Source organism: Nonomuraea sp. KM88 (genome assembly GCF_052245635.1).
Lineage (GTDB): Bacteria > Actinomycetota > Actinomycetes > Streptosporangiales > Streptosporangiaceae > Nonomuraea.
The window spans coordinates 1-55,045 of record NZ_JBQQCC010000010.1 but is presented as its reverse complement, the minus strand read 5'-3'; the positions used below and the strand labels follow the sequence as shown (position 1 = coordinate 55,045).

The window sequence follows — 55,045 nt, the reverse complement described above, 5'->3', positions numbered from 1 at the left end:
CACCGCCGCGCCCCAGGCGTCGCCGGGCGCGAGCGGCCTGGCCGGGAAGCCGCCGCAGGTGGAGGACGGCTGGCCGCGCTGGGGGTTCACGCACACCGGCGTCAGCGCCAACAACATCACCCGGGAGTTCGAGCAGCGGGTGGCCGGCCGGTTCGCCAAGACCCCGATGCTGCAGAACCAGCACATCATGGGCTTCGGGGCCTTCAACCCCGAGCCGCACCCCGGGCGGTACGTCTGGGAAGACCTCGACAGCCGGATGAACCTCATGAGGCAGTCGGGCGCCACGCCGGTCATCACGCTCTGCTGCGCTCCCGACTGGATGAAGGGCGGCCCCGAGGGCCCGACGTCGGAGGAGGGCTGGGCCGAGCACCTCGAGGACGCCCCCTATCCCGAGCACTTCGACGACTTCGCCAAGCTGTCGGCGGCCGTCGCCACGCGGTACAAGGACGTCAAGTACTTCATGGTGTGGAACGAGTTCAAGGGCTTCTGGAAGGACCACTCCAAGCCCGCCGACTACAAGGGGTACACCGAGCTGTACAACAAGGTGTACGACGCGGTGAAGGCGGCGCGGCCCGACGCTCAGATCGGCGGCCCCTACCTCGGCTTCGACAGCAACAAGGGCGGCGACACCGAGCTGCGCGGCGAGTGGGGCGTCGTCAACCAGCACGTCCTCGACGCCTTCACGTACTGGTTCGAGCACAAGAAGGGCGCCGACTTCGTCGTGGTCGACGGCGCGTCGGTGACCGACGCCCACGAGCTGCTGCCTGACGAGTTCGGTGCGCTGAGCAAGTTCAGCGCGGTCACCCAGTGGTTGCGCGACAAGACCGGCGACCTGCCGGTGTGGTGGTCGGAGTGGTACTTCGTGCCGGAGGACGGCACCACGTGGCCCGAGCCCAAGCGGCTCGCCGTACAGGCCGCCTCGATGGTCGAGTTCGCGCGGAGCGGCGCCGCCACGGCGCTCTACTGGAACCCGCAGGCCAAGGAGGGCAGCTGCCCGGCCTGCCTGTGGGAGCCGCGCACGGGCGCCGAGCAGCCCACGGCCAGGCTGGTGGCCGGCTTCACGAAGTGGTTCCCCGCCGGGGTCGAGCTGGAGGCGGTCACCTCCTCCGACGCCAAGGTCAGGGTGCTGGCCCAGCCGGAGCAGCTGCTGCTGGTCAACACCTCCGACGGCCAGGTGACGACGACCGTCGCCGGCACGCGGTTCACGCTCAAGCCGTACGAGATCAAGTGGAGCGGCCGCTGACCGGCCGCCGGTGCGACGGGTGCTAGATTCGTGATCGAACCGATCAGTTCGATCACACCGGAGGCAGCCGTGACCGACGCTCTGACACGCGACCTTCCCGCCGACCTCGCGCCTCCCGCAGGCACACCGGCGGTGACGTTCGCCAGCGGCGGCCACGCGCTGCTGGGCGTCCTCCACCTGCCCGCAGGCCCCGGGCCGCATCCGATCGTGGTGCTCCTGCACGGGTTCCCGGGCAACGAGCGCAACTTCGACCTCGCGCAGTCGCTGCGCCGCGCGGGCTACGCGGCCCTGGTGTTCCACTACCGCGGCTCGTGGGGCGTGGGCGGCTCATATTCGTGGGGCAACGTGCTGGAGGACGCCGCCCGCGTCACCCGGGCCGTGCGCGAGGACGCCGTGGCGTCCGCGCATCGGCTGGACCCCGACCGGCTGGCGTTGGTGGGCCACAGCCTCGGCGGCTTCGCCGCCCTCATGACGGCCGCCGCCGACCCCGCGGTCCGGGCCGTCGTCTCGGTGGCCGCCTTCGACATGGGCAAGGCCGCGGCGGCCTGCCGGGCCGAGCCCGGCGCGCGGGCGCAGCACGCCTCCGCGTGGGACGAGGAGTTGCTGCCGCTCCGTGGCACCAGCGGCGCGGCCCTGGTCGCCGAAATGGAGGCGGCCGGCCAGGCATGGAGCCTGGCCGGCCTGGCGCCCCGCCTGGCCGACCGGCCCGTGCTGCTGGTCGGCACCGGCCGCGACAGCGTCACGCCCGCGCGGACACATCATCATCCGCTGGTCGAGGCCTACCGTGCGCATCCGGTGTCCGGGCTCGAGCACCGGCTCTATCCGACCGACCACGCCCTGTCGGACCACCGGCTGACCCTGGCCCGCGACGTCACCGACTTCCTCGACCGCCACCTTGCGGATTAAAACGTGTGAACGCCGCGAACAGGCCCCTTGACCATCGACTGCCGCCACAATACCGTCCCGATGAGGCCAATCCAGGTAAAACGTTTTGCGCGGTGAAGCCGCGCCGGAGGGCAGCACCATGGCCAGCACCAGGCAGGTACGCGTAGGGCTCGTGGCCGGAGGGCTGGGAGCGTACTGGCCCCAGTTTCCCGACCTCCTTCCCCAGCTCCAGCGCTCGGCGGCGCGGGTCTCGGAGCGCATGAGGGAGCTGGACGCGGAGATCGTCGACGTCGGGTTCATCTCCGACGCGCAGGAGGGGGCGGTCGCGGCCGAGAAGTTGCGGGCCGCCGACTGCGACCTCATCGTCGGCTTCCTGACCACGTACATGACGGCCACGATGCTGGTGCCGATCGCGCAGCGCAGCGGCGCGCCCGTGCTGCTGATCAACCTGCAGCCGACCGAGTCGATGGACCACGCGGCATTCGACACCGGCCAGTGGCTGGCCTACTGCGGCGCCTGCCCGCTGCCCGAGATGGCCAACGCCTTCCAGCGGTGCGGCATCCCGTTCCGCTCGGTGTCCGGCTACCTGGAGGACGAGCGGGCCTGGAAGCGCATCGACGGCTGGGTGCGGGCGGCCGCCGCCAGGGCCGCGCTGCGGCACGGGCGGCACGGCCTGATGGGCCACCTCTATCCCGGCATGCTGGACGTGTCCACCGACCTGACGCTGGTGAGCGCGAACTTCGGCGGGCACGTCGAGGTGCTCGAGTTCGACGACCTGCGGGTGCGCGTGGAGAAGGTCACCGACGCCGAGGCCGCCGCCAAGCGCGCCGAGACCGAGAAGATCTTCGACTTCGCCGACTCCGTCAACGAGACCGACCTCGACTGGGCCTGCCGCGTCTCGGTCGGCCTCGACCGGCTCGTGGCCGACTTCGAACTGGACAGCCTGGCCTACTACCACCGCGGCCTGGACGGCGAGACGCACGAGCGCCTCGGCGCCGGCATGATCCTCGGCGCCTCCCTGCTCACCGCCCGCGGCGTTCCCGCCGCCGGCGAGTACGAGCTGCGCACCAGCCTGGCCATGCTCGTCATGGACCGGCTCGGCGCGGGCGGCTCCTTCACCGAGTTCCAGGCGCTCGACTTCCACCGCGGTCACGTCGAGATGGGTCACGACGGGCCCGCCCACCTCGCCATCAGCGCCAGGAAGCCGCTGCTGCGCGGCCTCGGCGTCTACCACGGCAAGCGCGGCTGGGGCGTCTCGGTCGAGTTCGACGTCAAGCACGGACCGGTCACCGCGTTCGGGATCATCCAGCGCCGCGACGGGCGCTTCGCCTTCCTCGCGTCCGAGGGCGAGACGGTCGACGGGCCCCACCTGCGGATCGGCAACACCACCTCCCGCGTCGACTTCGGCCGCGACCCCGGCGAGTGGACCGACGAGTGGAGCGCCACCGGCATGTCACACCACTGGGCTCTCGGCACCGGCCACCGCGCCGGCGAGCTCAGGTCCCTGGCCCATCTCCTCGACCTCGAGTTCGTCCAGATCTAGCCGGTGAGCAGGCCGGCGGGCACCGCGCCGGCCAGCGCCCGGTGGCCGGCCGGGTTGAGGTGCAGGTGGTCTCCCAGGTCGAGCTCGGCCAGGAGCCGGTGTGGCGCGGCCGGGTCGCGGGCCGCGCGGTCGAAGTCGATCACGGCGTCGAACCTCCCGCCGGTCCGGATCCAGTCGTTGACCGTCCGCCTGGCCGCCTCGCGGTGGCCCGGGGCGTCGTCGTACGGGACGTTGCCGCCGAAGGGCGTGAGCGTGCCGCCGTACACGCGGATGTCGTGCGCGTGCGCCCGGACGATGATCTGCTCGTAGGCCGCGATCAGGTCCTCGGCGACCCGCTTCTGTGCCGGGCGGGTGGCCGGCGCGGTGCCGATGTCGTTGACGCCCGCCAGCACGATCAACCACCGGACGCCGCTCTGGGCGAGCACGTCGCGGTCGAGCCGGGCCAGGCCGCTCGGGCCCAGGCCGTCGTCCAGCAGGCGGTTGCCGCCCGCGGCCTGGTTGGCGACGGCGACGCCCGCGGCGGCGCCCAGCCGGTCGAAGAGCCGGTCGGGCCAGCGGTCGTTGTGGTTGGTGGTGGAGCCCCTGCCGTCGGTCAGCGAGTCTCCCAGCAGGACGAGCGCGGCCGTGCCCGGCTCGGACCACACCTCCAGGGCGCTGAGGAAGTACCAGTGGTCGACGGGGGTCGCGCCCGGCAGGTCGGCGGCGGTGACGTGGTCGCCCGTCGCCAGGTAGGAGGTGGTCCTGGAGCCCGGATGCGAGGTGACGTGCTCGGAGGCCTGCCCGTCGGCCAGGTGGAGGGTCACGGTGAGGACCGAGCCGGGCGCGAGCGCGAGATCCAGCGGGTCGGACACGACCTGCGCCCCGACCGGCACGACCGCGAAGGGCCTGCCGGAGAACGTCACCGGCCGCGCGGTCCCCGGCTGGATCGTGCGCACCCCGGCCCGCCCGCCTTCGGGCAGCGCCACGGAGGCGGCGGTGATGGGCAGCGGCGCGCCACCGAACGCGTTGGACAGGCGCACCCGCAGCCGCGACCCGCCCGCCGACACCCGCACGCTCTGCCGCAGCGTGCTGCCGGCCAGCACCAGGCCGTCCTTCGTGTACGGCGGAGGCGGCATGTTTCCCGGCTCGGTGAGCTGCGGCATGGCCGTCCACGTGCTGACCCAGCGCCCGGGAGAAATGTTTCTCGACGACACCGAACATTTCTATCGGATCCGGGCCTGCCCGGGCGAAAGCATGATCGGGAAGCTACTTTTACCCGGGCTTGCGGATCAAGTGATGTGCCGGTCGGCGGACCGCGCCTAGGGTCGCGTCCATGGGCACTCCAGAGACCGGCGAACGGGAGGCGATCCTGGGGGCGGCGATCCGGCTGTTCGCCGCCCTCAGCTACGACGCGACGTCGATGGGGCAGGTGGCAGAGGCCGCCGGGGTGGACGTGGCCACAGCGACCCGCTATTTCCCCACCAAGAGAGGGCTCTACCTAGAGGTCATGGAGCATGTCCTGCGGACGCTCGCCGCCAGGGTCGAGCCGCCGGCCCGCGAGGCGCAGACCGGCCCGCCCGAACAGAGGCTGAAGGCGCTGCACCGCTTCGTCGACGCGTACATCGACCTCTGCGCCGAACATCCCGAGATCCCCGCCTTGTGGACGCACCGCTGGATGTCCGACGCCAGCGACATCGACCACCTCGAAGCGCACGACCTGCAGCCGCTGACCCAGCAGTTCGTCGACGGCTTCGCCACGCTCGCGGAGCCGGCCGGGGCAGACCCGCCGATGCTCACGTACACGATCGTGTGGTGCATCCACGGTTTCACGCTGAGCGGGATCCTCGACGGGACCGGCCACCGGATCGTCATGAGCGATCCCTCGCTGCTGCGGCGCTTCCGCGCTCACATGCACCAGTTGCTCGACCGCGCCCTGCGCCGGCCGGATTGACGACCGGCCAGGTCCCGGACATGATCACCCGCATGGCTGATTCCGGACATGCCCCGAGCGAGCGGGCCGAGCACGCGATGCGGGTGGCGGTCTCGGCCGGGCGGCGGCTGGGGCTGCGCGCGCTGGAGCCGCGCGTGCTGCACGACGTGTTCAACGTGCTGGTGCACCTCGCGCCCGACCCGGTGGTGGTCCGCGTGCCGACCCTGGCCCTGGCGTCCGCCGCCGAGCAGGCCGGCCGCCAGCGGCGGGAACTGGCCGTGGTGGGCTGGCTGGCGGACCAGGGCGCGCCCGTGGTGCCGCCGAGCCCTCTGGTGCCGCGCGAGCCGGTGGAGTGCGGCGGGATGTCCTTGACCTTCTGGCAGTACGTGGACGAGCGCGACCCCATCGCCGCCGCTCCCCCGGACGAGCTGGAGAACAGGTTCGTGGAGCAGACCGGGTGGGTGGCCGAGCTGCACCGGCTCATGGCCGGCTACCCCGGCGAGCTGCCGGTGCTGGCGCCGCTGGTGCCGGGGACGGCGCTGTCACTGGCCGAGCTGCGCGAGAGGCCCGGCATCCTGACCGCGGCGGACCTGGACCGGGCCGGGCGGGAGAACGCCGTGGTCGAGGCCATGGCCCGTGACCTGCCCGGTGCGTTTCCCGGCGCCCGCCTGCAGGCCGTGCACGGTGACTCGCCGCCGTACAACGTGCTGCTGACGGCCGGGGGACACCTGTTCGGCGATTTCGAGGACGTCACGCTGGGGCCGGTCGAATGGGACCTGGCCGGTGCGGGGCCGCGCGCGGTCGAGGCGTACGAGCGGGCGGGCGGCGGGCCGGTGGACCGGGCGCTGCTGGAGTTCGTGGAGGGCGCCCGGCTGCTCCAGGTGGTGGCGGCCCTGGCTCTGGCCGGACGGATGCCGGAGCTGGCCGCCATGCTGGAGCCCCTGGTCGTGCGGTGGCGGGCCCGGCCGCCGCTGGAGCTGCCGTCCTCCTAGCGGGGCACGCTGGTCATATGCCAGATCGTAACCATCCCCTCACACGCAAAAGTGTATTCTGCCCGTATGTGGCGTTTTGTCCGATTGGCGCCCTTCTCGCTCATGAGCGAGGCGTGGTGAGGCCATGCACGGCGAACACCTCCCGAGTCCGGGCGGGACGAGCGCGTCGTCCCGCTTCGACGAGCTGCTGATCGAGACCGTCAGCGCAGCGGGAGCGCACATCGGCATGGCGTACGTGCTGGACAGAAGCGGCCACGTCCTCGAGATGGAGTCGGCGGTGGGCATACCCGGCTCGATCGCCAGGGCGTGGGCGAGGGTCAGGGTCAAGACCGACCGTTCCCTGCCGATCGCCGTGTCCGTACGCGATCGGCGGCTCATCTGGGTCGGCGGCAGGGAGGAGCTGGCCCGCGCTTTCCCGGCCGCCGCACTGGCCCTGCCGTACCACTTCGCGGCCGTGACCACCCCCGTCTGCTCGGGCGGCGCCGTGTGGGGCGGCCTCGTGCTGCTGTGGCCGTCGGGACTCGCCTCCGAGCTCACCCCGCGCCAGCGCGACGTCATCGACCACGCCTGCGGCGAGATCGGGGCCCTGCTCCGGCGGGCCGCCGAGCAGGGCCACCCCATCACCCCGCGACCACAGCCGCGGCTCCTGGACCCGCGTCGCGAGACCGGCACGGGCCGGCGCGCCCACCGGCTCGCGCTGGACTGCCTCAACCGCCTGCCGGAGGGGTACTGCTGCCTCGACACGGAGGGACGGGTGAGCCTCGTCAGCGCTCCGGCCGCCGAGTTGCTCACCCTGAGCCCGTCGGAGCTGCTCGGGCGGACGCTGTGGGAGTCGCTCCCGTGGCTGAACGACCCCGCGTACGAGGACCGCTACCGAGCCGCGGTCGTCAGCCGGCAGGCCACCCACTTCACCGCCCGCGCCCCCGGCGCGCGGCAGCTGACCTTCCGCCTCTATCCGGGCCTGACGGGCATCACCCTACGCGTCGCGCCCGCCAGGGCCGCCCGCGGCGCCGAGCCGAGCCTCGTCGCCGGACCGATGGCGGGCCCGGTCATGAGCCCGGTCGTGAGCCCGGACGTGAGCCCGGACGTGAGCCCGGACGTGAGCTCGGTCATGAGCCCGGTCGTGAGCCCGATAGCCGGCCCGGGAGCGGGCCCGGTGGTCGGCCCCGCTGTGGACCCGGGGGCGGACCCGGGGGCGGACCCGGGGGCGGACCCGGGGGTGGACGCCGCCCGGGAGCCGCGCGTGATGGCGCTGCACGAGATGTTGCACCTGGCGACCGCGCTGGCCCGTGCGGTGACCGCGCAGGAGGTGGTCGACCTCGTCGCCGACCACGTCATCCCCGTCTACGGCGCCCAGGCTCTGGCCATCCTCACCTGGCAGGACAACCGGATGCGCGTGGCCGCGTCGCGCGGCTACAGTCAGGACGCCGTCAAGCGGTACGACAGCCGCCCCGTCATCCACCAGGCCGGCCCGCCGGACCACTACGAAGCCGGCGAACCCGCGTTCTTCTCCACGTGGGACGAGCTCCGCCGGCAGCGTCCCGACTCCATCCGCGCCGACGACATGAACGCCTGGGCGTTCCTGCCGCTCGCCACCTCGGGCCGGCCCTTCGGCACGTGCGTGCTCGCCTACGCCCGCCCGCACCATTTCAGCGGCGAGGAGCGGGCCACGCTCACGGCGCTCGGCGGGCTGGTCGCGCAGGCGTTCGAGCGTGCCCGGCTCTACGACAACAAGCACCAGCTCGCCCAGTGCCTGCAGGCGAGCCTGCTGCCGCACCAGCTGCCCGAGATCCCGGGCCTGGAGGTGGCCGCCCGGTATGTGCCCGCCCTGCCCGGCATGGACATCGGCGGCGACTTCTACGACCTCATCCGCCTGAGTCCCACCATGGCGGCGGCCGTCATCGGTGACGTCCAGGGGCACGACATGAACGCCGCCGCGCTCATGGGACAGGTGCGCACCGCCATCCATGCCCATGCCTCCGCCGGGGCGCCTCCCGGCGAGGTGCTCGCGCACACCAACCGGCTGCTCGCCGAGCTGTCCCCCGACCGGTTCACCAGCTGCCTCTATCTCAGCATCGACCTGGCGGAGCGCACCGCGTGCCTGAGCAGCGCCGGGCACTTCCCGCCGCTGCTCAGCCGCCCCGGCGCGGCCACGCAGGTCATCGACGTCTCCCCCGGGCCGCTGCTCGGCATCGACCCCGACGCGAAGTACGCCGCCACGGACCTGGTCCTCGATCCCGGCTCGGTCCTGACCCTCTACACCGACGGCCTCATCGAGGAGCCCGGGCTCGACCTGGGCGACGCCATCACCGGGCTGGCCCGCCGTTTCGCCCCCTCGCCGGGCACTCCGCTGTGCGACCTGGCGGCGGCCCTCATCGACGAGGCCGCCGCCGATCATCGTACGGACGACATCGCCGTACTGCTCCTGCGCGATATCGGCCCTCAATGACGGGCCCGATGATGGCCCTCGGAGGCGCGGGCTGCGCGGCACAACGGGCCTGCGCCGCCATTTCCCTGGCTTTCTCGCGGGTGAACGAGGAGCCGCGAATAATACGTGGCACGCGCCGGGCTCCGCCCTTTATCGTGGTTTCACGTGAGAGGCGGAAAACCGCCGATCAGCGGGCCACGACATCGCCGGAGGAGGAGCCATGGGTCGCGCAGCCGCCGCCAAACGGGCGCAACGCCAGGCCGGTCAGGCCGTGGTCCGGCGTGCTTCTGGGTGATTTGTCGAGAGAATCGCTCACCAGCCGCCCGAACATCCAGGTGGCTTTTTTTCTTTCCGTACGACATGGGCTGATGGTGAAAAGGCATCACGTCTGCCTTGCAAGCAGAGGTTCAGGGTTCGAGTCCCTGTCGGTCCACCCTTCTCCTTTTCCATGCCAGATCGTCTAACAGGTAGGACGCCCGGCTCTGAACCGGGTAGGTGCACGTTCGAATCGTGCTCTGGCAGCTCATCGAGGACCCCTTCTGTCCTCGCCGCTCGCGCCCGGCTGGTCGGGCACCGGCCTTTTAAGCCGGATTGGCAGGGTTCGAGCCCCTGGGGCGGTACGTCACACACCTCCACTACCATGGCCATCCTTGATCACGTAAGGAGGGGGACGTGGCGGAGCTCCGCGTGTTGTGCGTGCACGCGCACCCGGACGACGAGGCGATCTGGACGGGCGGCACCCTGGCCAGGTACGCCGACGAAGGCGCCGTCACCGCGGTCGTGACGTGCACCTGGGCCGAGGGCACCCGGCGGGCCGGCGAGCTGGAGCGCTCCCTCGCCATCCTCGGCGCCGGCGAGCCGCTGCTGCTCGGCTACGCCGACGCGCGCAAGCCCGAGTCCGCACCCGGAGCGCCGCGCTTCGTGGACGTGCCGCTCGACGAGACGGTGGGACTGCTGGTCGGGCACATCAGGCGCATGCGCCCCGACGTCGTGCTCACCTACGACGGCTACGGCGTCTACGGCCATCCCGATCACGTGCACGCCCACCGCGTCACCATGGCCGCGGTCGAGGCGGCCGGCTACGACCAGCTCCACCGCGACGCGGGAGCGCCCTGGCGGCCCCGCTCGCTCTACCTGGCGACCATCCCGCGATCCGTCGTGCTGTCGCACTGGCGGGCGGTCTTCGGCGCGGATCCCGGCCCGGATCAGGCGCTGCCCGGCGTGCCCGACGACCAGATCACCACGCGTCTCGACGTCTCGCGATGGAGCGAGCACAAGTGGGCCGCGATGCACGCGCACGAGTCGGAGGTCGGGCGCGGCGCGTCGATGACCATGCTGACCGCGCTGCCCGAGCCGGCCCGCGCCCTGATGCTGGCGAACGAGTGGTACCGCCGCGTCTCTCTCACCGGCGCTTCTCCCGCCGGCGTCCTTCCCGCCGGAGACGTGGAGACCGCCCTCGGGTGACGCGTGGTCCCCGGAGGGCGGACGGCGGCGGGCCGCTCAGGGCGCCTCCAGCCCGGCGGACCTGGACGGCTCCTGCGCGGCGGCCACGACGTCGGCCAGGGTGATCTCACCGAGTAAGGCCTCCTCGTGGCTCTGCAGCCGGGCCCAGATCTCGGCCAGCGGGGCCGCGGCCTTCGGGAAGGGTCTGGCGGCCTGCTCGACGCCCTCGGTCACGCGGATCACGTCGGCCAGGGCGATGTCCCCGGCCGGGCGGGCGAGCCAGTATCCGCCGTCGGGGCCGCGCTGGCTGTGGATGAGGCCGGCCCTGCGCAGCTGGAGCAGGATGTTGTCGCAGAAGCGGCGGGGGATTCCCTGGGAGTCGGCGATCCATTCCGCGTGGGCCGGGCCGTCCGCCGCGGCCAGGGCGAGCATCGCGCCGAGTGCGTACTGGGTGCGCGCGGAGATTCTCATAGGCGTGTCGGCGCCACGGGCCCGGCCCTCGGACGAGGGCCGGGCCCGGATGCGCGGGCCTCAGGCGGAGGCCGTCTCCTCCTCCGTGTCCCCGGTCTTGCGCTGCAGCTCGCTCTCGATCGCCTCGACCGACTCGTTGGCCTTGTCGCGACGGTATTCGCGGACCGAGTAGGCGATCGCCGCCGCCCAGATGACGGCGATGGTCACGTACGCGATCGTCTGCACGGAGCTGGAGGCGTCGATCCAGTCGCTGCGCAGCAGGGTACGGGCGTTCGTCAGGACGATGATCCCGCCGACGGAGGAGCCGAGGATGCGGGGCGGGATGTGGCGGACCAGCCAGGCGGCGATGGGGGCGGCGATGACGCCGCCGATCAGCAGCACCGCCACCCAGGAGAAGGTGATGTTCTCCGAGCCGAGGCCGACGAAGAAGCCGACGCTGGCGGCGATGGCGACCAGGAACTCGCTGGTGTCGATGGAACCGATCACTTTACGAGGGGCCAGGCGGCCGCTGGCCAGGATCGCCGGGGTGCCGACCGGCCCCCAGCCGCCGCCTCCGGTGGAGTCGACGAAGCCGGCCAGCAGCCCGAGCGGCGCCAGGAACCTCTTGCGCAGCGGCTTGCCCAGGTTGCCGCGCGGCAGCCCCAGCGCGGTGAAGCGGACCAGGATGTAGGCGCCCAGCACCAGCAGGATGATCGACATGACGGGCGCGGCGACCTCGGTCGACAGGCTGGACAGGAACGTCGCCCCGGCGAAGGCGCCGATGGCTCCAGGGACACCGATCTTGGCGACGACCTTCCAGTCGACGTTGCCGAAGCGCCAGTGGGACAGACCCGAGACGAGCGTCGTGCCGATCTCGGCCAGGTGCACGGTGGCGGAGGCCGCGGCCGCGTTCGTGCCGATGGCGAGCAGCAGCGTGGTCGAGGTGACACCGTAGGCCATGCCCAGGCTGCCGTCGACGAGCTGGGCCGCGAAACCGACCAGCCCGAGCAGGATTAGCGCTCGCACGATCCCCTCTTTTCCTATCATTCCTACTATCCAAGTAGGATTAGTCTCTACGAGTTCCAGGATCGAGTCAAGATGTGACAGGTCAGCCACCCGACAGCACGATCGGGGCTCACCCGCACGGCGGCGAACGACCGCCGGCTGAGCGGACGCGGCGGCCCGCTACGCGGGGGAAGCGGGCTCGGGGCGGGCTACGCGGGGGAAGGGGTCTTGGGGCGGGCTCCGGAGGCCAGGCGGTGGGCCCGATGGGAGACGGCCGCGCGCCACTCGTCCGGTGTCACGACGAAACGGCCGTCCCGGACCGCCGCGAGCGCCACGCCCGCGATGACCGCCGGGTCCTCGCCTTGGGGCGACATGGCCGTCCGTACGAGCGCGGGGCACAGCAGCGTCACCCCGACCGGAGTGCCCTCCAGCGCCAGCGAGGCCTGCTCGGCCAGGGCCACCACGGCGTGTTTCGAGGCGGCGTAGGCTCCGCCGCCGGGGAACGTCACCAGCCCCGCCAGCGATGCCGTGACCAGGATGTGCGCCGGCCGTCCGGCCGCGAGCAGCCTGGGGACGAAGGCACGCAAGCCGTTGCGCACGCCGCCCACGTTGACGGCGAACACCCTGTCCCAGTCGTCGTCACTCACCTCCCACGGCGCGCCCAGGTCCTGGCCGACGATGCCCGCGTTCAGGCACACCAGGTCGGCGCCGGGCGCGGCGGCGGCGAGTTCCTCCATCGCCGCGGGATCGGCGACGTCGGTGGGGACCGCGTCGGCTCCCAGCTCGGCGGAGGCGGCGGCGAGCCCGGCCGCGTCGACGTCGGCGAGCACGACGTGCGCCCCCGCCGCGCGCAGGGCGGCGGCCAGGGCCCTGCCGATGCCGCCGGCGGCACCCGTGACGACGGCGTGCGTGAAGTTCATGACCTTCTCCCGAGGCGACTCGTGACGTTCATGGCCCTCCCGGGCGAGCCGTCCCGGCGATGACCGGGCACGTGGGACTCACGTGCCGCCGCCACGACCGGGCACGTGACACTCACGGCTCCCGCACCGGCCGGAGCAGGAAGGTGACGAAACCGAGGACGTCGCGGTAGCCGCGCAGCCACGTGGCGCGGTGGTCGCGGGCCGCCGCCAGGGCGGTGTCGCCGTCGGCGCCGGGGTGGTCGAGCGCCCAGTCGGTCAGCGAGCCGGTCCAGGACCATTCGTACTCGTCCCACTCCGCGCGCGTGCTGGTGTGGGCGTGGACGGTGGCGTAGCCGGCGTGCTCGGCCCGCTCCACCGTGCCGGCGAGGTCGGCGTACTCGTCGAGGCCCGCGTCCAGCAGGGTCAGGATTTCCGGCGAGGGCGTCGTCTCCCAGAAGCCCTCGCCGACGAGAGCCCGCCCGGTGGGACGCAGGTGGCGGCGCATCGCCTGCAGCGACTCCGTCAGGCCGCCGAAGGCGTGGGTGGCGCCGACGCACAGGACGAGGTCGTACGGCTCGGGGGCGGTGAAGCCGTCGGCGGTGGTGTGGTGCAGGCTGAGCCGGTCGGACACGCCGCGGGCGGCGGCGTGCTCGGCGGCCGCGGCGAGCGCGGCCTCGGAGACGTCCACTCCGTCGGCCGTCGCCTTCGGGTGCAGCTCCAGAGCCCTGATGATCCATTCGGCCTCGCCGCAGCCGAGGTCGAGGACGCGCGCGTCGGCGGGCAGCCGCGCCCGCCGGAGCAGGCGTTCGAGGGCGTCGTCGTGGATGGGGGCGGCGATGGGATGGTCACGATGGGCGAGGTGGCTGAGCAGGTGTCGATGCATCCGGAGGATTATGCCGGAGCGCCCCTGCGCTTCGCGCGCCCTTTTCACGTGATGTCCCTGCGCAACGGGGCCGCGACGGCGGCGAGCGCGGCCAGCGCGGCGTAGCCCACGAGGACGGCGCCGCCCAGCGAGGCCGGCAGCAGGGCGCCCGCCGCCCCGCCCGTCTGGACGGCCACGGCGTCGGCCAGGTAGGTGAAGCCGGTCAGGGCGGCGGTGGCCCCACCGGGCAGGTAGGGGTAGAGCGTGTTCACCCCGGGGACGAGCATCAGCGCGGTCTCGACGACGTAGAAGTACGAGCCGAGCACCACGAGCGCGGCCACCTGGTTGCGGAGCAGGGTGCCGAAGCCCACGCCGAGCAGCGTGTAGACGCCCATGGTCACCGCGATCCTGGCCAGCAGCCCGAGCACCTCGCCTGCGGGCAGCCCCAGGGTGACGCCCTTGGCGGCGGCCGCCGTGAAGAGCCCCGCGGCGGCCACGGCGGCGGTGGCCGCCCCGTAGGCCAGGCCGGCCGCCGTGTACGTGACGATCTTGGCGACCAGCGCGGTCCATCGCCGGGGCGCGTACAGCACCGTGGTCGTGATGGTGCGGTGGCGGTATTCGGCGGCCACCGCCGACGTGCCCAGCAGCGCGGGCACGAACGCGAGCAGCCCGAGCAGGCCGAGCACCACGCGCGTGCCCTCCGCGGTGTGCAGGCCGGGCATCGGCGGGTCGAAGTTCTCCGGCCCGATGAGGGCGAGCAGCGCGGCGAACGCGCCGCTGCAGATCGCCGCGAGCATCCCCCACCGCCAGAGCCTGGCGCTGGTCAGGCGGCGCCACTCCGCCAGGACGAAACCGGTCATGCGGGCCCTCCGGTGAGGTTGAGGAACGTCTGTTCGAGCGTGGGGCGGACGGGGGTGATCTCGTGCAGGGGGATGCCGTGCGCGCTCGCCTCGGCGGCGATGCGGTCGGCGGGCAGCCCGTGGACGAGCAGGGCGTCCCCGGCCGTGCGCTCGACGGTGACCCCCTCCCCCAAGCCGGGCAGGAGCGCGTGCAGGGTTTCTGCGCCGGGCGAGCGGATGAGCACGCGGGGGTCGCCGTACAGGTCGGCCACCAGGCCCGCGACGGCGAGCCGGCCCTCGCGGATCACCACGACCCGGTCGGCGAGCTGCTCCACCTCGCTCAGCACGTGGCTGGAGACCAGGACGGCGCGACCCTGCGCGGCCAGCTCGCGCAGGAAGCCGCGCAGCCAGGCGTTCCCCTCGGGGTCGAGGCCGTTGGCGGGCTCGTCGAGCAGCAGCACGCGCGGGTCTCCGAGCAGCGCGGTCGCCAGGTGGAGACGCTGGCGCATCCCGGTGGACAGGGCGCGGGTGAGGCGCCCGGCGAACGGGGTCACGCCGGCCAGGTCCATGACCTCCTCCGTGCGGCGGCGGGAGAAGCCGCCCATCCGCGCGTACACCCGCAGGTGGGCGCGGGCGGTGTGGTCGGGGTGGAACCCGGAGGTGTCCAGCACGGCGCCGACGGTCGCGGCCGGGCGGCGCAGGCGGGCGTAGCGCACCCCGCCGATGGTGGCGCTGCCGGTGTCGGGGGCGACCAGGCCCAGCACCATGCGCATGGTGGTGGTCTTGCCCGCCCCGTTGGGGCCGAGGAAGGCGGTGACCTTGCCCGGCGGCACGTCGAAGCTCAGGTCGGTGACGGCGGCCACGGGGCCGTACGCCTTGCCGAGCCCGCGCACCTCGACGGCGGTCACGCGGCCGTTCCGGCCAGCCGGTGCCGGACCTCTTCGGCGCCGGCCAGGCTGAGCACCAGCTCGTCGACGCCGTCGATGCGCCGGTCGAGCACGATGCGCAGCCCTGGCTCGCCGCCCCGGGCGCACACCAGCCGCGTGACGCCGTCGAAGCCCGTCCACGTCCCGGCCTTGAGCACGCCGCTGACGACGATGCCCGCACGCAGGCCCCTGGCCTGGGACAGGGGGTGGGCCACGGGCACGGCCTCGCGGATCGCCGCCAGCGGGATGTCGGTGCGCGCCCTGCGGACGAAGAGCCGCGTCCAGCGCTCGTAGCGCACGGTGAGCGTGGTCGAGGTGATGTCGAGGGTGAACATGGCCGGGGCTCCCATCGTTGGTGAGTTCCATCTGTTCTATTAGTTGTATATCAGATAAGCTGTTGGGCGTGAACCTGCACCTCGATCTCGACAGCGAGGTCCCGATCTACCAGCAGATCCGGGACCGGATCGTGGAGGCGATCGCCAGAGGCGAGGCCGTGGAGGGCGACCCGCTGCCCTCCACCCGCCAGCTCGCGGCCGACTTCGGGATCAATTTCCACACCGTCAACAAGGCGTACGACCTGCTCAAGCGCGAGGGCGTCATCCGCGTCAACCGCAAGAGCGGCGCGGTCGTCAGGCGCGATCCCTCCTCAGGCCCGCCGGAGCCCGGCTTCGCGGCGGACTGGGAAGAGCGGGCCCTTGTTCTGCTGGCCGAGGCCACCGTGCACGGCCTCGACCGCGACGAGGTCGTACGCCGCTGCCAGGCCCTGCTGGCGAGATTCCGAGCCGAGGAGAAGACGACCTCATGACGCTGCCCATCGCCGCCGCGCTGGCCACGATCGCCCTGGTGACCGGGGTGTCGCTGGCCCTGCCGGCGCTGACCAGGCCGACGGCGCCGTTCGGGGTGCTCGTGCCGCACGCGTACGTCGCCCACCCCGAGGTGATCGGGCAACGCCGTGCCTACACCAGGCTGGTGCTCATCGCCGCCCTGTGCGCCGCCGCCGCCGGCGTGCCGCTCGTCGCGGCCGGGCGGGGCGCCGGCTTCGTCAGCGGTGTCGGCGCCGTGCTCGGCGTCGCGGACCTGGCCCTCTACGTGCGGGCCGGCCGCGGGGTCCGCGCGGCCAGGCGCGACGGAGGCTGGGAGGAGGGCCTGCGCCGCCGCGTCACCGTGGACACCACGTTCCGCACCGACCCGGTGCGCGTGCCCTGGGCGTGGGCGCTGCCGGCGCTCGTGATCACGCTGGCCACCGCGGCTGTCGGCTGGTGGCGGTACGGCTCGTTGGGCGCCCTGCCGTCGTTCCGGGGGTACGGCGTCGACCCTGCCGGCCCGGCGCGGGCCCTCACCCCGTTGGCCGCGTTCGAGCCGGTGCTCATCCAGGCCGCGATCACGCTGCTCCTCCCCGTGGTGACGCTGCTCGTCCTGCGCGCCCGCCCGGACCTCGACGCCGCCCGTCCCGCGGGTTCGGCCCGGAGGTACCGCGTCTACCTGCGCGGCGTGGCCCGGCTGACGCTCGCCGGGGCGGCCTGTCTCAACCTCGGGCTGCTGGTGGCGTCCCTGCAGCTGTGGCAGCTGGTCCCGCCGTCACCCGCCTGGCGGATCGCGACGTACGTCCCGCTCGTCGCGCTGCTCGTGGCCTGGGTCGTCCGGGAGATCCGCGTCGGCCACGGCGGGCACCGGCTGCCGGCCCTGCCGGGAGAGGACGCCGAGGACACCGGGGCGACGCAGCGTGACGACGACCGCCACTGGTTCCTGGGCGGCACCGTCTACCTCAACCGGCACGACACGGCCCTGCTGGTGCCCGCCAGGATCGGCGCGACCTGGACGCTCAACCTCGGCCATCCCGTCACGTGGGCCATCCTCGCCGCGCTGGTGCTGCTGGGGCTGCTCGCGCTCACCGGGGTGGTCGACCTGCCCCAGCGGGAGAGCCTTTTCTGACAGCCAGGGTGCAAGAACGTCCAATCCTGACTCTTGCCCGGTTCCCTACCGTGTCCGGACATGACCACCCAGCAGGAACGCCACACCGCACTCCCCCTGGACCTCGCCCCGCACGCCGTCGCCGATCTGGGCCGCCAGGCCGTCGACCTCATCGTCCGGCAGGTCGCCGAGCTGCCGGACGAGCCCGCCAGCGACTACCGCGACGCCACCCGGCTGGCCGCGCTGCTGCGCCGCCCGCCGGGTGGCGAGCCGGGCGACTTCGCCACCCTGATCGAGACCTTCCGCCAGGCCGCCGGGCAGGGCGTCAACACGGCGGGACCCGGCTACCTGGCCTATTTCCCCGCGGGCGGCCTCGTCTCGTCGGCCCTGGCCGAGCTGCTCGCGCAGGTGGCCAACCGCTACACCGGCGTGGCGCAGACCGCGCCCGCGCTGGTCGCGATGGAGGAGAGCGTGCTCACCTGGATGGCGGGCCTGTTCGGGCTGCCGTCCGGCGCGGGCGGGCTGATCACCACCGGCGCCTCGCAGGCCACCCTGTCCGCGGTGGTGGCCGCCCGGCACGACCGGCTCGGCGCCGCGTTCGGCGATGGCACCGTGTACGTGACCGAGCACACGCACTACAGCCTGGCCAAGGCCGCCCAGATCGCCGGCCTGCCCGCCGGGCGGATCCGGACCGTCCCCACCACCGCGGACCTGCGCATGGACGTCCGCGAGGCAGCCCGCATGATCGCTGAGGACCGCGCCGCCGGGCTGCGCCCCTTCCTGCTGGCCGGCACCGCGGGCAGCACCAGCACGGGCACCGTCGACCCGCTCGCGGACCTGGGCCGGCTGGCTCGCGAGCAGGGGCTGTGGTTCCACGTCGACGCCGCCTACGGCGGCGGCTTCCAGCTCACCCGGCGCGGGCGCGAGCGGCTCGCCGGCATCGAGGAGGCCGACTCGCTCACGTTCGACCCGCACAAGAGCCTGTTCCTGCCGTACGGGACGGGCGTGCTGCTCGTACGCGAGCCCGCCGTGCTGCGCGCCGCGCACGCGGGCGGCGGCCAGTACCTGCAGGACATCCACGAGGTGGACGGGCTGCCCGACTACGGGCACCTGGGCGTGGAGCTCACCCGGGAGTTCCGGGGGCTGCGGTTGTGGCTGCCGCTGCACCTGCACGGCCTGCGGGCCTTCGAGGAGGCGCTGGACGAGAAGCTCGACCTGGCCGGGGTGGTGCACCGGGAGCTGTCGGCCGATCCGCGCCTGGAGGTGCCGTGGCGGCCGGACCTGAGCGTGGTGCCCTTCCGCCTGCGGGGCTCCGACGACGACAACCGGCGCCTCCTCGACCGGATCAACGCCACGCGCCGGGTCTACCTGTCGAGCACCACCCTGGAGGGTGCGTTCTACCTGCGCCTGTGCGTGCTCAGTGTCCGCACCGGCGCCGACCGCGTGGAGGAGGCGCTCCGCGTCATCCGCGCGTCCTGCTGACCGGCCGGCCGGCCGGCGCCACGCTCCGCGTCATCCGCGCGTCCCGCCGACCGGCCGGCCCGCCAGCACCCCCCGCTGGTAGGCGCCCGGTGTCACCCCCACCATGCGACGGAAGTGCCGCGACAGGTGCGACTGGTCGCAGAACCCGGCGGCCACCGCCGCCTCCGCCGGAGGCGTCCCCCGCTCCAGCAGCGCGCGGGCGCGCCTGACGCGCAGCTGGACGACGTAGGCGTGCGGCGGCAGCCCGTACGCGCGGCGGAAGGAACGCAGCAGCGCGAACGGCGCCGTGCCCGCGGCCGCGGCCAGCTCCCCCAGGTCGGGCGGGTCGGCCAGAGACGCGTGCAACAGCTCGCGCGCCCTGGCGGCGACGCTCCGGCCGGCCGCCGCGGGCCGGGCCGACCGGCCGGGGCGTGGCCCGCGGGAGCCGTACGCGCCGATCAGCCGCGCCATGACGACGCGCAGCAGCGAGTCGGCGGCCAGCCGCTGTCCCTGCTCGGCCGCGCGGTGCGCGGACAGCAGCAGCGCGGAGGCTCGCTCGTCGGTGGCCGACCAGGTGGAGAACGCCGGAGGCCCGGCGGCGGCGCCCGCCTCGTCTGCGATGGCCGCCAGCTGCTCCGGCCTGGGATACAGGACGCGGTAGGTCCAGCCGTCCGGCGTGCGCGCCCGCCCGGTGTGCACGACGCCCGGGTCGATCATGACGACCTCGCCGGCGCCGGCGCACCGCGGCCCGTCGGGGAAGGCGATCTCCTCCAGGCCCTCCTCGACGACGCCGATCGCGTACGTGTCGTGGCTGTGCCGGGCGAACGGGTCGCCCGTGAAGCGGGCCCGCATCAGGTCCACGCCGCCCCACAGCGGGTCACGCCAGTACCGCACGCTCATGCGCCCACGGTAACCCTCACGCCCGGGAGCGCGCCCCGGCCCGCCTCGAGGGAGAGCCGCACGATCACCACGCGGGCGGCGCGCTGGTCGGGGTGAACGGCTCGGGCAGGACCACGCTGGCCAAGCTCCTGACGGGTCGGCCCTCCGGGCCCGGGCGGGGTCGCCGCTCAGCGCAAGGTCGCGAAGAACGCGCGCACGTCGGCGACGAACGTCTCAGGCTGCTCCAGGGCGGCGAACGTGCCGCCCCGCTCGTGCTCCACCCAGCCGACGATGTTGTTGTCGCGCTCGGCGAAGCGCCGGATGGGCCGCAGGATGTCCTTCGGGAAGACCGAGATCGAGGTGGGCACGGTCGCGGGCTTGAGCTCCCACTCGACGCCGGTGTCCGTCTCGGTGTCGGGCGTCTCGACGAAGGACCGGGCGGCCGAGCCGGCGGTGTTGGTCAGCCAGTAGAGCATGACCGTGGTGAGCAGCCGGTCGGTGTCGATTTCCGTGTCGCTCCACTCGTGGTAGACGCCGGCGAACCAGGCCAGCAGCGCCACCGGCGAGTCGGCCATGCCGTAGGCGAAGGTCTGCGGGCGGGCCGACTGGATGAGCTTGTAGGCGTACTGCTCGGTCAGGTAGCTCTCGCGGAAGGCCAGGCGCTCCTGCTCGACCTGGCTCAGCCCGTCGAGCTCGCCGGGCGCGCCGACGGGGAAGCAGATGATGCCGTTGCCGTGCATCCCGGCGACCCGGTCAGGGGCGAGGACGCCGACCTCGCGCGAGATCCACGTGCCCCAGTCGCCGCCCTGCACGCCGAAGCGCTCGTAGCCGAGCCGGGTCATGAGCTCCAGCCAGGCCCGGGCGATGCGGGTGGAGCCCCATCCGGTCTCGCGGGTGGGCCCCGACAGGCCGTAGCCCGGCAGGGACGGGATGACCAGGTGGAAGTCGCGGCTGAGCGGCTCGATCACGTCGAGGTATTCGACCGGGGAGCTGGGCCAGCCATGGGTGATCAGCAGCGGAAGCGCGCCGGGGTCCGCGGAGCGGACGTGTAGGAAGTGCACGCGCTGCCCGTCGATCTCGGTGACGAACTGGTCATGCCGGTTGAGCTCGGCCCGCGCCGCCTCCCAGTCGTAGCCGGTGCGCCAGTGCTCGACCAGGCGCCTGAGGTGGGCGAGCGGCACGCCGTGGCGCCAGCCGTGGCCGGGCACCTCGTCCGGCCAGCGCACCCGGTCGAGCCGCGCGCCCAGGTCGTCGAGGTCGGCCTGGGCGGTTTCGAGGCGGAAGGGCCGGATGTCGGTCAAGGATTCCTCCAGAGTTGTCGTACAACGTACCGTACGCTATACGGTTCGTCGCGCGCAAGGGATCGAATTCCTTGGAGCGTTCCCAGCAAGAAGGGCACGGGCTTCACGCCCGTGCCCTCGTGCGGACTCAGTGCAGGGGTGGCGTCACGCCCGGGAGGCTCGCGCGCAGCTTGGCCAGCGCCTCGTCATCGTTGAGCGCCGACCCCACGGCCACGGCGCGGCAGCCGGCCGCCAGGAAGCCGGCCGCGTTGCCGGCGTCGATCCCTCCGGTGGCGACGAACCGGACGGAGGGGAACGGCGCCAGCTGCGCGGCGATCCAGCCGGCCCCGAGCTGCTTGGCGGGGAACGCCTTGAGCCAGGTGAAGCCGTGCGCGAGGGCGGCGGCGATCTCCGTGGCGGTGGCCACGCCCGGCAGGTGCGGCAGCCCGAGGCGGCGCGACTCGGCGACGACCTCGGGGTGCAGGCCGGGCGCGACCGTGAACGCCGCCCCCAGGTCGTGCACCGTCAGCAGTTGCGCGGCCGTGGTCACCGTTCCCGCACCGACGCTCTTCCCGCGATCCTTCGCGGCCTCGACGGCCGCCCGGAGTGACGGCAGCGCGCTGGACGTCTGCACGGGCACCTCGATGAGCTCGACCCCGAACTCCCAGGCTCGCTCGCACATCGCCACGGTCGCGTCGGGGTCGAGGTTGCGGAAGATGCCGAGGATCGGGACGCGGTCGAGGTGCCGGTCGAAGAACTGATCGGCGTCCATGGATGTCTCCTCCTCGGCCCTGGTGATCACGGCATTTCGCAATATATCGGACGGCCCGGCCGGACCAGCCGGGCAGCCCCTACTCCTCGACCGCCTTGAGCACCGCGTCCGCGATCGAGCGGGGGTCCACCCCGAAGTGGCGGCGTACGTCCTCACGCGGGCCGGAAAGCCCGAACCCGTCGGTGCCGAGCGACGTCCACGGCCGGTCGATCCAGGGCCGGATCTGGTCGGGCACCGCCCGCATCCAGTCGCTGACCGCGATCACCGGCCCGCTCGTCCCCGCCATGGCCTGGCGCAGGTAGGGCACGCCCGTCGCGGTCATGGCCTCCCTGCGCAGCTCGCTCCACGAGGTCACCGACCACACGTCGACGCCGACGCCGTACTCGTCCTGCAGCAGCCGCTGCGCCTCCAGCGCCCAGTGGATCGCGGTGCCGCTGGCCAGCAGATGGGCGGCGCCGCCTGCGGCGGAGTAGCGGTAGATGCCCTTGACGATGCCCTCCTCGATCCCCTCGGGCATCGCGGGCTGCGGCTTCGGCTCGTTGTAGAGGGTCAGGTAGTAGAACACGTCCTCGGCCGCGGGGCCGTACATGCGTTCGAGCCCGTCCCGCACGATCACTCCCACCTCGTACGCGAAGGCGGGGTCGTAGGCCAGGCACGCGGGGTTGGCCGAGGCGAGCAGCTGCGAGTGCCCGTCGGCGTGCTGCAGCCCCTCCCCCGTCATCGTGGTGCGCCCGGCGGTCGCGCCGATGAGGAATCCGCGGCCGAGCTGGTCGGCCAGGGCCCACATCTGGTCGCCGGTCCGCTGCCAGCCGAACATCGAGTAGAAGATGTAGAAGGGGATCATCGGCTCGCCGTGCGTGGCGTAGCTGGAGGCGGCGGCGGTGAACGACGCCATCGACCCCGCCTCGGTGATGCCCTCGATGAGGATCTGCCCGTCGACCGCCTCCTTGTACGACAGCAGCAGCTCCCTGTCGACGGCGTCGTAACGCTGGCCGTGGGGCGAGTAGATCTTCGCGGTGGGGAAGAGCGACTCCATGCCGAACGTCCTGGCCTCGTCGGGCACGATCGGCACCCAGCGCTGCCCGGTCTCCGGCTCCTTCATCAGGTCCTTGACCAGCCGGACGAACGCCATCGTGGTGGCCACCGGCTGCGCCGAGCCCTTGGCCAGGGCGCGGAAGGGCCGCTCGCCGGGCTGCGGCAGGAGGTGATGGGAGACCGTGCGCCGGGGTATCGGCCCGCCCAGGGCGGATCGCCGCTCGGCGATGTAGCGCGCCTCGGGCGAATCGGGGCCGGGGTGCAGGTAGGGAGGCAGCTCGCCGTCGAGCGCCCCGGCGGGAACGGGCAGGCCGAGCCGCTCGCCCATGACGCGGAACTCGTCCTGCGTGAGCTTCTTCATCTGGTGGTTGGCGTTGCGCGCCTCGACCCCGGCGCCGAGCGTCCAGCCCTTGACCGTCTGGACGAGGACGACGGTGGGCGCGTCGGTGCGCTCCAGCGCCCTGCGGTAGGCGGCGTACACCTTGCGCGGCTCGTGGCCGGCCCGCGACCCGCCGACGACGCGCCGCAGGTCCTCGTCGGAGTGGGGCACGTCCAAGCCGTGGAACAGGTGCTCCCTGATGTAGGCGCCGGACGAGGCGGCGTACGTCTGGAACTGGCCGTCGGGCACCTCACCGAGCCTGGCCACCAGCTCGTCGGAGCCGAGCAGGTCGTCCCACTCCCGGCCCCACAGCGCCTTGACGACGTGCCAGCCTGCGCCTCTGAAGACGCTCTCCAGCTCCTGCACGACACGGGTGTTGCCGCGGACGGGGCCGTCGAGCCGCTGGAGGTTACAGTTGATCACGAAGGTGAGGTTGCCGAGGCCCTCGCGTGCCGCCAGCGTGAGGGCGGCGGTTGCCTCGGGCTCGTCCATCTCCCCGTCGCCCAGGAAGGCCCAGACATGGCTGCGCGAGGTGTCCTTGATGCCGCGGTTGTGCAGATAGCGGTTGAACCTGGCCTGGTAGATCGCGTTGAGCGGGCCGAGCCCCATCGACACGGTGGGAAACTGCCAGAAGCCGGGCATGGCCCTCGGGTGTGGGTAGGACGGCAGGCCGCCCTCGGGCTCGCGGCGGAACAGGTCGAGCTGCTCCTCGCTCAGCCGTCCTTCCAGGAAAGCGCGGGCGTAGACGCCAGGAGAGGCGTGCCCCTGGAAATAGACCTGGTCGTGGCCGGCGTGGAAGAAGTGGTTGAACCCCACCTCGTAGAGCCAGGCGGCCGAGGCGTAGGTGGCCAGGTGGCCGCCGAGCCCCAGCTTGGCGCCCCGGCTGACCATGGCCGCGGCGTTCCACCTGTCGTAGGCCGCGACGCGTTCCTCCAGCGCGAGGTCGCCCGGGTAGGCGGGTTCCTCCGCCGTGGGCACCGTGTTGAGATAGCGCGTGCTCGTGGCCAGCCTGCGCAGCAGGTAGTCGGCCCGATCGGGACCGGCCTCCCGCCGGACCGCCTCGAGCGACTCGAGCCATTCGGCGGTCTCCTGAGGATCCACATCTCTCTGCATGCTTCCATTAAACACCCTATGATCGATCATATGATGAAAGGACTTCTCCGTGGAGCCTGTGGCGCGGCCGCCACTGCGTGACGAGATCCGCGACGTGCTGGTCGAGGGCATGATCAGCGGTCGCTGGGGGCCCGGGGACCGCATCGTGGAGCGCCGCCTGGCCGCCGAGCTCCAGGTCAGCCAGGCGCCCGTACGCGAGGCGCTGCGCGAGCTCGAAGCCCTCAGGCTGATCGAGTCCTCCCCCAACAAGGGCGCCCGGGTCCGCGGCTTCACCCCGGCCGACCTGCGCGAGGTCTACCAGGTGCGGGCGGGCCTCGAGGAGACCGCCACCCGCCTGGGCACCCCCTCCGTCCCCGCGCTGCGGGCGCACGTGGCCCGCATGCACGAGGCGGCCGCCGCCGGCTCGCTCGACGGCCAGGTGCGCCACCTCGTCGGCTTCCACCGCGAGATCGTGGCCGCGTCCGGCAACGCGGTGCTGGTCTCGGTGTGGGAGTCGCTGGGCATCGAGGTGTGGACGCACGTGTCGATCCGGCTGTTCAGGATGCGGCCGCACGAGAACGCCGCCGACCACGAGCCCCTCGTCGAGGCCATCGAACGCGGCGACCCGGACATCGGCCGCCTGCTGCGTGACCACGTGCTCGGCTACGCCCCCTGAGCGGACGGTCAGGCGAGGGCCTCGCGGACGGCGCGCAACATCCGGGACAACTCCCCGGCCTCGGCGGCGGACAGCCCGATGGCCTCCGGCGCGTTGAACTTCTCGACCTCGGGCTGCGCCCTGGCCAGAAGTTCGCGGCCCGCCTCGGTGATCCGCAACCCCGCCCGGCGCCCGCGGCCCCCTGGCCCGTCGCGCTCGACCAGGCCGCGCTTGAGCAGCGACACGAACAGCTCGTTCATGCTCTGCGGACGCACCATGACCGCGCGGGCGAGCTCGGCCTGGCTGAGGTCCTCGCCGGCGGCGAGCGTGGCCAGCACGCCGAACTGCGTCGGAGTGAGCCCGACCGAGGCGAAGAGCGCGGTGAAACCCCTGGCGACCACATGCGAGGTCTGGATCAGCTCCCACAGCGGCAGATCAGGCTCCCCGTCGGGCCAGGCCCCGTAGCCGGGCCGCCGCTCAGGCAACGCGGGCTCCCGTCACGCGGCGGCCGAGCCGGGCGGCTGTGGCCAGGGCGGGCAGGCTCAGCCGCGCCAGCCCTGCCCCGACCGGGCCGGCGAGCCGGTGCACCCAGCCAAGCGGCTGCATCGACGTGCGGATCGCGTCGCCCGCGTAGGCGGCCATCCCGCTCTGGTAGCGGTGCACGGCCATCGGGATGGTGGACTCCCCCGCGTGCGCGCGGGCCAGCTCGCCGGCCAGGAGGTCGGCGTCGCGGATCGCGGTGGCCGCGGCCCGCCCGCCGGTGGGCGGCATGGCGTGGACGGCGTCGCCCAGCGCGGTGACGGCGCCGGCCGGCCAGGGCGTCAGGTCGGCGCCGGGGTCGGCGGCGTGGAAGCGGAAGAACGCCACGGTGGCCGGGTCGCCGGCGCGGACGAGGGCGCGCAACCGCCCGTCCCAGCCGTCGAGCAGCGCGCCGGTGACCCGCATCAGGCCCGCGCCGTCGAGCTCGCGCGGCCTGCCGGGGAAGCGGCCGTCGGGCGCGAGGAGCCCCCAGATGAGCGCGGGATCCTCCAGCATGGCGGGCACGCCGGTGCACGAGGAGGGATCGACCACGGCGCCTCCGGCCGGGTCGTGGACGGTGACGAACATCCCGATGCCGCCCGGCCCGAAGGCCAGCGCCGGGCCCTCGGCCAGCAGTCCGGGGACGAGCGGGCGGGTCCGGCCGTCCAGCGGGGTGCGGCCGGCGATGCCGCTCACCCCGGCGGGGGCCGAGGTCGGGCGGCCGGCCAGCGCCGTGGCGACCCGCGAACCCACGCCGTCCGCCCCGACGAGGAGATCGCCCCGGTCGGCGCTCCCGTCGGCGAAGTGCGCCGTGACCGTGCCGTCGGGATGTGCCCGGTGGCCGGTGAACTCGGCGCCGAACCTCAGCGCACCGTCCAGCCCGTGAGCCAGGAGCCGGCGCAGCGGGATGCGGCCGATCATGAGTGTCTCTTGCGCGCGCTCGCGCGGCTCGGCGAACAGCAGCCGCATCCGGTGGTCGGCGACGGCGAAGCGGCGGAACGCCTGCCACCCCGCCGAACTGCCCAGGAGCGCCTGGTAGTGGTCGGGCGCGAGGTGGCGGCGCAGCGCCGCGCAGGCCCGGTCGTCGAGGTGGAGCCGGTAGCCGCCGGTCGCCTCCACGGCCGGATCGCGCTCGTGGACCGCGACCTCGATCCCGGCACGCCGCAGCGCCTGGGCGAGGGTCAGGCCGCCCATGCCGGCTCCGATGATCAACACCTTCATGGCCGCTCCTTCCTATCAGGCACCTGATTAAACAATCAGGTACCTGATACTTGAGTACCATGTCAAGCGGCCCCGGCGCCCGGCCACCCCGTTCCCCGATCCCCGTGTCTCGCCCGGGGCGGCTCTCGTACGATGGCCGCGTTCGTCGCAAACAGGTCCTGAAGGAGGACGCGAGCGAGGCGAGCTCCGTGAGATGATCAAGATCATGACTGATCTGCCTGGCTCAGGGACCGCCGGCCGAGCACAGAGCACCCCACCGGCGGGCAGGGCCTTAGGTTCCGGCGACGGAGGCCCCGGCCCGGGCGCGAGCACGGCCGCGCCCAGCATCGGGCAGATCGCCGGGCTGCGCCCGCGCCGCGGCCCCCAAGACGCGGGCGAGGTGCCCGGCGACGACGTCGACCTGCTCGACTCCCTCGACCCGCTGACCTGGCGCACGGCGGCGGCCTGGCTACGGGAGCGGCCGTCCGCGGCCACCAGGCAGGTCCGCCTGCGGGTCCTGGCCGCGTTCCTGCGCTGGCTGCGCGAGGCCGAGCCGTCCGTCGAGCCGCTCGCGGTCACCGGAGCCCACCTCGACACCTACTGTGACGCGGCGCGCGCCGGCGCCCTCACCATCGGCGTGCGCGTGCCGGGCAAGCCCCTGGCCAGCGCGACGGTGAACAGGAGGCGGGGCGTGCTGTCCTCCTTCTACGCCTTCGCCTGGCGTTCCGGCGCGGTACGCCACGACCGCGTCGCCGGCTCCGGCACCGGTGTGCTGACCCGGGAGGACCGTCGGCTGCTGCGCCGGGGCGTCGGCCGGCTGGCCGCCGGCGGCCGGCAGGCCGAGGCCGCGGCCGTCGCGCTGCTGGACGCCACCGGCGCCGCCGCCGGCGCCCTCGCCGAGCTGACCCTCCAGGACCTGCACCCGGTGGCCGACGGCGAGTGCGCCATCGTCACCGTGCACGACAGCCGCGGCGACATCGTGGCCTTCCCGGTGCCGCCTCCGGCCCGGCCGCTGCTGGAGGCGCTCTCGTCGGGCCGGGCCGCGGGGGAGCCGCTGCTCCGGCGGGAGGACGGGCGGCCGGTGGACGTGGAGTGGCTGAGGGACGCGCTGGCCGAGGCGGCCATCGCCGGCGGCATCCCGCGGCAGCGGGCGAAGCTGCTGCACCCGTACATGTTGCGGGCCATCACGGCGGCCGACCGCGCGCCCCGATGACCGGACTCCACTCTGGTGAAAAGGCGATTGTCGACGGTGAAAGGGCGCAAATGACTGCGGAGCGGGTGCAAGCCAGGGTGTTCGGAGAAGTGGCCGAGGCATACGACAGGGTCCGCCCCGCCTACCCGGACGCTCTGGTGGACGACGTCCTGGCCTACGCCGGGCTCGGCGGCGCGCCGGCCGTCGAAGTGGGCGCAGGCACGGGCAAGGCCACGGCGATGTTCGCGGCGCGCGGCACCGACCTCACCGCCGTCGAGCCGGACTCCGCGATGGCCGCCGTGCTGACCCGGCGGCTGGGCGCTGGGCGAGACCGGGTTCGGCGCGACGATGACGCTGGCCACCACGCTGACGCTGTTCCCCGCTCCCTTCCGCCTGGCCCCGCTCATGCTCGTACGAACCGTCGCGATCACCGCGGGGGGCGTGTACGCCTGGCTCGTCGGCGGCGACCTGTGGCTGCTGGCGGCGGGCGTGACGGCGGCGGCCGTCGCCGGCGGGATCTGGCCGGTCCTCGGGGTCATGGGTGCGATGGCGGCCCTGTTCGGGGCGCTCATGGGCGGCGACGAGGTGGCCGTGCCCGGACTGGCCCAGTTCGCCGGGGCGGTGTGGGGCGCGCTCGTCGCCCTGGTCCTGGGCCGCCTGTCGGCCACGATCCCGCCGTCCGAAACCGGCCGCGCCGTCCGGTTGCGGCACGCCGCACGCCTGGGCCTGCTGACCGGCGCCTCCATGGTGCTCATGGCCGTGCTCGGGCTTCGCGTCGCGGCGACCCACTGGCTGGTCACGGCGATCCTCACCACGCTGCGGCCCACCCCTGAGGCCACCGGCCTCCGCTACGCGAAGCGCATGCTGGGCACCGTGCTGGGCAGCGCGCTGACGGCGCTCATCCTGGCCGCCCACCCGTCAACACCGGTGATCGCCCTGTGCGTCGGGGCGGCCGGCGTGCTGGCCCACACCTACCGTGCGGCGAACTACACCTACTGGGCGATCTGGATGCCGATGATGCTCCTGCTGCTCAGCGACTTCAGCCACCCGGAGCGCTGGGATGCCGCTCTCGTCAGGATGGCCATGAACATCGCCGGAGGCCTTGCCGCGGTGCTGGCCACGCGCTATCTGTGGCCGGCGCCGCGGCCCCGGTAGGCAGGCACGGTGAGCAGGCACGCCGCCGCGCCGGCGGGCCGGTCGGACTGGACCCCGGGCCCGGCTGGCGTGGGCCGGCCCGGGGTGAGGGCGTGGTCCGGCCGGGGGTCGCCAATCCCCTCGGTCAGGCCGTGGCCCGCGGCCCTGTTCTTTCAGGACCGCCGTCCGAGTGGCAGGATTCGAACCTGCGTCACTCCTGCTCCCAAAGCAGGCGGGCGGCCAAACTGCCCCACACTCGGTCGCGCAGGAAAAGCCGCCTCGATATCCTCGAGACGGCTTTCTGGAAATTCCGGGAAAGAATTATCCGGAAAGCCTCCGCGGCAGCTCAGGAAGGACCGCCGGCGGTCGGATGGTGCCCAGCTCGCGCATTCGCCGCCCTTTCTGCCGGTCGTCATCCCGTCGTTGACATGCTTAAGGTAAACCCGCGATCGGCGCGAATGCCACCTATTTATCCCCGGTCGCGGTCGTCGGTCCAGCTCATGCCGGCGCGCGTCTCCGGCGTGTCGACGCGGAAGCGGGGCAGCGCGTCCGGGTAGTTCTCGCGTACGTACTCGACGAGGTATTCGCGCACGTCGCACTTGAGGTCCCAGGACGACGGCGAGTCGGCGGCGCTCATCAGGGCGCGCAGCTCGACCAGCCCGTTCGGCAGGACGTCGGTGACCTGGAGGGTCCAGTCCTTCTGGTCCCACAGCGGATTGTCCTGCAGGAACGCGTACAGCGCCTCCCGCAGTTTGGGCACCGGCACCGACCAGTCCACCCGCAGGTAGACCACGGCGAGCACCCGGCTGCCGTGCCTGGTCCAGTTCTCGAACGGGTTCTGGGTGAAGTACGAGACCGGCAGGACCAGCCGCCGCTCGTCCCACAGCCGCAGCACGACGTAGGTGAGCGTGAGCTCCTCGATCCTGCCCCACTCCTTCTCGACCACGACCACGTCCTCGAGGCGGAGCGCGTCGCTGAAGGCGAGCTGGAGCCCGGCCAGCGCGTTGCCGATGGTCGGCTGGGCGGCGATGCCGACGATGGCGCCGGCGATGCCCGCCGAGGCGAGCAGGCCCGCGCCGAGCGCCCGCATCTGGGGGAAGGAGAAGAGCATGGCGCCGAGCGCGATCACGATGAAGGCGGCGGAGGCGATGCGGCGGACCAGCGCGATCTGCGTCATGATCCGCCGCGCCCGGCGGTTGCGCTCCCCTTCGACCTGGACCAGCCGGTCGAGCGCGACGTCCGTCAGCGCGTACGTCGCCTGCACGATCAGCCAGGTGACCGCGGCGATCGTGACCAGGCCGAGCGCGTGCTCGACCGATGCGGCCAGGCTGCGATCGGCGGGCGCCGGGCCGAACATGCCCGGCCCGAACACCAGGTTGCACGCCACCACGACGGCCACCGCGAACGCGGCCCAGGTGCAGTGCTCCACGAGGTGCCGGGCGAGCGCCCACTTGCGCCCCATCCGGTTCAGCACCCGCCTGACCACTTCCACCAAGAGGACCGAGCCGATCACCGCGATGGCGAGAATGGGCCAGCCCGCCGGAGACTGCACTCGATAACCCCCTAGGTCCTAGAAAGACTCGTCAAAACTCACATTTCCCTCGACCGCCACCTGGTAAGCCGAGACCCGCCGCTCGAAGAAGTTGGCCAGCTCCTGCACGTCCTGCAGCTCCATGAACCCGAACGGGTTAGCCGAACCGTACCTTCTCGGCAGCCCCAGACGGACCAGCCGCTGGTCGGCGACATATTCCAGGTAGTGGCGCATCTGCGTCACCCCCATACCCATCATGCCGTCCCCGCACAGATCCTCCGCGAAGGCCAGCTCGGCGGCCACCGCCTCCTCCAGCATGGCGGTGACCTGCTCGCCCAGCTCGTCGTCGAACAGCGAGGGCTCCTCGGCCCTGACCGTGTCGACCACGCTGAACGCGAACTCCATGTGCATGGACTCATCCCTGAACACCCAGTTCGTCCCGGTGGCCAGGCCGTTGAGCAGGCCGCGGGAGCGGAACCAGTACACGTACGCGAAGGCTCCGTAGAAGAACAGGCCCTCGATGCAGGCGGCGAAGCAGATGAGGTTGAGCAGGAACTGGCGGCGCTCGGCCGCCGTCTCCAGCCGCTGCAGGCCGTTGATCGAGTCGATCCACTTGAAGCAGAACTCCGCCTTGTCCCGGATCGACGGGATGTGCTCGATCGCGGCGAAGGCCTTCACCCGCTCGTCGGGGTCGGGCAGGTAGGTGTCCAGCAGGGTCAGGTAGAACTGCACGTGCACGGCCTCCTCGAACAGCTGCCTGCTGAGATACAGGCGCGCCTCGGGGGCGTTGACGTGCTGGTAGAGGTTGAGCACGAGATTGTTGGCCACGATGGAGTCGCCGGTCGCGAAGAAGGCGACCAGGCGGTTGATCAGGTGCCGTTCCTGCGGCGTCATCCTGGCCAGGTCGGCCAGGTCGGTGTGCAGGTCCACCTCCTCGACCGTCCACGTGTTGCGGATGGCCGCGCGGTAACGCTCGTAGAAGTCGGGGTAGCGCATCGGGCGCAGGGTGAGGTCCATTCCGGGGTCGAGCAGCACGACGGGCTCCTTACTGGCAGGCTTCGCAGGTTTCCGGGTTCTCGAGCGAGCACGCGACGGCGTCAGCCGTCGCGGAGGCGGACAGCGCGGCGAAGCCGCTCCGCGGTTCCGGGGGGTTCGCGGAGGGCTCGGCCCCCGCGGGGACCGTCGTCTGGGCGATGCGGGTCGCGGGGCGCGAGCGCAGGTAGTACGTCGTCTTCAGGCCCTGTTTCCAGGCGTAGGCGTACATCGAGGAGAGCTTGCCGATCGTGGGGCCGGCCATGAAGAGGTTGAGCGACTGCGACTGGTCGATGTACGGCTGGCGCGCGGCGGCCAGGTCGATCAGCGCCTTCTGCGGCAGCTCCCAGGCCGTGCGGTAGAGGGCCTTCAGATCGTCGGGGATGCCGGGGATCGACTGGATCGAGCCGTCGGCCCGCTTGATGTCGTCGCGCATCCGCTGCGTCCACAGCCCGCGCGCCTGCAGGTCGGCCACCAGATAGCGGTTGACCTGCAGGAACTCGCCCGACAGCGTCTCGCGCTTGAACACGTTGGACACCTGCGGCTCGATGCACTCGTAGCAGCCGGCGATGGAGGCGATCGTGGCCGTCGGCGCGATGGCGATCATGAGGGAGTTGCGCAGGCCGGTCGTCGCGATCTTGTCGCGCAGGGCGTCCCAGCGCGGCGTGCTCGCTCCGTAGTGATCGGGGTGCAGCACTCCCCCGGCGGCCCGGGTGTCGGCGAACGACGGGTGCCTTCCGCGCTCGGCGGCCAGGTCGGCCGAGGTGTCGTAGGCGGCCAGCGCGATCTCCTCGGCGATCCGCGTGGACAGCTCCAGCGCGGCCGGCGAATCGAACGGCAGCCGCAGCGCGAAGAACACGTCGGCCAGGCCCATGACACCGAGCCCGATCGGCCGCCACCGCCTGTTGGCCGCCTCGGCCTCGGGCGTCGGGTAGAAGCCGAGGTCGATGGTGCGGTCGAGGAAGCGCACGGCCGTGCGTACGGTCCGGCGCAGCCGCTCCCAGTCGACACCGCCGTCCGCGAGGCAGGCGGCCAGGTTGACGGAGCCGAGGTTGCACACGGCCGTCTCCGCGTCGCTCGTGACCTCGAGGATCTCGGTGCACAGGTTGGACAGGTGGATGACGTTGCCGGGGCGGCCGGTCTGGTTGGAGGTGCGGTTGGCGGCGTCCTTGAAGGTCATCCAGCCGTTGCCGGTCTGGGCGAGGGTGCGCATCATCCGGCCGTACAGGATCCTGGCGGGGACCTGCCGGACGTGGCGCCCGGCCGCCTCGTACGCGCGGTAGGCGGCGGTGAACTCCTCCCCGTACAGGTCCGTGAGGTCGGGCGTGTCCTTGGGATCGAACAACGACCAGGGCTCGTCGGCCTCCACGCGGCGCATGAACTCGTCGGGCACCCAGTTGGCCAGGTTGAGGTTGTGGGTGCGGCGGGCGTCCTCACCGGTGTTGTCGCGCAGTTCCAGGAACTCCTCGATGTCGGCATGCCAGGTCTCCAGGTAGACGCAGGCCGCGCCCTTGCGCCGGCCGCCCTGGTTGACCGCCGCCACCGACGCGTCGAGCGTGCGCAGCCAGGGCACGATGCCGTTGGAGTGGCCGTTCGTGCCCCTGATGAGGGAGCCGCGCGAGCGTACGCGGGTCCACGAGATGCCGATGCCGCCGGCGTACTTGGAGAGCCGGGCGACCTGCCCGTAGCGGTCGTAGATGCCCTCCAGCTCGTCGCGCGGCGAGTCGAGCAGGAAGCACGACGACAGCTGCGGCCGGCGCGCGCCCGCGTTGAACAGGGTGGGCGAGCTCGGCAGGTAGGACAGGCTGGACATGAGCGCGTAGAGCTCGGCCGCCTCGGCGACCGACTCCGCCAGCCCGCAGGCCACGCGGAGGAAGAAGTGTTGCGGCCGCTCCAGCACCTTACGGGTCTCGGGATGGCGCAGCAGGTAGCGGTCATAGACCGTGCGCAACCCGAAATACTCGAACCGGCCGTCCGCCTCCGCGCAGATCAGCGCGTCCAGCTCGGCGGCGTGCGCGGCGACGAACTCCGCCAGCCCGTCCTGGATCAGCCCCGCCGCGTGGGTGGCCGCGACCGACTCGGAGAACGAGCGCACCCCGTGCCCGGCCGCCTCGTCGGCGATCTCCTCGGCCAGCAGGCCGGCGGCGATCCGGGAGCTGGCCGGATCGGTGATCACCCGGGCGGCGGCCTCCTCGATGGCCAGGCGGCGGTCAACATCGACGATCTGCGTCACGTGCTCTCTCCTCGCGAGCTCATCCCCGTGAGGGCACGCGAGAGCACGGCGGCATGGACCCACGGCCGCACCAGCCCCCGGCCCTCCCTCGAGGCCATGGACACTGCTCGCCGGGCGCATGACCCGGCACGTCGCGGGCAGGTCTTCGGGCTCGCGGGCGTGCTCATGGCGCCTACTGGCCGTCGCTTCCCGGATCGCTCCAGTGCATGTGACGGCGGTCGTTCCCGCTCACCGCTGCGGGGCAGCCCCGGAATCGCACCGGGTTCCCTTTCACTCCGCCTCCTGGGAGGCGAACCAGCGACGAGCAGGATCCTACATCTAGTGGCGGATCCCGCAACCACCCCTGCATATTGTGGATTTGGTCGTGTCGACCAGCCCGAGGTCCCGCAGCACCTCGCGCGTGCGCCGGACCTCGGAGGCGAGCCACAACTCGAAGTCGTCGCCGGTGAGCGGGATCGAGACCCATCCGGCGGCCCGGCAGGCCGCCTCCCAGCCGGCCGAGCGGGTCACCTCGTCGCACATGCCGACGGCCGACTCGCGGCTCTCTTCCGGCATGTCGTGAGCGCCGAAGGCCGCGATCCAGTCCACGAAATCCACCCGTACGCCGGATTCCAGCAGGGTCGGAACGTCAAGCTCCGGCACCCGCTCGGCCGAGGACACCGCGAGCGCCCTGACCCGGCCGCGCCCGATGATCGTGCGCCACTCCGCGACCCGGCCGGCGGCGGCGACCGCCTTGCCGGACGACAGCGCGGCGACGACCTCGTGGCGGCTGGGGTAGCCGGTGTAGTCGACCTGCCGGGTGTCGGCGCCGAGCCCTTTGGCGATGAGGCCGAACAGCAGGTGGTCGGGATTTCCCTGCGGACCGCCGGCCAGCATCGTCTGCCCGGGCCTGGTGCGCAGGGCGGCGCCGAAGTCGCCGAAGTCCTTGAAGCGGGAGCTCTCGGGCACGACCACGACCTCGACCTCGCCGGCCAGCCTGGCCAGCGGGGTGGCGGCGTCGAGCAGGCTCTGTCCCTGGTTGAGCTCGGCGGCGGCCAGCGCCGGCAGGCCGGTCACCGTGACCTGCGGGCCCTCGCCCGTCTCGTAACCGGCGGCGCGGGCCACGCCGGCGAACACGTGCCCCGCGCGACCCCACCGGCGCCCGCCCGGATTGATCGAGAATCGGGTGCGCAGCACGGACGCGCCTTCGGTGAACCGCTGCGCGCCGCAGCCGGCCGCGCACGCGGCCAAGCCCAGCCCCAAGGCCAAGAACCGCCGTCGCCGCATGCGCCCCTCCCCGAGCTCACCCGCCACTCCAGGTTATTGACCTGTGGCGGAGCGTCACGCACCGGGGCCCCATCGGCGTGCTGCGCTCTCGTACGAGGGACGGCCTGTGCGGCCGCCGGCCCGGGTCAGCGCCGAGCCCGCCGCGGCCCGGGACGCCTTCCCTGGCCGCTGTCAGCCGGGTTTCCTGCCGACCCCCGCCATCAGCGACGACGGCAGCGACCAGTCGCCCACCAGTTTGGGGCGGTCGGGACGCCAGTCGGTGGCCTGCACCAGCCCCGGCGGCTCCAGCGGGAAGTCGCCGAAGAACGCGCGGATCTCGGACGGCGGACGGTCGGCGCCCGCCGCGGACGAGCCCCGGGAGGGGACCCTGGCGCGATCGCCGTCCTCCATCCGGGCCATCGTCGTCGCGTGGGAGATCACCAGGTGGCTGCCGGGCGCCACCCGCTCGCGCAGCGCGGCCACCGCGTTCTGCGCGCCGGCCGTGTCCGGGATGAAGTGCAGGATCGACACCAGCAGCACCCCCACCGGCTCGGCCAGGTCGAGCAGGGCGCCCGCCCGCGCCAGCACCTCGTCGGTGTCGAGCAGGTCGGCCTCCACGAAGACGGCCCTGCCCGAGCTCTCGAGCAGGGCCCTGGAGTGCGCGGCGACGACCGGATCATGATCGACGTAGACGACCCGGGCCTCGGGCGCGACCTCGTGCGCGCTGCCCTGGGTCGGCAGCCCGCTGCCCAGGTCGAGGAACTGGCGGACCCCCGCGGCGGCCACGTAGCGCACGGCACGCTGAAGGAATGCCCGGTTCGCGCGGGCCAGCGGGACCGCCTCCGGGACCAGCTCGGCGAGCTGGTCGAGGGCCAGACGGTCGACCGCGAAGTTGTCCTTCCCGCCGAGCATGTAGTCGTACATGCGTGCGGGATGGGGCCGCTGCTGGTCGAACTGCCGCACAGTATCGAATTTATGTCGTTTGGAGCCGGATAACACTACCCTGAGGGGAATGTGGCTGATTTGCGGCTCAATTATTCGACAGTGACACTCTTGGCGAGATTGCGCGGCTTGTCCACGTCGCGGTCGAGCGCCACGGCGGCATGGTAGGCGAGCAGCTGCAACGGGATCGTGAGCAGGATCGGATCGAGCTCGATCTCGTTCTTCGGGATCACGATGACGTCGTCGGCCAGCTTCGGGCCGGGCTCGCGGTGACCGACCATGAGCACCCGCCCGCCGCGGGCGCGGATCTCGCCGAGCGTGGTGAGGTTCTTGTCGAGCAGCTCGTCGTCGGGAACGATCGCGACCGTCGGCATCTCGGGGCCGATCAGGGCGAGCGGGCCGTGCTTGAGCTCGCTGGCCGGATAGGCCTCCGCGTGGACGTAGGAGATCTCCTTGAGCTTCTGCGCCCCCTCGCGGGCCACCGGGTAGCCGCGCACGCGGCCGACGAACATCATGCCGGCGTGGTCGGCGTACTTCTGCGCCAGCTCGGCGATCTTGTCGCCCTGCGCCAGGATCTCCTCGACGTGGCCGGGCAGCCGGCGCAGGCCCTCCACGATGCGCCTGCCGTCGGCCGGCGACAGGTCGCGCACCCGGCCCAGGTGCAGCGCGAGCAACGCGAACGCGACCGTGGTCGAGGTGAAGGCCTTGGTCGAGGCCACCGATACCTCGGGGCCCGCGTGCAGGTAGATGCCGCCGTCCACCTCGCGCGCGATGGCGCTGCCGACGGCGTTGACGATGCCGATGACCCGGCCGCCCTTGCGCTTGAGCTCCTGCACCGCGGCGAGCGTGTCGTAGGTCTCCCCCGACTGGCTGATCGCGACGTAGAGGGTGTCGGGGTCGACGACGGGGTTGCGGTAGCGGAACTCGCTGGCCGGCTCGGCGTCGGAGGGGATGCGCGCCAGCTCCTCGATGAGCTGCGCCCCCATCTGTCCTGAATAGTACGCGGAGCCGCAACCGATGATCTTCACCCGGCGGAAGCTGCGCGTCTCGCGGGCGTCCATGTTGAGCCCGCCGAGGTGGGCGACGTTGAAGCGCTCGTCGAGCCGGCCGCTCATCGTCCTGGTGATCGTCTCGGGCTGCTCGGAGATCTCTTTGAGCAGGTAGTGCTCGTAGCCGCCGGTGTCGTAGTGGCCGGCGTCCCAGTCGACGGTCAGCGGCTCCTTGGCCGTCTCGCGGGCATCGCTGGCGAAGGTGTGGAACCCGTCGGCCTTCAGCACGGCCAGCTCGCCGTCCTCCAGGTGCACGACCTGGCGCGTGTAGCGGACCAGCGCGGCCACGTCGGACGCGGCGAACATCTCCTTCTCGCCGATGCCGAGCACGATCGGGCTGCCGTTGCGGGCCACGACCACCTCGCCGGGGCGCTCGGCGTCGATGACGGCGATGCCGTACGTGCCGACGACGCTCTTGAGCGTCTTCCTGACGGCCTCCTCCAGCGAGTCGTTCTCGTCGGCGGCGTGGGCGATCAGGTGCGCGAGCACCTCGGTGTCGGTCTCGGAGGCGAACACCACGCCGTCGGCCTCCAGCTTGGCGCGCAGCTCTCCGGCGTTCTCGATGATGCCGTTGTGCACGACCGCGATGCGCTGGTCGGCGGACAGGTGCGGATGGGCGTTGACGTCGCTGGGGACGCCGTGCGTGGCCCAGCGGGTGTGCCCGATGCCCAGGCCGCCCCTGAACCGGACCGGCACGACCTTGGCCAGGTCGGCCACCCGCCCCTTGACCTTACGGACCTTCAGCCCCTTGCTGGACACGACGACCCCGGCCGAGTCGTAGCCCCGATATTCGAGTCGCTGCAGACCCTCCAGCAGGATGGGGGCTGCGTCCCTTGGGCCGACGTAGGCCACGATTCCGCACATCGAGGTCTCCTGTTCATCCGTAGACGATCCTGCGGAGCTGTCTCAGCGACAGTTCCGGCGCGGCCACCCGGCGGCCGCGTAATTCGGCGGCGATCCTCGGGAAGATCTCGTCGTTCGTGTGGCCGCGCGCCTTCAGCTCGCCGTGACGGCGCCGGACGTACTCCTCGGTCGTTTCCGAGAAGTACGCCAGCACGTCGGCGACCACGCGCGCCGCCTCGCCGGGGCCGAGCGGGCTCGTCCTCGTGAGGTGAGCGATGAGATCTTCATACGGAGGCCGTGCCGGTGGCACAGACGAGGACCTTACGGCTCTGGAGCGAGACACGCCATCATTCTGCCCGATATCGGGCAGGATCTAACTCCAACGCTCGCCATGGTGGCCTCAGGCCCTGACGGCGCGGCGGTTCCGGCGCGACCGGGAGGCAGGGGGGTGCCGCGTCCGGCTGCATCCAGTCAAATCCATCCGTATCATCCGCCACGTCTGACACATCCCTTTCTGGGATCAGTTACGGTGAGTAGTCGCGTCGTGACATCCATGGGGGAGATGTTCATGCAGCTCTGGCTCGCCGCCGTCCTGGCCACCACCGCGCTGACCGCACCTGCCCGGCCTCCGGCCGTGCCCGCCGGCCCGGGGTCCGCCGCCGTCGCGTCTCCGGGGCGGCAGGCCGACTTCGCCGCGGCCGCCCGCGAGCACGGGGTACCGGAGAGCGTGCTGCTCGGCGTGGCGTACCTGGAGTCCCGCTGGGACGCCCACGGCGGGCGGCCGAGCACGGCGGGCGGCTACGGGCCGATGCACCTTGTCGACACGTTCCCCGCCGAGGCGCTCGGCGGCACGGTCGGGGACGCGCTCGGCGACGCCCGTGGCGACGAGGCCCGCCCCATGCCCGCCGCGCGCGCCGAGCCACCCGCCTCCTCCGCGCTGCGGACCGCGCAGGAGGCGCCGCGGGCGACGCTCCCCCAGGCCGGCGGCCTCATCGGCGTCGTGCCCTCCCGGCTCAGGACCGACCCGGCCGCGAACATCAGGGGCGGCGCCGCCCTCCTCGCCTCCTACCAGGAGCACCCCAGCTCCAACCCCGCCGACTGGTACGACGCGGTCGCCCGCTACTCGGGCTCGGAGGATCCGGCCGCCGCCCGCCGCTTCGCCGACGAGGTGTTCTCGGTGATGCGGGAGGGCACCGAACGCCGTACCGACGACGGGCACCTGGTGCGGCTGGACCCCGTACCCGACCTGCCGCCCTTCATCGGCGACCACGAGAGCGACCTCGACGCCTATCCCCCGCCCTTCACGGACGAGCAGCAGATCGACCCGGACACCGGCGACGACGCCGATCCCGGCACCGGCTTCGGATCCGACGCCGGCGCCGGCGCCGGCGCGCCCGTCATCGCCGACGAGGGCCACGACAGCGCCAAGGCGGAGTCAGGGGCGCGCGACGCGGAGTGCCCCGCCTCGCTCGCCTGCGAGTGGATGCCCGCCGCGCACCGGCGTTTCGGCAAGAAGAAGCACCGCGACTACGGCAACCACGACCGCCTGAGCCGCACCCGTTCCGTCGACTACATCGTCATCCACGACACCGAGGGCGGCTACCGGGGCATCCCCTCCCTGGTCCGCAACCCGAAGTACGTGAGCTGGCACTACACGATCCGCTCCCGTGACGGACATGTCGCCCAGCACGTGGCGACCAACGACATCGCCTGGCACGCCGGCAATTGGGACGTCAACACCCGCTCGATCGGCATCGAGCACGAGGGATACCTGGCCAAGGGAGGCACCTGGTACACCGAGGCGATGTACCGGGCCTCTGCCAGGCTGGTGAAGTTCCTCGCCGCCAAGCACCGCATCCCGCTCGACCGCGCCCACATCCTGGGCCACGACAACGTCCCGGGCACCACACCGGCGACGGTCGCCGGCATGCACGAGGACCCGGGCCCGTACTGGGACTGGGCACACTATTTCGACCTCATGAACCGGCCGTTCAGAGCAGCCGAGAACGGCGAGTCCATCATCATCCGCCCGGAGTACACCACCCACCGTCCCCGCTTCACCGGCTGCGACGCCGCGAAGCCCGCCAAGGCGTGCCCGCCGCACGGCGCCTCGGCCGTCTGGCTGCACACGGCGCCCAAGGCGTCGGCGCCCCTGGTCAAGGACATCGGCAAGCACGGGAACAAGGCCTCCACCCACAGCGTGTACGACCACGGCGCCCGCGCCTCCACCGGCCAGCGCTACGCCGTCGCAGAGCGCCGGGACGACTGGACGGCCATCTGGTACCTGGGGCAGAAGGCGTGGTTCCACAACCCCGCCTCGGCTCCGACCGCCATTCCCGCCAAGGGCCTCCTGGTCACGCCCCGGAAGGACAACGTGAAGGTGTACGGCCGGGCGTACCCCGAGAAATCCGCCTACAAGCTCGCCGCCCACCAGCCCCTGCGGCCGCTCCAGTACACGATCGGGACCGGCCAGACGTACGCCCTGGACGACACGGTCACCGGCTCCTACTACGCCGCCAACGCCTTCAAGCCGTCGAGGCACGTCACCACCACCGGCCGGCTCCGCTATCACCAGATCCAGCTCGGGCACCGGGTGATGTTCGTGAAGGCCAGGGACATGCGTGTGCTGCACTGAAAATGGCCTGACCCGCCTCGCGCTGCGCGCGGGCACTCCAGGAAGACGATATGGTTTTCCTGTGACCGGGGCGCACGTCGCCTGAGGGTCCACGCGGAAGTGGCTCAGTGGTAGAGCATCACCTTGCCAAGGTGAGGGTCGCGGGTTCGAATCCCGTCTTCCGCTCGGAGCAAGACTCCTGGTGGAGTGGCCGAGAGGCGAGGCAGCGGCCTGCAAAGCCGTCTACACGGGTTCAAATCCCGTCTCCACCTCGATGACCGCGGACCCCTCGGGATCCGCTAAGGTAAAGTGCGGCACACGCGGAAGTGGCTCAGTGGTAGAGCATCACCTTGCCAAGGTGAGGGTCGCGGGTTCGAATCCCGTCTTCCGCTCTGAGTTCACCACTCGCAAGGACGATTAGCTCAGCGGGAGAGCGCTTCCCTGACACGGAAGAGGTCACTGGTTCAATCCCAGTATCGTCCACCAGCAGACCAGAGTTCACAGCCCCAGCTCGCGGCACACGCCCGGGAGCCTGGGGCTTCCTGGTTCCTCCATGATGACCGCCACGGTCGAACGCGCCGCCGCTACCCGTGGGTTCGCGGATCCACGACCACCGTCTCCACGCCCTTCGCCATGAACGGCTTGAGGGATTCCGGGGTGGCCGACGCGTCGGTGACCAGCGTCCAGCTGTCGGGCATGCGGGCCCAGGCGTGGAACGGGCGGCGGCCCAGCTTGGCGGCGTGGACCAGCAGGTAGATGTGGCGGGAGCGCTGCATCATCAGCTCCTTGAAGCGGGTCTGCTGCAGGCTGGCCTCGCAGATGCCGTCCTCGGCCGTGACGCTGTCGGCGCCCAGGAAGACCCGGTCGAACGTCATCCTGCTCAGCGCCGCCTCCGCCAGCGGCCCGACGAAGCCCTGGCTCACGTGGCGCAGGGTGCCGCCCAGGCACTCGACGTGCACGCCGGTCGCGCCCACCAGCTCCTGCAGGGCGTTCAGTCCCGTGGTGGCCACCGTCAGGTCAGCGGCGTGCCGCAGCTCGTGGGCCAGCGCACCCGTCGTCGAACCCGAGTCGAGCAGGATCGTCTCCCCCGGGCGGATCCGCGCGGCGGCCCAGGCGGCGATGGCCCGCTTGGCCTCGAACGCCTCCCCGATGCGCTGCCGCAGCGACGCCTCCGGGTGGGTGACGACCGCCATCGCCCCGCCGTACGTGCGCGCCAGCAGCCCCGCCGCCTTCAGGTGGGCCAGGTCACGGCGGATGGTGGATGCCGTCACCCCCAGCTGGCTCGACAGCTCCTCGACGCTGGCCAGCCCGGTGGTGGTGGCCAGGCGGACGATCTCGTCGCGGCGAGCCTGCGCTGCGCGGCCCATCGATGGTCCCCCCTCGTCACACCCCCCGCGCGGACGACAGCTCTGCCGCCTGGCGGAGGGCCTCGATCATGCTACCGGCGTCGGCGACGCCCTTTCCTGCGATGTCGAAGGCGGTGCCATGGTCCACCGACGTCCTGATCACCGGCAGGCCCACCGTGATGTTCACCCCGGCCTCCAGGCCGAGGATCTTCACCGGGCCGTGCCCCTGGTCGTGGTACATGGCCACGATCAGGTCGTAGTCGCCACGGCCCGCCAGGAAGAACGCGGTGTCGGCGGGGAGCGGGCCGTGCACGTCCATGCCCTCCGCCCGCAGGAGCTCGATCGCCGGGACGATCTTCTCCTCCTCCTCGCCGTACCCGAACAGGCCGTTCTCCCCAGCGTGCGGGTTGATGCCGCACACGCCGATCTTGGGACGCGCCACGCCCGAGCCGCGCATCGCCGCCTCACCCCGGCGGATGGTCCGCTCGACCAGGCCGGGCTCGATGCGCGCGACCGCGTCGATGAGGCCGACGTGCGTGGTGACATGGATGACCCGCACCTTGGACGTCGACAACATCATCGACACCTCCGCCGTCCCCGTCAGGTGCGCCAGGAGCTCGGTGTGCCCGGGGAAGAGGTGCCCGGCCGCGTGCAGCGCCTCCTTGTTCAGGGGGGCCGTGCAGATCGCCTGTACGTCACCCGACGTCGCCAGCTCGCCGGCCAGCCGTACGTACTCGTAGGCCGCGTGTCCCGCGACCGGCGACACCTCGCCCCACGGCAGGTCCTCCGGCAGCAGCCCCAGGTCGATGACGTTGATCCGGCCAGGTTCGAAGACGGCCTCGCCCACACGCTCCACCGCGACCACCTCCGGCCGCAGGCCGCGGAATCCGGCGGCCCTGCGCAGGCGTGCCGCGTCACCGATGACGACCGGGCGGCAGAACGCGGAGGTCTCGGGCGCGAGGAGCGCGCCGGTGACGACCTCCGGCCCTACGCCGGATCCGTCCCCCATGGTGAGGGCGATGAGAGGGGTGCTGCTCATGTCGGCCTTTCGTCGAAGGTGGTGCCGCTCGTGGCGGGAACGCCTGTGGTGCGGAAGCGGCCGGGCCTGAGATGGGCGGCGATGCGCAGGAGGCTGTCCCGGCCGCCGAAGCTGCCCGGCCTGGTGACCACGGAACGGCCGTCGGGCGTCCGGCTGTGCACGGCGCCGTGGTGCACCTGGCCCACGGGGATGAGCTCGCGCACGTCCAGCGCGTCGAGGACCCTCCTCGCGGTCTCCCCGCCGGTCAGGACCAGGTCGGCACGGGTCGCTCCGAGCGCCTCACGTACGATCCGGCCGAGGATGGCGGTGAGGGCGGGCGGCGCCGGCCCGCGTACGGTCAGCACGGCGACCCCGCCGGCCAGCGCCCGCCGCACCCGCCCCACGACCGGCTCCCCGGCCGTGCCAGGATCCGCCGTGTCGAGGTCCGCCGCGTCGAGAGTCACGGGCTCGGCACCGTACGCGACGAGCAGCCTGGCCTGCTCCGCCGCCGCCGGTTCCGCCGTGCCCACCACGACGAGCAGCGCGTCCGGGGCCGACCCGGCGGCCTGAGGGGGCGCCGGCCCGGTGACCGGCACCCCCGCGGACGGCCCGCCGTCCGGAGAGGACGATGGCGCGCCCGCGGACGATCCACCGGCCGGAGGAGGCGGGGGCCCGAGCGGTGCGAGGGCGGGGGCGGTGTTCAGGGCGCGGCCGAGGGCGGCGGCCAGGCCGCCGGCGCCGATGAGCCGGGGCGCCGGGTCGCCGGCGAGCGCGGCCGCGACGATCATGTCCAGGTCGGCGTCCGTCTCCGCGTCGCACACGGCCACCCGCCCGCTCGCGGCCACCTCCGCCAGCGCCTCCATGAGGGCGGCCCGCCCGGCACGGACGGCGGCCAGCCGGACACCCGCCGACGGCACCCCGCCCAGGGCCTCGGCCACGGTGGCGGGAACAACGCCGGGCCCGGTGGCGGGCCCAGTGGTGGGTCGGGTGGCGGGTCGGGTGGCGGGTCGGGTGGCGGGTCGGGTGCGTGTTTCGCGCAGCGGTACCCCGTGGATGAGCGGTACGCCGTTCACGACCGTGCGGCCGGCCTGCGGCAGCGCGCTGGCGAGCACGACGGGCGCGGGCGCCGAGTGCGCGGGGGTGCTCAGGCAGGCCTGGACGGTGGTGGCGATGTCGCCGCGCAGCAGCGAGTCGATCTTGATGAGGACGTGACGGTCCCCCGCCCAGGCGAGCGCCTCCCGTACCAGGACCGCGGCCCCGGAACGGTGCCGGGTGTCGAGGTCGGCGACGAGGACGGGCGGCATGGCGACGTACGGCGGGCCTGACAGCGTGATGCGCGCGGGGCGTTCGGGCGACATGAGCACGGCCGCCGTCTCCGCCGCCCCTGACAGGTCGTCGGCCAGGGCGAACACCGGAAAGTGGCCCACACCCACCTCCGAACACCGCAGACCTGCGCGAATCACGCGTCAAGCATTGCACGAAACACGCACACTATGCCACAGTTACCCGCAAGGAGCGCGAACCCCCAGCACGGCGCAGAAGGGCTGAACGGCTCGGCCGGGAGAGCGCGCCGGCCCCTCCGCGACCGAGGGCCGCCATGGCGAACCGCCCGGCGCGACGGCCGGCCGACTACGACAAGGGAAGAGGCATGATCCCCGAACCGGTGCTCGGCACCATGACGTTCGGCGACACCGTGGACGCCGGCACGGCGGGGCGGATGCTGGACCTCGCGCTCGACGCCGGGGTGAGCGGCGTGGACACCGCCAACGGCTACGCGGGCGGCGCCGCCGAGGAGATCCTCGGCGAGCTGCTGCGCGGCCGCCGCGACCGGGTGGTGCTGGCGACCAAGGCCGGCATCCCGCACCCGGACACCGGCGAGCACGCGCCGCTCTCCCCCGCCGGGTTGCGCGCCTCGCTGGAGGGCAGCCTGCGACGGTTGCGGACCGACCACGTCGACCTGTTCTACCTCCACCAGCCGGACCGGGCGACGCCGCTGGAGGACACCCTCGGCACGGTCGAGCAGCTGGTCGCCGAGGGCAAGATCGGTGAGCTGGGCGTGTCCAACTACGCCGCCTGGCAGATCGCCGGGATCGTCCCACGGCCCGTGCTCGCCCAGCAGCTCTACAACCTGCTGGCCAGGAGGATCGAGGACGAGTACGCGGAGTTCGCGCTCGCGGCCGGCCTGCGCACGATGGTCTACAACCCGCTCGGCGGCGGCCTGCTGACCGGCCGGCACCGCTTCGACCAGGCGCCGGAGGCGGGCCGCTTCGGCGACTCGCGGCTGGCGGCGATGTACCGGCGGCGGTACTGGGACGCCGAGTTGTTCCGGGCCGTCGAGGACCTCGGCGCGATCGCCCGCGCGGCCGGGATGCCGCTCGCCGAGTTGTCGCTGCGCTGGCTGAGCGGCAGGCCGGTGGTGAGCGCGGTGCTGCTCGGCGCGTCCAGCCCTGCGCAGCTCGGCGCCAACCTGGCCGCCCTGGCAGCCGGGCCGCTGCCCGCCGACGTGGCCGCCGCCTGCGACGCCGTGGGCGACGCGCTCCGCGGCCCGATGCCGGCGTACAACAGGTGACCCCACTGGCCGGCCCGCACATCCGCACCAGCGCAGAGGAGATCGCATGACCGCCGCCGAGTTCGCCAGGAAGATCCGCAGCCGGGAACGGGCCGTCGGCTACTGGGTGGTGCTGGACGCGCCCATCGCCACCGAACGCCTGGCCCGGCTGGGGTACGACTACATCGCGCTGGACGGCCAGCACGGGCTGATCGGCAACGCCGGGCTGCTGAGCAACCTCATGGCCATCGACGCCGGCGGTCGCTCGACCGGACTGGTACGGGTGGAGTCGGGCGAGCCCGCGGCCATCGGCAGGGCGCTCGACTTCGGCGCGGGCGGCGTGATCGTGCCGCTGGTCGACACCGCCGAGGACGCGGCGAGCGCCGTGTCGGCCGCCCGCTACCCGGCCGGGGGCCGCCGATCGTACGGCCCCATGCGCTCCATGCTGCGGATCGGCCCCACTCCGGCGGAGGCGGACGACAGCGTGCTGGTCCTGGCCATGATCGAGACGCCGGAGGGCCTGGCCAACATCGAGGCCATCTGCGCCACCCCGGGCCTGGACGGCGTGTACGTGGGCCCGTCCGACCTGTGCCTGGCCGTCGGCGGCCGGTTCCCCGGCGACCCCGAGGTCGCGGGGGTGTTCGAGGAGGCGCTGGAGAAGGTCAGGACGACCGCCGAGCGGGCCGGGGTCGCGGCCGGCATCCACAACCCGGGCGGCGAGCAGGCAGCCCGGCGCCTGGCGGAGGGCTTCACGTTCGCCACCGTCGCCTCCGACCTCGTCCACCTGGAGCAGGCCGCGGCGGCTCACCTGAAGGCGGCCGGGTCGGGCCCGGCCTGATCCGCTGTTACGGCCAGGTCTTCGCCTCGGCGTCGAACACTTCCCGGTCGCTCTCCACCGGCAGCACGCACATGAGGTGCCCTCCGGGCGCGCGCAGCGTGCGGCACTCCTGCCACTGCGACACCTCGGTGGCCCCGAGTGCGACCAGGCGCCGGACCTCGGCCTCGACGTCGTCGGACTCGATGTCGATGTGGAAACGGGGCGGGTCGTCGGCCGACTGGACGGCCACAGCGAACCCCGGGACGGCTCCGTGCAGCGAGATGAACTGCTCGTACCCTTCGAGCGGCCGGGCGGTGGCGCCGAGCGCCGCCGCCCAGAAGGCGGCCGCCTGGTCGGCCTCGGCGGCCGGCGTGTCGATCAGCAGGGCGTACAAACGGCTTCGATGCATAGTGATCACCCTATAGGGCACCCGAAAGACGATATGTCGCCTTATGCGAGCTTTCGGTGGCGCTGTGTGCATAGACCGTTGCGGTCCGGGTAGCGCCGTTGCATCAGCTCCTCGGAGGAGGAAACCGTGGACATCAACATAGGCCAAGGACTTACCGACGTATTCCGGCAGATTGCAACGTTCGTCCCGAAGCTGATCGCGTTCATCGTGATTCTCATCATCGGGTGGATCGTGGCGAAGGTGCTGGAGAAGATCGTCAACAAGGTGCTCGAACGGGTCGGCTTCGAGCGGGTCGTTGACCGCAGCGGCGTGCACCGCTGGTTGGAGCGGAGCGACTACACCGCCAGCAGCCTGCTCGCCAGAATCGTCTACTACGCGATCCTGCTGGTCACCCTGCAGATAGCCTTCAACGTCTTCGGGCCCAACCCGATCTCGGCGCTGCTGGCCGCCGTGGTGGGCTGGCTGCCCAAGGCCATCGTGGCGATCGTGATCATCGTGGTGGCCGGCGCCATCGCCAAGGCCGTCAGGGACATCCTCTCGGGCGCGCTCGGCGGTCTGTCCTACGGGCGCTTCCTGGCGACCCTGGCCGCGGTGTTCATCTGGGCGCTGGGCATCATCGCCGCGCTCAACCAGATCGGCGTGGCCACCGCCGTTACCACGCCTGTGCTGATCACGGTGCTCGCCACCATCGGCGCGATCGCGGCCATCGGCATCGGGGGCGGGCTCATCCGGCCGATGCAGCAGCGCTGGGAGCGCTGGCTGGGCCGTATCGAGGCCGAGGCGCCGCAGGCCAGGGCGCACGCGGAGGCGTACCAGCGGGGTCGTGAGGATGCCCGGTCGATGAGCGAGGAGACGACGCAGGTGCGGACGATGCCGGGCGGGCGCACCACCCGCTCGGACATGCCCCCGGAGTGACCGTGACGGTCCTCCTCCTGTCCGGCCCGCCCGAACTCGACCGGCCCGGCCTGTTGCGGGGGCCCGGGCCTGGCCGCCGAGAGCCGGGCGGGAACGCCCGGACCGGGCGGCGCGATCGGCCGGATGCGGCGGTCAGCCGGGCGGCGCGATCGGCCGGGCGGGGCGGTCAGGCCGGGCGGGGCGGTCAGGCCGGGTGGCCGTCCTCGAGCAGGCCGAGCTCGCGCGACAGCCAGCAGACGGCCGTCAGCCGGAGCGCCGGCGCGTCGGGCTCGCCGCTGAAGACCCACCCCCGGTGCCGCAGCTCGTCAAGGAACCCGAGCAGGTAGTCGCCCAGCGTCTCCCGGTCGAGCGGGATCGCGTCACGCAGCACCGCGGCATGCTGGTCGACCGCCGCCGCCATCCCCGGGTCGGCGCTCATCCTGGCGAGCTGGGCGTCGCCCAGCGTGCTCATCAACCACCGCAAGGGCGAAGCCGCCCATCCGTCCTCGAAAACCACCCGCCAACCTTAAAGCATTTTCCAAGGTCAGGGGGCATCTGGCCCAAGTTCGTCCAGCGTGCGGCGGGCAACCGCGAAGGCGGCGTTGGCCGCCGGGACCCCGCAGTAGACGGCGCTCTGGAGCAGCACCTCCTTGATCTCGTCCGGGGTGAGCCCGTTGCGCAGAGCCGCGCGGACGTGCATGGCCAGCTCCTCCAGATGCCCTCTGGCGACGAGGGCGGTGAGGGTGACACAGCTGCGGGTGCGCCGGTCGAGCCCCGGGCGGTTCCAGATCTCGTCCCAGGCGTAGCGGGTGATGAAGTCCTGGAAGTCGCGGGTGAAGCCAGTGGTCGCGGCGATCGCCCGGTCGACGTGCGCGTCGCCGAGCACCTCGCGCCTGGTGCGCATGCCCGCCTCCCGCCCGCCGTCTCGCAGGTGGCGGGCGATGGCGGTGGTGACGGCGCCGGGACGTTCGACGCCGGCCAGGTGGGCCGCCCGCGGCACGACCGTGAGCGAGGCTCCCGGGATGCCGTCGGCCAGCGTGAGCGCCTGGTCGAGGGGCGTGGCCGGGTCCTCGGCCCCGGCGATCACCAACGCGGGCGCGGTGACCTCGCCGAGCCTGCCCGTCACGTCGAAGGCGGCCAGGGCCTCGCAGCAGGCGGCGTACGACGGGGCGTCCACCTCCGCCAGCCCCTCCAGCACCCACCGGCCGTCGAAGCCGGGCGTGAACCAGCGGTTCTCCAGCGCCGGTGCGAGCGCGGCCACTCCCTCGGCCCGCACCAGCTCCGCCCGCTCCCGCCACGGTCCCGGCTCGCCGAACCGGGCGGACGTACAGCACAACACCAGGCCGCGCACCCGGCCGGGGACGCGGAGCGCGACGGTGGTGGCGATGGCGCCGCCGAGCGAGATGCCGCCGATCGCGAAGGGCTCGTCCTCGACGAGGTCGAGCACGGCCGCCGCCAGGTCGTCGATCGTGAATCCGGTGGCCGGCGCCGACCCGCCGTGGCCGGGCAGGTCGTACCTGAGCACCCGCCAGGACGCGGTGAGCTCGGCGAGCTGGGGGCGCCAGACCTCTTTCGTGGTGCCGAGCGAGGGCCCGAGCACCAGCAGCGGCGCGCCGGAGGGGCCGTCCACGCGGTGGTGGAGTTTCACGGCTGCTCCCGGTAGGTGGTGAGAATGCGGTCGACGAGCTCCGGAGCCGCGCCCACGTACGCGGACGGGTCGAGCAGCTCGTCCGGGTCCCGGGTCAGGCCCGCCTCGGCCAGCGCGTCACCGAGTTCGAGCGGCCCGCGTCCAGGCATGATCGCGGCAAGCGTGTCGCGGCCGAGGTGGGCGGCCAGGCGTTCGGCGACGAGGCGCCCGCCGGTCAGGCCGGCGTTGGCGCGCATGCGTTCGGGGAAGACCTGGAGCCCGCGCACCAGCTCGGCGGCGGTCTCGGCCGCGCCTCCGGTCAGGCGGAGCGCCTCGCGCAGCGGCAGCCACTCCGCCTGCCAGGCCCCGGCGGCCCGCTCGTGCTCGCCGACCTGGCCGAGCACCTGCGCGTACGCGGGGACCTGGAGCGCGGCCGACCTGACCAGTACGGACAGCGCGGGGTTACGCTTCTGCGGCATGGCCGAGGAGCCGCCGGACGACGACTCGGCCACCTCCCCGACCTCGGTCTGGGCCATGAGGATGATGTCGGTGGCCGGTTTGCCCAACGCGCGGGCGGTGCCGGCGAGCGCCGCGCCCAGGTCGGTGACGGCGGAGCGCTCCGCGTGCCACGGCGCCGCGGGCGCGGCCAGCCCGATCTCCTCGGCGAACACCTCGACCAGGGGAAGCGCGGTGGACGGGTCCTGCTCGGCGAAGGCTGCGAGGGTGCCGGCCGCGCCGCCGAGCTGGGCGGGCAGGCGCAGCTCCCGCAGCCGGGCGCGGGCGCGCATCAGGCCCGCCAGCCACTGCGCGGCCTTCAGCCCGAACGTCGTCGGCACCGCGTGCTGTCCCAGCGTGCGCGCGGCCATCACCGTGTCCCTGTGGCGACCGGCCAGCTCGCACAGGTCGTCCATGACGGCGCCCAGGTCGGCGACGACGGCTCGGACCGTGCGGGCGGCGACCAGCATGGCGGCGGTGTCCACGATGTCCTGGCTGGTGGCGCCCCTGTGCACGTGGCCGGCCGCGCCGGGCACGGCCTGCCGCAGGTCGGCCACCAGCGGGACGACGGGGGTGGCCGACTGCCTGGACCGCGCGGCCACGCCGGCCGGGTCGGGCACGAGCGTGGCGGCGGCCCTGTCGATGGCGGCCGCCGCCTCCGCCGGGATGAGCCCCAGGCGGCCCTGGGCACGGGCGAGCGCCGCCTCGGCCTCCAGCATGGCCCGCAGCCACGCCGTGTCCGAGGTGATCGCCTCCGCCTTGGTGCCCGCCCGGACGGGCGCGAGCAGCCCGCCGTCGCCGCATGGCCCCCTGGACGTCGATGGTTCGTCAGAAGTCAATGAACACCGTCTCCTCCGCTCCCTGCAGTCTCACATCGAAGCGGTAGGAGTCGCCAGAACCGGCGGCGATCAGCGTGGCCCTGCGCCCGGGTTCGAGGACGTCGAGCAGCGGGTCGGGCACGTCCTCCAGGTAGACGCGGGTGAGCACGGAGCGCAGCAGGCCGCGGGCGAAGACCTGCAGCGACAGGTACGGCCCCGGCGGCGGGGCCGTACGGAAACGGTAGGTGCCGTCCGGCGCGGTGGCGCAGCGGCCGAACCCGGACACCTGCCCGCCCTGCCTGCTCAGCGCGCCGCGGTCCCCGGTGAAGCCGAGCCAGAGTTCGAGCAGGGCGTCGGGCACCGGCTCCCCGGCGCCGTCCAGCACCCGGCCGGTGAGCGTGATCGCGCCGGGATGGCCTTCTGGCACGAGCTCCCAGTCCCGCTCGTACGGCAGCGCGTGGCTGAAGAACGGTCCGACCGTCTGCGAGGGCGTGGTCATGGCGTCTCCGTCGGGGTGCGGCCGAGCACGATGTCGAACGCGTAGCCGAGGGCCCACTCGGGCTCGGTGAGGTCCAGCTCGAACGACGCGACGAGGCGCCGCCTGGCCGCCTCGTCCGGGATCGACTGCATGATCGGGTCGAAGGGCATGAGCGGGTCTCCGGGGAAGTACATCTGGGTGACCAGCCGCTGGGTGAATGCCTGTCCGAAGACGGAGAAGTGCAGGTGGGCGGGGCGCCAGGCGTTGTCGTGGTTGCGCCACGGGTAGGCGCCGGGCTTGATCGTGACGAACCGGTAGCGGCCGTCCTCGTCGGTGAGGCAGCGGCCGGCTCCGGTGAAGTTCGGGTCGAGGGGGGCGGGGTGCTGGTCGCCGTCGTGGGCGTAGCGGCCGGCCGCGTTGGCCTGCCAGAGCTCGACCAGCGTGCCGCGCAGGGGGCGGCCGTCGTCGTCGAGCACGCGCCCCTCGACGATGATGCGCTCGCCGATGGGCTCGCCCGCGTGCTGCCTGGTGAGGTCGGCGTCGAGCGCGCCGACCTCCTCGTGGCCGAAGACGGGGCCGGTCAGCTCGATCGCGTCGGGGTCGAGCTTGAAGGCGACGGGCGGGCGGGCGGGGGCGCGCACGACCGTGCTGCGGTAGCCGGGGCTCAGGTAGGGAGGATGGCTCATGTGGCTCCTTCTGTGAGGTCGGCCGCCGTCCTGGCGCGCACCTCGCCGGCGGTGACGCCGGGGGCGGTCTCCACGAGCTTCAGACCGCCGGGGACGACGTCGATGACGGCCAGGTCGGTGATCACGCGGTCGACGCAGGACCGGCCGGTGAGGGGCAGCGTGCAGGCGGGCAGGATCTTGGGGTCGCCGTCGCGCGTCGTGTGCTCCATGACCACGATGACCCGGCGGGCGCCGTGCACGAGGTCCATGGCGCCGCCCATCCCTTTGATCATCTTGCCGGGGACCGCCCAGTTGGCCAGGTCGCCGGCCTGCGACACCTGCATGGCGCCGAGCACCGCCACGTCCACGTGGCCGCCGCGGATCATGCCGAACGACAGCGCCGAGTCGAAGTACGACGCCCCGGGGTCGACGGTGACCGTCTCCTTGCCCGCGTTGATCAGGTCGGCATCCACCTCGTCAGGCAGCGGGTACGGCCCCACGCCGAGGATGCCGTTCTCCGAGTGGATCACGACGGTGCGTCCGCCGAGGTGGGCGGGGATGAGCGTGGGCAGGCCGATGCCGAGGTTGACGTACGAGCCGTCGGGCAGCTCGTCCGCCGCGCGGGCCGCCATCTGCTGCCGGGTCCAGGCCATCAGGAACGCACCGTCCGCCGCTCGATGGGTTTGTCCGCCGCCTGCCCGGGATCCAGCACCAGCACCCTCTGCACGAAGACGCCGGGCAGGTGCACCTCCTCGGGGTCGAGCTCGCACAACTCCTCGACCTCGGCGATGGTGACCCGTCCCGCCATGGCGGCCGGCGGGTTGAAGTTGCGTGCGGCCTTGGCGAACACCAGGTTTCCGTAGATGTCGCCACGCGCGGCCCGGACGAGCGCGAAGTCCGTCCGGATGCCGTGCTCCAGGATGTACGGGACGCCGTCGAACTCCCTGACCTCCTTCGGCGGCGACGCCACCGCCACCGACCCGTCGGAGCGGTAGCGCCACGGCAGCCCACCCTCCTCGACCAGCGTCCCCACGCCCGCCCTCGTGTAGAAGGCGGGGATGCCGGAGCCGCCGGCCCGCAGCCGCTCGGCCAGCGTGCCCTGCGGGATCAGCTCCACCTCCAGCTCGCCGGCCAGGTACTGCCGGGCGAACTCCTTGTTGTCCCCCACGTACGAGCCGGTGACGCGGGAGATCCGCCCGGCCGCGAGCAGCTCGCCCAGACCGCGCCCGTCGGTGCCGCAGTTGTTCGACACGACGTGCAGGCCGGACGTGCCCTGCCCGAGCAGCGCCTTGATGAGCACGGCGGGCACCCCGGCCAGGCCGAAGCCGCCGACCGCGAGGGACGCCCCGTCCCCGATTCCCGCGACCGCCTCGGCCGCCGTACCAACGATCTTCATGGCATTCCCACGTAGTTCTCCGCCAGGGTCGTCGCCGCGGCCTCGGACGAGGTCACGTAGTCCAGGTAGGACAGCTGCAGCCGGCGCGCGTACGCGTCGTCGTCCTCGAACGTGTGCAGCAGGGTGGTCATCCACCACGAGAAGTGCTGCGCCCGCCACACCCGTCGCAGGCACGCCCGCGAGTAGCCGTCGAGCAGCCCGGCCGAGCCGTGCTCGAAGTAGGCGGCCAGGGCGCGGGTGAGGACGCGGACGTCGGCCACGGCCAGGTTGAGCCCCTTGGCGCCGGTGGGCGGCACGATGTGGGCGGCGTCGCCGGCCAGGTAGAGGCGGCCGTACTGCATGGGCTCGGCGACGAACGCCCGCATGGGCGTGACGCCCTTCTCCATGATCTCGCCGGTGGCCAGCGCGAAGCCGGGCACGCTCTCCAGCCGGGCCTTCAGCTCGGCCCAGATCCGCTCGTCCGGCCACTCCTCCACCCGCGCGCCGGCGGGGACCTGTAGGTAGAAGCGGCTGACCTCGGGCGTGCGCATGCTGTGCAGGGCGAAGCCGCGCTCGGTCCTGGTGTAGATCAGCTCCTCGGACGACGGCGCCACCCTGGCCAGGATGCCCAGCCAGGCGAAGGGATATTCGCGCTCGTAAACGCTCAGAACGCCCTCCGGGATCGACGGCCTCGACACGCCGTGGAAGCCGTCGCAGCCGGCGATCACGTCGCAGTCGAGCCGCTCGCCGCCGAACGTCAGGTACGGCCGCTCCGTCTCCAGGCCGTGCAGGGCCACGTCCTCGACCTCGAACCGCACGTCGCCGCCCGCCGCGAGCCGGGCCGCGATGAGGTCCTTGACCACCTCCTGCTGGCCGTACACGGTGATGCGCCGGCCGGGCACCAGCTTCTCGAACGGGATGCGGTGGCCCGCGCCGTCGTACCTGAGCTCGATCCCGTGGTGCGGCAGCCCCTCGCGCAGGAGGCGCTCGCCGACGCCGGCCTCGACCAGCGTGTCCACCGTGCCCTGCTCCAGCACCCCGGCTCTGACCCGCCGCTCGACGTGGTCGCGGCTGCGCTTCTCCAGCACCACGGAGGAGATGCCGCGCAGGTGGAGCAAGTGGGACAGGAGCAGGCCGGCGGGCCCGGCCCCGATGATCCCGACCTGAGTTCGCATATACGGAGCATCCTGCCTCCAGGGGCGATCAGCCGAACCAACCCTTCCACTGGGTGGAAGGAATAGGCAGGATTGGTCCATGGCAGGTGGATCTCGCGTTCCCGGGCGTTCGGTGACGTCCAAGGTGCTCGCGATCCTCGGCGCGTTCGATCCGGCTCACCCCCAGCTCACCCTGACCGAGCTGGCCAGGCGGAGCGGGGTGCCGCTGAGCACGGCCCACCGCCTGGTCGCGGAGCTGGAGGAGTGGCAGGCGCTGAGCCGCGCGCCCGACGGCCGGCTGCGGGTGGGGCTGCGGTTGTGGGAGCTGGGCCAGCTCGCGCCCGCCCGGCTGCAGGACCTGGCGCATCCGTGGCTGCAGGACCTGTTCGCCGGCACCGGCGAGAACGTGCACCTGGCCGTCCGCGACGGGCTCGAGGTGCTCTACGTCGACAAGGTGCACGGCAGGCGGGCGGTGCCCATCGTGTCCAGGACCGGCGCCCGGCTGCCCATGCATCCGACGGGCGTCGGCAAGGCGCTGCTGGCGTACGAGCCGGAGTGGTTCGTCAAGGCGTACCTGGCGCGCAAGCTCGAACGGCCGACCCCGCACACGATCACCGAGGCCGGGCGGCTGGCCAGGGAGCTGGCGACCGTGCGCTCCCAGGGGTACGCGCTGACGTACGAGGAGATGACGCGGGGCTCGTGCTCGGCGGCGGCGCCGATCCTGGTGGACGGGCGGCCGGTCGCGGCGCTCGGCATCGTGATCTCCCACCGGCGCGTGCGCGAGCTGCCCCGGCTGGTCGAGCCGCTGCTGAGCGCCGCCGCCGGGATCACCAGGGCCTGCGCGGCCAGCGTCTAGGAGCTGTTTCTTAGATCTGCTGACCGATGGTGCCTACGTTGTCACGATAGGTGTATGGGTCGCGGTGACTTAACGAACGCCGAGTGGGAGCGGCTCGAACCGCTGCTGCCGGAGGGCGGCCAG

General features: G+C 72.7%; 51 protein-coding genes, 8 tRNA genes and 1 riboswitch (1 of these 60 cut by a window edge). Of the genes, 25 read left to right on the top strand and 34 right to left on the bottom strand.

Annotation, left to right across the window (positions count from 1 at the left end; all coding sequences use genetic code 11):
- The 3 genes from ACTWPV_RS27485 to ACTWPV_RS27475 all read left to right on the top strand — a co-directional run.
- A protein-coding gene (locus ACTWPV_RS27485) for a GH39 family glycosyl hydrolase (protein ID WP_443153999.1) crosses the window boundary here: on the top strand, nt 1-1,243 show its 3' portion. The gene continues 125 nt to the left of window position 1, outside the view; only the last 1,243 of its 1,368 coding nucleotides appear in the window; the start codon falls outside the window, past its left edge; it ends in the stop codon at nt 1,241-1,243.
- Between the two features lie 69 nt (nt 1,244-1,312).
- Nucleotides 1,313-2,149, top strand: a complete 837-nt coding sequence (locus tag ACTWPV_RS27480) for an alpha/beta hydrolase family protein (protein ID WP_443153998.1) — start codon at nt 1,313-1,315, stop codon at nt 2,147-2,149.
- Nucleotides 2,150-2,234: 85 nt separating this feature from the next.
- Nucleotides 2,235-3,671, top strand: coding sequence for an arabinose isomerase (locus tag ACTWPV_RS27475; RefSeq protein ID WP_443153997.1), 1,437 nt, complete (start codon nt 2,235-2,237; stop codon nt 3,669-3,671).
- Here ACTWPV_RS27475 and ACTWPV_RS27470 read toward each other — a convergent pair.
- Complete coding sequence (locus ACTWPV_RS27470) at nt 3,668-4,864, bottom strand: SGNH/GDSL hydrolase family protein (RefSeq protein ID WP_443153996.1); 1,197 nt, start codon at nt 4,862-4,864, stop codon at nt 3,668-3,670. The two genes, ACTWPV_RS27475 and ACTWPV_RS27470, sit on opposite strands and share 4 nt — an antisense overlap.
- Nucleotides 4,865-4,983: 119 nt before the next feature.
- Here ACTWPV_RS27470 and ACTWPV_RS27465 point away from each other — a divergent pair, with 119 nt between their 5' ends.
- The 7 genes from ACTWPV_RS27465 to ACTWPV_RS27435 all read left to right on the top strand — a co-directional run bounded on the left by ACTWPV_RS27465 (nt 4,984) and on the right by ACTWPV_RS27435 (nt 10,464).
- A complete protein-coding gene (locus ACTWPV_RS27465; protein WP_443153995.1) occupies nt 4,984-5,601 on the top strand; it encodes a TetR/AcrR family transcriptional regulator in 618 nt (205 codons plus the stop codon).
- 32 nt (nt 5,602-5,633) lie between these two features.
- The gene (locus tag ACTWPV_RS27460; protein WP_443153994.1) at nt 5,634-6,572 is read left to right on the top strand and encodes an aminoglycoside phosphotransferase family protein; all 939 of its coding nucleotides are present in this window, start codon (nt 5,634-5,636) and stop codon (nt 6,570-6,572) included.
- A 124-nt stretch (nt 6,573-6,696) separates the two neighbouring features.
- Nucleotides 6,697-9,021, top strand: a complete 2,325-nt coding sequence (locus ACTWPV_RS27455) for a SpoIIE family protein phosphatase (protein WP_443153993.1) — start codon at nt 6,697-6,699, stop codon at nt 9,019-9,021.
- 341 nt (nt 9,022-9,362) lie between these two features.
- Nucleotides 9,363-9,433, top strand: a tRNA-Ala gene (locus tag ACTWPV_RS27450).
- 16 nt (nt 9,434-9,449) lie between these two features.
- A tRNA-Gln gene (locus ACTWPV_RS27445) sits at nt 9,450-9,522 on the top strand.
- Nucleotides 9,523-9,547: 25 nt separating this feature from the next.
- A tRNA-Lys gene (locus ACTWPV_RS27440) sits at nt 9,548-9,620 on the top strand.
- A 52-nt stretch (nt 9,621-9,672) separates the two neighbouring features.
- A complete protein-coding gene (locus ACTWPV_RS27435; protein WP_443153992.1) occupies nt 9,673-10,464 on the top strand; it encodes a PIG-L family deacetylase in 792 nt (263 codons plus the stop codon).
- Between the two features lie 36 nt (nt 10,465-10,500).
- Here the strand turns inward: ACTWPV_RS27435 and ACTWPV_RS27430 are convergent, their stop codons facing one another.
- From ACTWPV_RS27430 to ACTWPV_RS27400, 7 genes are all read right to left on the bottom strand, one after another.
- Nucleotides 10,501-10,914 carry an RrF2 family transcriptional regulator gene (locus ACTWPV_RS27430; RefSeq protein WP_347643971.1) on the bottom strand — a complete coding sequence of 138 codons (414 nt, stop codon included), beginning with the start codon at nt 10,912-10,914 and terminating at the stop codon, nt 10,501-10,503.
- Nucleotides 10,915-10,974: 60 nt separating this feature from the next.
- On the bottom strand, nt 10,975-11,919 hold the full coding sequence (locus tag ACTWPV_RS27425; RefSeq protein ID WP_443153991.1) for a sulfite exporter TauE/SafE family protein: 945 nt from the start codon (nt 11,917-11,919) through the stop codon (nt 10,975-10,977).
- A gap of 188 nt (nt 11,920-12,107) precedes the next feature.
- The gene (locus ACTWPV_RS27420; RefSeq protein ID WP_443153990.1) at nt 12,108-12,818 is read right to left on the bottom strand and encodes an SDR family NAD(P)-dependent oxidoreductase; all 711 of its coding nucleotides are present in this window, start codon (nt 12,816-12,818) and stop codon (nt 12,108-12,110) included.
- 112 nt (nt 12,819-12,930) lie between these two features.
- The gene (locus tag ACTWPV_RS27415; RefSeq protein ID WP_443153989.1) at nt 12,931-13,680 is read right to left on the bottom strand and encodes an SAM-dependent methyltransferase; all 750 of its coding nucleotides are present in this window, start codon (nt 13,678-13,680) and stop codon (nt 12,931-12,933) included.
- A gap of 44 nt (nt 13,681-13,724) precedes the next feature.
- Nucleotides 13,725-14,519: an ABC transporter permease gene (locus ACTWPV_RS27410; RefSeq protein ID WP_443153988.1), complete on the bottom strand. Its 795-nt coding sequence runs from the start codon at nt 14,517-14,519 to the stop codon at nt 13,725-13,727.
- On the bottom strand, nt 14,516-15,406 hold the full coding sequence (locus ACTWPV_RS27405; RefSeq protein WP_443153987.1) for an ABC transporter ATP-binding protein: 891 nt from the start codon (nt 15,404-15,406) through the stop codon (nt 14,516-14,518). The genes ACTWPV_RS27410 and ACTWPV_RS27405 overlap by 4 nt, the downstream gene beginning before the upstream one ends.
- Nucleotides 15,403-15,759 (bottom strand): hypothetical protein, encoded by a 357-nt coding sequence (locus ACTWPV_RS27400; RefSeq protein WP_443153986.1) that lies wholly within the window; start codon nt 15,757-15,759, stop codon nt 15,403-15,405. The genes ACTWPV_RS27405 and ACTWPV_RS27400 overlap by 4 nt, the downstream gene beginning before the upstream one ends.
- 68 nt (nt 15,760-15,827) lie before the next feature.
- Here ACTWPV_RS27400 and ACTWPV_RS27395 point away from each other — a divergent pair, with 68 nt between their 5' ends.
- Genes ACTWPV_RS27395 through ACTWPV_RS27385 form a run of 3 tightly spaced genes read left to right on the top strand, consistent with a single transcriptional unit; the run spans nt 15,828 to nt 18,817 of the window.
- Nucleotides 15,828-16,229, top strand: coding sequence for a GntR family transcriptional regulator (locus ACTWPV_RS27395; protein WP_347643983.1), 402 nt, complete (start codon nt 15,828-15,830; stop codon nt 16,227-16,229).
- The gene (locus ACTWPV_RS27390; protein ID WP_443153985.1) at nt 16,226-17,356 is read left to right on the top strand and encodes a DUF1648 domain-containing protein; all 1,131 of its coding nucleotides are present in this window, start codon (nt 16,226-16,228) and stop codon (nt 17,354-17,356) included. The genes ACTWPV_RS27395 and ACTWPV_RS27390 overlap by 4 nt, the downstream gene beginning before the upstream one ends.
- A 60-nt stretch (nt 17,357-17,416) precedes the next feature.
- Entirely contained in the window at nt 17,417-18,817 is a 1,401-nt protein-coding gene (locus ACTWPV_RS27385) for a pyridoxal phosphate-dependent decarboxylase family protein (RefSeq protein ID WP_443153984.1), read from the top strand.
- A gap of 30 nt (nt 18,818-18,847) precedes the next feature.
- On the opposite strand, the gene ACTWPV_RS27380 is transcribed toward ACTWPV_RS27385, so the two are convergent.
- The 4 genes from ACTWPV_RS27380 to aceE form a co-directional block, all read right to left on the bottom strand.
- On the bottom strand, nt 18,848-19,696 hold the full coding sequence (locus tag ACTWPV_RS27380; RefSeq protein WP_443153983.1) for an AraC family ligand binding domain-containing protein: 849 nt from the start codon (nt 19,694-19,696) through the stop codon (nt 18,848-18,850).
- Nucleotides 19,697-19,863: 167 nt separating this feature from the next.
- Nucleotides 19,864-20,976, bottom strand: a complete 1,113-nt coding sequence (locus tag ACTWPV_RS27375) for an epoxide hydrolase family protein (protein WP_443153982.1) — start codon at nt 20,974-20,976, stop codon at nt 19,864-19,866.
- Nucleotides 20,977-21,103: 127 nt separating this feature from the next.
- Complete coding sequence (locus ACTWPV_RS27370) at nt 21,104-21,727, bottom strand: bifunctional 4-hydroxy-2-oxoglutarate aldolase/2-dehydro-3-deoxy-phosphogluconate aldolase (RefSeq protein WP_443153981.1); 624 nt, start codon at nt 21,725-21,727, stop codon at nt 21,104-21,106.
- A 79-nt stretch (nt 21,728-21,806) separates the two neighbouring features.
- Nucleotides 21,807-24,254 carry a pyruvate dehydrogenase (acetyl-transferring), homodimeric type gene (aceE, locus tag ACTWPV_RS27365; protein WP_443153980.1) on the bottom strand — a complete coding sequence of 816 codons (2,448 nt, stop codon included), beginning with the start codon at nt 24,252-24,254 and terminating at the stop codon, nt 21,807-21,809.
- A gap of 109 nt (nt 24,255-24,363) precedes the next feature.
- Between aceE and ACTWPV_RS27360 the strand changes: the two genes are divergently transcribed.
- Complete coding sequence (locus ACTWPV_RS27360; RefSeq protein WP_443154209.1) at nt 24,364-24,909, top strand: GntR family transcriptional regulator; 546 nt, start codon at nt 24,364-24,366, stop codon at nt 24,907-24,909.
- Between the two features lie 8 nt (nt 24,910-24,917).
- Here ACTWPV_RS27360 and ACTWPV_RS27355 read toward each other — a convergent pair whose 3' ends face one another.
- Both ACTWPV_RS27355 and ACTWPV_RS27350 read right to left on the bottom strand, forming a co-directional pair.
- Nucleotides 24,918-25,373, bottom strand: a complete 456-nt coding sequence (locus ACTWPV_RS27355) for a MarR family winged helix-turn-helix transcriptional regulator (RefSeq protein WP_443153979.1) — start codon at nt 25,371-25,373, stop codon at nt 24,918-24,920.
- A complete protein-coding gene (locus ACTWPV_RS27350) occupies nt 25,366-26,628 on the bottom strand; it encodes an FAD-dependent oxidoreductase (protein WP_443153978.1) in 1,263 nt (420 codons plus the stop codon). The genes ACTWPV_RS27355 and ACTWPV_RS27350 overlap by 8 nt, the downstream gene beginning before the upstream one ends.
- A 205-nt stretch (nt 26,629-26,833) precedes the next feature.
- Between ACTWPV_RS27350 and ACTWPV_RS27345 the strand changes: the two genes are divergently transcribed.
- Both ACTWPV_RS27345 and ACTWPV_RS27340 read left to right on the top strand, forming a co-directional pair.
- The gene (locus tag ACTWPV_RS27345; protein ID WP_443153977.1) at nt 26,834-27,820 is read left to right on the top strand and encodes a hypothetical protein; all 987 of its coding nucleotides are present in this window, start codon (nt 26,834-26,836) and stop codon (nt 27,818-27,820) included.
- Between the two features lie 327 nt (nt 27,821-28,147).
- Nucleotides 28,148-28,954 carry an FUSC family protein gene (locus tag ACTWPV_RS27340; protein ID WP_443153976.1) on the top strand — a complete coding sequence of 269 codons (807 nt, stop codon included), beginning with the start codon at nt 28,148-28,150 and terminating at the stop codon, nt 28,952-28,954.
- 164 nt (nt 28,955-29,118) lie between these two features.
- Here ACTWPV_RS27340 and ACTWPV_RS27335 read toward each other — a convergent pair.
- The 8 genes from ACTWPV_RS27335 to ACTWPV_RS27300 form a co-directional block, all read right to left on the bottom strand.
- A tRNA-Pro gene (locus tag ACTWPV_RS27335) sits at nt 29,119-29,193 on the bottom strand.
- Nucleotides 29,194-29,402: 209 nt separating this feature from the next.
- Entirely contained in the window at nt 29,403-30,485 is a 1,083-nt protein-coding gene (locus tag ACTWPV_RS27330; protein WP_443153975.1) for a mechanosensitive ion channel family protein, read from the bottom strand.
- An 18-nt stretch (nt 30,486-30,503) separates the two neighbouring features.
- A complete protein-coding gene (locus ACTWPV_RS27325; protein ID WP_347643997.1) occupies nt 30,504-31,499 on the bottom strand; it encodes a ribonucleotide-diphosphate reductase subunit beta in 996 nt (331 codons plus the stop codon).
- Between the two features lie 10 nt (nt 31,500-31,509).
- The gene (locus ACTWPV_RS27320) at nt 31,510-33,729 is read right to left on the bottom strand and encodes a ribonucleoside-diphosphate reductase subunit alpha (RefSeq protein WP_443153974.1); all 2,220 of its coding nucleotides are present in this window, start codon (nt 33,727-33,729) and stop codon (nt 31,510-31,512) included.
- Nucleotides 33,730-33,848: 119 nt separating this feature from the next.
- Nucleotides 33,849-34,043, bottom strand: a riboswitch (cobalamin riboswitch).
- Nucleotides 34,044-34,047: 4 nt separating this feature from the next.
- On the bottom strand, nt 34,048-34,995 hold the full coding sequence (locus tag ACTWPV_RS27315) for a tripartite tricarboxylate transporter substrate-binding protein (RefSeq protein ID WP_443153973.1): 948 nt from the start codon (nt 34,993-34,995) through the stop codon (nt 34,048-34,050).
- Nucleotides 34,996-35,166: 171 nt separating this feature from the next.
- A complete protein-coding gene (locus ACTWPV_RS27310; protein WP_443153972.1) occupies nt 35,167-35,937 on the bottom strand; it encodes an SAM-dependent methyltransferase in 771 nt (256 codons plus the stop codon).
- 71 nt (nt 35,938-36,008) lie between these two features.
- Nucleotides 36,009-37,829 carry a glutamine--fructose-6-phosphate transaminase (isomerizing) gene (glmS, locus tag ACTWPV_RS27305; RefSeq protein ID WP_347644001.1) on the bottom strand — a complete coding sequence of 607 codons (1,821 nt, stop codon included), beginning with the start codon at nt 37,827-37,829 and terminating at the stop codon, nt 36,009-36,011.
- A gap of 13 nt (nt 37,830-37,842) precedes the next feature.
- Nucleotides 37,843-38,118, bottom strand: coding sequence for a hypothetical protein (locus tag ACTWPV_RS27300; RefSeq protein ID WP_132597376.1), 276 nt, complete (start codon nt 38,116-38,118; stop codon nt 37,843-37,845).
- A gap of 258 nt (nt 38,119-38,376) precedes the next feature.
- Between ACTWPV_RS27300 and ACTWPV_RS27295 the strand changes: the two genes are divergently transcribed.
- From ACTWPV_RS27295 to ACTWPV_RS27275, 5 genes are all read left to right on the top strand, one after another.
- Complete coding sequence (locus tag ACTWPV_RS27295) at nt 38,377-40,443, top strand: N-acetylmuramoyl-L-alanine amidase (protein WP_443153971.1); 2,067 nt, start codon at nt 38,377-38,379, stop codon at nt 40,441-40,443.
- A gap of 93 nt (nt 40,444-40,536) precedes the next feature.
- Nucleotides 40,537-40,608 (top strand) — tRNA-Gly (locus ACTWPV_RS27290).
- A 15-nt stretch (nt 40,609-40,623) separates the two neighbouring features.
- A tRNA-Cys gene (locus ACTWPV_RS27285) sits at nt 40,624-40,694 on the top strand.
- Nucleotides 40,695-40,742: 48 nt separating this feature from the next.
- A tRNA-Gly gene (locus ACTWPV_RS27280) sits at nt 40,743-40,814 on the top strand.
- 19 nt (nt 40,815-40,833) lie between these two features.
- A tRNA-Val gene (locus tag ACTWPV_RS27275) sits at nt 40,834-40,908 on the top strand.
- Nucleotides 40,909-41,006: 98 nt separating this feature from the next.
- Here ACTWPV_RS27275 and ACTWPV_RS27270 read toward each other — a convergent pair.
- Genes ACTWPV_RS27270 through ACTWPV_RS27260 form a run of 3 tightly spaced genes read right to left on the bottom strand, consistent with a single transcriptional unit; the run spans nt 41,007 to nt 44,213 of the window.
- Nucleotides 41,007-41,789 (bottom strand): DeoR/GlpR family DNA-binding transcription regulator, encoded by a 783-nt coding sequence (locus tag ACTWPV_RS27270; protein ID WP_443153970.1) that lies wholly within the window; start codon nt 41,787-41,789, stop codon nt 41,007-41,009.
- A 16-nt stretch (nt 41,790-41,805) separates the two neighbouring features.
- Nucleotides 41,806-42,807, bottom strand: a complete 1,002-nt coding sequence (gene pdxA / locus ACTWPV_RS27265) for a 4-hydroxythreonine-4-phosphate dehydrogenase PdxA (protein WP_443153969.1) — start codon at nt 42,805-42,807, stop codon at nt 41,806-41,808.
- The gene (locus ACTWPV_RS27260) at nt 42,804-44,213 is read right to left on the bottom strand and encodes a four-carbon acid sugar kinase family protein (protein WP_443153968.1); all 1,410 of its coding nucleotides are present in this window, start codon (nt 44,211-44,213) and stop codon (nt 42,804-42,806) included. The genes pdxA and ACTWPV_RS27260 overlap by 4 nt, the downstream gene beginning before the upstream one ends.
- Nucleotides 44,214-44,434: 221 nt before the next feature.
- On the opposite strand from ACTWPV_RS27260, the gene ACTWPV_RS27255 reads away from it, so the two are divergent.
- Nucleotides 44,435-45,355, top strand: a complete 921-nt coding sequence (locus ACTWPV_RS27255) for an aldo/keto reductase (protein WP_443153967.1) — start codon at nt 44,435-44,437, stop codon at nt 45,353-45,355.
- A gap of 46 nt (nt 45,356-45,401) precedes the next feature.
- Nucleotides 45,402-46,172: an HpcH/HpaI aldolase family protein gene (locus tag ACTWPV_RS27250; RefSeq protein WP_347644007.1), complete on the top strand. Its 771-nt coding sequence runs from the start codon at nt 45,402-45,404 to the stop codon at nt 46,170-46,172.
- A 7-nt stretch (nt 46,173-46,179) separates the two neighbouring features.
- Here ACTWPV_RS27250 and ACTWPV_RS27245 read toward each other — a convergent pair whose 3' ends face one another.
- Nucleotides 46,180-46,560, bottom strand: a complete 381-nt coding sequence (locus ACTWPV_RS27245; RefSeq protein WP_347644008.1) for a VOC family protein — start codon at nt 46,558-46,560, stop codon at nt 46,180-46,182.
- A gap of 132 nt (nt 46,561-46,692) precedes the next feature.
- Between ACTWPV_RS27245 and ACTWPV_RS27240 the strand changes: the two genes are divergently transcribed.
- A complete protein-coding gene (locus ACTWPV_RS27240; RefSeq protein ID WP_347644349.1) occupies nt 46,693-47,475 on the top strand; it encodes a mechanosensitive ion channel family protein in 783 nt (260 codons plus the stop codon).
- A gap of 184 nt (nt 47,476-47,659) precedes the next feature.
- Here the strand turns inward: ACTWPV_RS27240 and ACTWPV_RS27235 are convergent, their stop codons facing one another.
- Genes ACTWPV_RS27235 through ACTWPV_RS27200 form a run of 8 tightly spaced genes read right to left on the bottom strand, consistent with a single transcriptional unit; the run spans nt 47,660 to nt 54,087 of the window.
- A complete protein-coding gene (locus tag ACTWPV_RS27235) occupies nt 47,660-47,971 on the bottom strand; it encodes a DUF6401 family natural product biosynthesis protein (protein ID WP_443153966.1) in 312 nt (103 codons plus the stop codon).
- A gap of 27 nt (nt 47,972-47,998) precedes the next feature.
- A complete protein-coding gene (gene pcaDC / locus ACTWPV_RS27230) occupies nt 47,999-49,102 on the bottom strand; it encodes a bifunctional 3-oxoadipate enol-lactonase/4-carboxymuconolactone decarboxylase PcaDC (RefSeq protein WP_443153965.1) in 1,104 nt (367 codons plus the stop codon).
- On the bottom strand, nt 49,099-50,415 hold the full coding sequence (locus ACTWPV_RS27225) for a lyase family protein (RefSeq protein WP_443153964.1): 1,317 nt from the start codon (nt 50,413-50,415) through the stop codon (nt 49,099-49,101). The genes pcaDC and ACTWPV_RS27225 overlap by 4 nt, the downstream gene beginning before the upstream one ends.
- Nucleotides 50,405-50,893: a dioxygenase family protein gene (locus ACTWPV_RS27220; RefSeq protein ID WP_347644012.1), complete on the bottom strand. Its 489-nt coding sequence runs from the start codon at nt 50,891-50,893 to the stop codon at nt 50,405-50,407. Before ACTWPV_RS27220 ends, ACTWPV_RS27225 begins: the two co-directional genes overlap by 11 nt.
- Nucleotides 50,890-51,558 carry a protocatechuate 3,4-dioxygenase subunit beta gene (gene pcaH / locus ACTWPV_RS27215; protein ID WP_443153963.1) on the bottom strand — a complete coding sequence of 223 codons (669 nt, stop codon included), beginning with the start codon at nt 51,556-51,558 and terminating at the stop codon, nt 50,890-50,892. Before pcaH ends, ACTWPV_RS27220 begins: the two co-directional genes overlap by 4 nt.
- Nucleotides 51,555-52,190 (bottom strand): CoA transferase subunit B, encoded by a 636-nt coding sequence (locus ACTWPV_RS27210; RefSeq protein WP_443153962.1) that lies wholly within the window; start codon nt 52,188-52,190, stop codon nt 51,555-51,557. The genes pcaH and ACTWPV_RS27210 overlap by 4 nt, the downstream gene beginning before the upstream one ends.
- Nucleotides 52,190-52,933 carry a CoA transferase subunit A gene (locus ACTWPV_RS27205; protein ID WP_443153961.1) on the bottom strand — a complete coding sequence of 248 codons (744 nt, stop codon included), beginning with the start codon at nt 52,931-52,933 and terminating at the stop codon, nt 52,190-52,192. Before ACTWPV_RS27205 ends, ACTWPV_RS27210 begins: the two co-directional genes overlap by 1 nt.
- The gene (locus ACTWPV_RS27200; protein ID WP_443153960.1) at nt 52,930-54,087 is read right to left on the bottom strand and encodes a 4-hydroxybenzoate 3-monooxygenase; all 1,158 of its coding nucleotides are present in this window, start codon (nt 54,085-54,087) and stop codon (nt 52,930-52,932) included. Before ACTWPV_RS27200 ends, ACTWPV_RS27205 begins: the two co-directional genes overlap by 4 nt.
- 79 nt (nt 54,088-54,166) lie before the next feature.
- Between ACTWPV_RS27200 and ACTWPV_RS27195 the strand changes: the two genes are divergently transcribed.
- The gene (locus tag ACTWPV_RS27195; RefSeq protein ID WP_443153959.1) at nt 54,167-54,922 is read left to right on the top strand and encodes an IclR family transcriptional regulator; all 756 of its coding nucleotides are present in this window, start codon (nt 54,167-54,169) and stop codon (nt 54,920-54,922) included.
- Nucleotides 54,923-55,045: the final 123 nt, after the last annotated feature.

What these genes read in the sequence shown, in the direction of transcription:
- ACTWPV_RS27430 (WP_347643971.1), bottom strand. Translation starts at nt 10,914, where the DNA reads ATGAGAATCTCCGCGCGCACCCAGTACGCACTCGGCGCGATGCTCGCC.
- pdxA (WP_443153969.1), bottom strand. Translation starts at nt 42,807, where the DNA reads ATGAGCAGCACCCCTCTCATCGCCCTCACCATGGGGGACGGATCCGGC.
- ACTWPV_RS27205 (WP_443153961.1), bottom strand. Translation starts at nt 52,933, where the DNA reads ATGAAGATCGTTGGTACGGCGGCCGAGGCGGTCGCGGGAATCGGGGAC.
- ACTWPV_RS27345 (WP_443153977.1), top strand. Translation starts at nt 26,834, where the DNA reads ATGACTGATCTGCCTGGCTCAGGGACCGCCGGCCGAGCACAGAGCACC.
- aceE (WP_443153980.1), bottom strand. Translation starts at nt 24,254, where the DNA reads ATGCAGAGAGATGTGGATCCTCAGGAGACCGCCGAATGGCTCGAGTCG.
- ACTWPV_RS27340 (WP_443153976.1), top strand. Translation starts at nt 28,148, where the DNA reads ATGACGCTGGCCACCACGCTGACGCTGTTCCCCGCTCCCTTCCGCCTG.
- ACTWPV_RS27245 (WP_347644008.1), bottom strand. Translation starts at nt 46,560, where the DNA reads ATGCATCGAAGCCGTTTGTACGCCCTGCTGATCGACACGCCGGCCGCC.
- ACTWPV_RS27385 (WP_443153984.1), top strand. Translation starts at nt 17,417, where the DNA reads ATGACCACCCAGCAGGAACGCCACACCGCACTCCCCCTGGACCTCGCC.
- ACTWPV_RS27455 (WP_443153993.1), top strand. Translation starts at nt 6,697, where the DNA reads ATGCACGGCGAACACCTCCCGAGTCCGGGCGGGACGAGCGCGTCGTCC.
- ACTWPV_RS27400 (WP_443153986.1), bottom strand. Translation starts at nt 15,759, where the DNA reads ATGTTCACCCTCGACATCACCTCGACCACGCTCACCGTGCGCTACGAG.
- glmS (WP_347644001.1), bottom strand. Translation starts at nt 37,829, where the DNA reads ATGTGCGGAATCGTGGCCTACGTCGGCCCAAGGGACGCAGCCCCCATC.
- ACTWPV_RS27380 (WP_443153983.1), bottom strand. Translation starts at nt 19,696, where the DNA reads ATGAGCGTGCGGTACTGGCGTGACCCGCTGTGGGGCGGCGTGGACCTG.
- ACTWPV_RS27315 (WP_443153973.1), bottom strand. Translation starts at nt 34,995, where the DNA reads ATGCGGCGACGGCGGTTCTTGGCCTTGGGGCTGGGCTTGGCCGCGTGC.
- ACTWPV_RS27415 (WP_443153989.1), bottom strand. Translation starts at nt 13,680, where the DNA reads ATGCATCGACACCTGCTCAGCCACCTCGCCCATCGTGACCATCCCATC.
- ACTWPV_RS27250 (WP_347644007.1), top strand. Translation starts at nt 45,402, where the DNA reads ATGACCGCCGCCGAGTTCGCCAGGAAGATCCGCAGCCGGGAACGGGCC.
- ACTWPV_RS27370 (WP_443153981.1), bottom strand. Translation starts at nt 21,727, where the DNA reads ATGGACGCCGATCAGTTCTTCGACCGGCACCTCGACCGCGTCCCGATC.
- ACTWPV_RS27460 (WP_443153994.1), top strand. Translation starts at nt 5,634, where the DNA reads ATGGCTGATTCCGGACATGCCCCGAGCGAGCGGGCCGAGCACGCGATG.
- ACTWPV_RS27220 (WP_347644012.1), bottom strand. Translation starts at nt 50,893, where the DNA reads ATGACCACGCCCTCGCAGACGGTCGGACCGTTCTTCAGCCACGCGCTG.
- ACTWPV_RS27410 (WP_443153988.1), bottom strand. Translation starts at nt 14,519, where the DNA reads ATGACCGGTTTCGTCCTGGCGGAGTGGCGCCGCCTGACCAGCGCCAGG.
- ACTWPV_RS27465 (WP_443153995.1), top strand. Translation starts at nt 4,984, where the DNA reads ATGGGCACTCCAGAGACCGGCGAACGGGAGGCGATCCTGGGGGCGGCG.
- ACTWPV_RS27255 (WP_443153967.1), top strand. Translation starts at nt 44,435, where the DNA reads ATGATCCCCGAACCGGTGCTCGGCACCATGACGTTCGGCGACACCGTG.
- ACTWPV_RS27350 (WP_443153978.1), bottom strand. Translation starts at nt 26,628, where the DNA reads ATGAAGGTGTTGATCATCGGAGCCGGCATGGGCGGCCTGACCCTCGCC.
- ACTWPV_RS27420 (WP_443153990.1), bottom strand. Translation starts at nt 12,818, where the DNA reads ATGAACTTCACGCACGCCGTCGTCACGGGTGCCGCCGGCGGCATCGGC.
- ACTWPV_RS27295 (WP_443153971.1), top strand. Translation starts at nt 38,377, where the DNA reads ATGCAGCTCTGGCTCGCCGCCGTCCTGGCCACCACCGCGCTGACCGCA.
- ACTWPV_RS27360 (WP_443154209.1), top strand. Translation starts at nt 24,364, where the DNA reads ATGATCAGCGGTCGCTGGGGGCCCGGGGACCGCATCGTGGAGCGCCGC.
- pcaH (WP_443153963.1), bottom strand. Translation starts at nt 51,558, where the DNA reads ATGAGCCATCCTCCCTACCTGAGCCCCGGCTACCGCAGCACGGTCGTG.
- ACTWPV_RS27270 (WP_443153970.1), bottom strand. Translation starts at nt 41,789, where the DNA reads ATGGGCCGCGCAGCGCAGGCTCGCCGCGACGAGATCGTCCGCCTGGCC.
- ACTWPV_RS27200 (WP_443153960.1), bottom strand. Translation starts at nt 54,087, where the DNA reads ATGCGAACTCAGGTCGGGATCATCGGGGCCGGGCCCGCCGGCCTGCTC.
- ACTWPV_RS27390 (WP_443153985.1), top strand. Translation starts at nt 16,226, where the DNA reads ATGACGCTGCCCATCGCCGCCGCGCTGGCCACGATCGCCCTGGTGACC.
- ACTWPV_RS27210 (WP_443153962.1), bottom strand. Translation starts at nt 52,190, where the DNA reads ATGGCCTGGACCCGGCAGCAGATGGCGGCCCGCGCGGCGGACGAGCTG.
- ACTWPV_RS27195 (WP_443153959.1), top strand. Translation starts at nt 54,167, where the DNA reads ATGGCAGGTGGATCTCGCGTTCCCGGGCGTTCGGTGACGTCCAAGGTG.